This window comes from Kocuria sp. cx-455 (assembly GCF_057707085.1).
This window is the reverse complement of record NZ_JBYIPM010000005.1, coordinates 1-57,021: the sequence shown is the minus strand read 5'-3', so window position 1 is coordinate 57,021 and position 57,021 is coordinate 1. Positions and strand designations below refer to the sequence as shown.

56 protein-coding genes and 1 tRNA gene are annotated in these 57,021 nt (G+C 64.6%); 27 read left to right on the top strand and 30 right to left on the bottom strand.

The genetic code is table 11. From position 1 onward, the window contains the following. Window positions 1-54 precede the first annotated feature (54 nt). The 6 genes from AC3ENJ_RS08650 to AC3ENJ_RS08625 all read left to right on the top strand — a co-directional run bounded on the left by AC3ENJ_RS08650 (window position 55) and on the right by AC3ENJ_RS08625 (window position 5,688). Entirely contained in the window at window positions 55-732 is a 678-nt protein-coding gene (locus AC3ENJ_RS08650) for a TetR/AcrR family transcriptional regulator (protein ID WP_431813740.1), read from the top strand. A 115-nt stretch (window positions 733-847) separates the two neighbouring features. Continuing rightward, window positions 848-1,798, top strand: coding sequence for an ABC transporter ATP-binding protein (locus tag AC3ENJ_RS08645; protein ID WP_431813739.1), 951 nt, complete (start codon window positions 848-850; stop codon window positions 1,796-1,798). A 57-nt stretch (window positions 1,799-1,855) separates the two neighbouring features. Further along, complete coding sequence (locus AC3ENJ_RS08640; RefSeq protein WP_431813738.1) at window positions 1,856-2,617, top strand: ABC transporter permease; 762 nt, start codon at window positions 1,856-1,858, stop codon at window positions 2,615-2,617. 5 nt (window positions 2,618-2,622) lie between these two features. Then, on the top strand, window positions 2,623-3,765 hold the full coding sequence (locus AC3ENJ_RS08635) for a sensor histidine kinase (protein WP_431813737.1): 1,143 nt from the start codon (window positions 2,623-2,625) through the stop codon (window positions 3,763-3,765). Then, the gene (locus AC3ENJ_RS08630; RefSeq protein ID WP_190806962.1) at window positions 3,762-4,373 is read left to right on the top strand and encodes a response regulator transcription factor; all 612 of its coding nucleotides are present in this window, start codon (window positions 3,762-3,764) and stop codon (window positions 4,371-4,373) included. The genes AC3ENJ_RS08635 and AC3ENJ_RS08630 overlap by 4 nt, the downstream gene beginning before the upstream one ends. A gap of 70 nt (window positions 4,374-4,443) precedes the next feature. Further along, a complete protein-coding gene (locus AC3ENJ_RS08625) occupies window positions 4,444-5,688 on the top strand; it encodes a DNA recombination protein RmuC (protein ID WP_431813736.1) in 1,245 nt (414 codons plus the stop codon). A 3-nt stretch (window positions 5,689-5,691) separates the two neighbouring features. On the opposite strand, the gene AC3ENJ_RS08620 is transcribed toward AC3ENJ_RS08625, so the two are convergent. Both AC3ENJ_RS08620 and AC3ENJ_RS08615 read right to left on the bottom strand, forming a co-directional pair. After that, complete coding sequence (locus AC3ENJ_RS08620) at window positions 5,692-6,774, bottom strand: 4-hydroxy-3-methylbut-2-enyl diphosphate reductase (protein WP_190781445.1); 1,083 nt, start codon at window positions 6,772-6,774, stop codon at window positions 5,692-5,694. Window positions 6,775-6,778: 4 nt separating this feature from the next. Next, window positions 6,779-7,684 (bottom strand): hypothetical protein, encoded by a 906-nt coding sequence (locus AC3ENJ_RS08615; RefSeq protein WP_431813735.1) that lies wholly within the window; start codon window positions 7,682-7,684, stop codon window positions 6,779-6,781. Between the two features lie 59 nt (window positions 7,685-7,743). Here AC3ENJ_RS08615 and xseA point away from each other — a divergent pair, with 59 nt between their 5' ends. Together xseA and AC3ENJ_RS08605 are read left to right on the top strand one after the other, a co-directional pair. After that, a complete protein-coding gene (xseA, locus tag AC3ENJ_RS08610; RefSeq protein ID WP_431813734.1) occupies window positions 7,744-9,045 on the top strand; it encodes an exodeoxyribonuclease VII large subunit in 1,302 nt (433 codons plus the stop codon). 36 nt (window positions 9,046-9,081) lie between these two features. Further along, window positions 9,082-9,351, top strand: coding sequence for an exodeoxyribonuclease VII small subunit (locus AC3ENJ_RS08605; RefSeq protein ID WP_190781442.1), 270 nt, complete (start codon window positions 9,082-9,084; stop codon window positions 9,349-9,351). A gap of 18 nt (window positions 9,352-9,369) precedes the next feature. On the opposite strand, the gene AC3ENJ_RS08600 is transcribed toward AC3ENJ_RS08605, so the two are convergent. The 3 genes from AC3ENJ_RS08600 to AC3ENJ_RS08590 are packed head-to-tail and all read right to left on the bottom strand — an operon-like array spanning window position 9,370 to window position 12,215. Further along, window positions 9,370-10,587, bottom strand: a complete 1,218-nt coding sequence (locus AC3ENJ_RS08600; RefSeq protein ID WP_431813733.1) for a pyridoxal phosphate-dependent aminotransferase — start codon at window positions 10,585-10,587, stop codon at window positions 9,370-9,372. A 45-nt stretch (window positions 10,588-10,632) separates the two neighbouring features. Next, a complete protein-coding gene (locus AC3ENJ_RS08595) occupies window positions 10,633-11,712 on the bottom strand; it encodes a glycine betaine ABC transporter substrate-binding protein (RefSeq protein WP_431813732.1) in 1,080 nt (359 codons plus the stop codon). Window positions 11,713-11,714: 2 nt separating this feature from the next. Then, on the bottom strand, window positions 11,715-12,215 hold the full coding sequence (locus tag AC3ENJ_RS08590) for an NUDIX hydrolase (protein ID WP_431813731.1): 501 nt from the start codon (window positions 12,213-12,215) through the stop codon (window positions 11,715-11,717). 99 nt (window positions 12,216-12,314) lie between these two features. Between AC3ENJ_RS08590 and corA the strand changes: the two genes are divergently transcribed. Continuing rightward, entirely contained in the window at window positions 12,315-13,349 is a 1,035-nt protein-coding gene (gene corA / locus AC3ENJ_RS08585; RefSeq protein WP_431813730.1) for a magnesium/cobalt transporter CorA, read from the top strand. 67 nt (window positions 13,350-13,416) lie between these two features. After that, window positions 13,417-14,484, top strand: coding sequence for a mechanosensitive ion channel family protein (locus tag AC3ENJ_RS08580; RefSeq protein WP_498957866.1), 1,068 nt, complete (start codon window positions 13,417-13,419; stop codon window positions 14,482-14,484). 12 nt (window positions 14,485-14,496) lie between these two features. On the opposite strand, the gene AC3ENJ_RS08575 is transcribed toward AC3ENJ_RS08580, so the two are convergent. Then, window positions 14,497-15,279 carry a LysR family transcriptional regulator substrate-binding protein gene (locus AC3ENJ_RS08575; RefSeq protein ID WP_431813729.1) on the bottom strand — a complete coding sequence of 261 codons (783 nt, stop codon included), beginning with the start codon at window positions 15,277-15,279 and terminating at the stop codon, window positions 14,497-14,499. 84 nt (window positions 15,280-15,363) lie between these two features. Here AC3ENJ_RS08575 and AC3ENJ_RS08570 point away from each other — a divergent pair. Then, window positions 15,364-15,436 (top strand) — tRNA-Ala (locus AC3ENJ_RS08570). Between the two features lie 111 nt (window positions 15,437-15,547). On the opposite strand, the gene AC3ENJ_RS08565 is transcribed toward AC3ENJ_RS08570, so the two are convergent. From AC3ENJ_RS08565 to AC3ENJ_RS08540, 6 genes are read right to left on the bottom strand one after another with little or no spacing between them, the layout of a single operon-like run. Continuing rightward, window positions 15,548-15,982 (bottom strand): hypothetical protein, encoded by a 435-nt coding sequence (locus AC3ENJ_RS08565; RefSeq protein WP_431813728.1) that lies wholly within the window; start codon window positions 15,980-15,982, stop codon window positions 15,548-15,550. After that, entirely contained in the window at window positions 15,979-16,356 is a 378-nt protein-coding gene (crcB, locus tag AC3ENJ_RS08560; RefSeq protein WP_431813727.1) for a fluoride efflux transporter CrcB, read from the bottom strand. Before crcB ends, AC3ENJ_RS08565 begins: the two co-directional genes overlap by 4 nt. Then, the gene (locus tag AC3ENJ_RS08555) at window positions 16,353-16,853 is read right to left on the bottom strand and encodes a fluoride efflux transporter FluC (RefSeq protein WP_190781433.1); all 501 of its coding nucleotides are present in this window, start codon (window positions 16,851-16,853) and stop codon (window positions 16,353-16,355) included. Before AC3ENJ_RS08555 ends, crcB begins: the two co-directional genes overlap by 4 nt. Next, window positions 16,850-17,218 carry a phosphopyruvate hydratase family protein gene (locus tag AC3ENJ_RS08550; RefSeq protein WP_431813726.1) on the bottom strand — a complete coding sequence of 123 codons (369 nt, stop codon included), beginning with the start codon at window positions 17,216-17,218 and terminating at the stop codon, window positions 16,850-16,852. The genes AC3ENJ_RS08555 and AC3ENJ_RS08550 overlap by 4 nt, the downstream gene beginning before the upstream one ends. Then, window positions 17,182-17,355 (bottom strand): hypothetical protein, encoded by a 174-nt coding sequence (locus AC3ENJ_RS08545; protein WP_431813725.1) that lies wholly within the window; start codon window positions 17,353-17,355, stop codon window positions 17,182-17,184. Before AC3ENJ_RS08545 ends, AC3ENJ_RS08550 begins: the two co-directional genes overlap by 37 nt. Before the next feature lie 3 nt (window positions 17,356-17,358). Next, entirely contained in the window at window positions 17,359-17,868 is a 510-nt protein-coding gene (locus AC3ENJ_RS08540; RefSeq protein WP_190806951.1) for a universal stress protein, read from the bottom strand. 598 nt (window positions 17,869-18,466) lie between these two features. Between AC3ENJ_RS08540 and AC3ENJ_RS08535 the strand changes: the two genes are divergently transcribed. From AC3ENJ_RS08535 to AC3ENJ_RS08485, 11 genes are all read left to right on the top strand, one after another. Further along, entirely contained in the window at window positions 18,467-19,072 is a 606-nt protein-coding gene (locus tag AC3ENJ_RS08535) for a DJ-1/PfpI family protein (protein WP_190781431.1), read from the top strand. Between the two features lie 36 nt (window positions 19,073-19,108). Further along, on the top strand, window positions 19,109-20,188 hold the full coding sequence (locus tag AC3ENJ_RS08530; protein ID WP_431813724.1) for a PQQ-dependent sugar dehydrogenase: 1,080 nt from the start codon (window positions 19,109-19,111) through the stop codon (window positions 20,186-20,188). Between the two features lie 446 nt (window positions 20,189-20,634). Next, window positions 20,635-21,165 (top strand): hypothetical protein, encoded by a 531-nt coding sequence (locus AC3ENJ_RS08525; protein WP_190781429.1) that lies wholly within the window; start codon window positions 20,635-20,637, stop codon window positions 21,163-21,165. A gap of 15 nt (window positions 21,166-21,180) precedes the next feature. Continuing rightward, entirely contained in the window at window positions 21,181-22,215 is a 1,035-nt protein-coding gene (locus tag AC3ENJ_RS08520) for a cytochrome b/b6 domain-containing protein (RefSeq protein ID WP_431813723.1), read from the top strand. Between the two features lie 12 nt (window positions 22,216-22,227). Next, window positions 22,228-22,611: a molybdopterin-dependent oxidoreductase gene (locus AC3ENJ_RS08515; protein WP_431813722.1), complete on the top strand. Its 384-nt coding sequence runs from the start codon at window positions 22,228-22,230 to the stop codon at window positions 22,609-22,611. Then, window positions 22,550-22,699, top strand: coding sequence for a molybdopterin-binding protein (locus tag AC3ENJ_RS08510; RefSeq protein WP_431813721.1), 150 nt, complete (start codon window positions 22,550-22,552; stop codon window positions 22,697-22,699). Before AC3ENJ_RS08515 ends, AC3ENJ_RS08510 begins: the two co-directional genes overlap by 62 nt. 29 nt (window positions 22,700-22,728) lie before the next feature. Then, a complete protein-coding gene (locus tag AC3ENJ_RS08505; protein ID WP_431813720.1) occupies window positions 22,729-23,706 on the top strand; it encodes a hypothetical protein in 978 nt (325 codons plus the stop codon). 71 nt (window positions 23,707-23,777) lie between these two features. Then, entirely contained in the window at window positions 23,778-24,056 is a 279-nt protein-coding gene (locus tag AC3ENJ_RS08500) for a CBU_0592 family membrane protein (RefSeq protein WP_190781427.1), read from the top strand. Window positions 24,057-24,088: 32 nt separating this feature from the next. Next, window positions 24,089-24,370 carry a CBU_0592 family membrane protein gene (locus tag AC3ENJ_RS08495; RefSeq protein ID WP_190781426.1) on the top strand — a complete coding sequence of 94 codons (282 nt, stop codon included), beginning with the start codon at window positions 24,089-24,091 and terminating at the stop codon, window positions 24,368-24,370. Between the two features lie 674 nt (window positions 24,371-25,044). Continuing rightward, window positions 25,045-29,004, top strand: a complete 3,960-nt coding sequence (locus AC3ENJ_RS08490) for a Pls/PosA family non-ribosomal peptide synthetase (RefSeq protein ID WP_431813719.1) — start codon at window positions 25,045-25,047, stop codon at window positions 29,002-29,004. Beyond that, complete coding sequence (locus tag AC3ENJ_RS08485) at window positions 29,001-30,410, top strand: heparan-alpha-glucosaminide N-acetyltransferase domain-containing protein (RefSeq protein WP_190781424.1); 1,410 nt, start codon at window positions 29,001-29,003, stop codon at window positions 30,408-30,410. Before AC3ENJ_RS08490 ends, AC3ENJ_RS08485 begins: the two co-directional genes overlap by 4 nt. 138 nt (window positions 30,411-30,548) lie before the next feature. Here the strand turns inward: AC3ENJ_RS08485 and AC3ENJ_RS08480 are convergent, their stop codons facing one another. The 6 genes from AC3ENJ_RS08480 to AC3ENJ_RS08455 form a co-directional block, all read right to left on the bottom strand. Further along, window positions 30,549-30,905 (bottom strand): DUF3253 domain-containing protein, encoded by a 357-nt coding sequence (locus AC3ENJ_RS08480; RefSeq protein ID WP_431813718.1) that lies wholly within the window; start codon window positions 30,903-30,905, stop codon window positions 30,549-30,551. 14 nt (window positions 30,906-30,919) lie between these two features. Next, entirely contained in the window at window positions 30,920-31,876 is a 957-nt protein-coding gene (locus tag AC3ENJ_RS08475; RefSeq protein ID WP_431813717.1) for a WcbI family polysaccharide biosynthesis putative acetyltransferase, read from the bottom strand. Beyond that, window positions 31,869-33,113 (bottom strand): glycosyltransferase, encoded by a 1,245-nt coding sequence (locus tag AC3ENJ_RS08470; protein ID WP_431813716.1) that lies wholly within the window; start codon window positions 33,111-33,113, stop codon window positions 31,869-31,871. The genes AC3ENJ_RS08475 and AC3ENJ_RS08470 overlap by 8 nt, the downstream gene beginning before the upstream one ends. Next, complete coding sequence (locus AC3ENJ_RS08465) at window positions 33,110-34,192, bottom strand: glycosyltransferase family protein (RefSeq protein WP_431813715.1); 1,083 nt, start codon at window positions 34,190-34,192, stop codon at window positions 33,110-33,112. Before AC3ENJ_RS08465 ends, AC3ENJ_RS08470 begins: the two co-directional genes overlap by 4 nt. A gap of 56 nt (window positions 34,193-34,248) precedes the next feature. Further along, complete coding sequence (locus tag AC3ENJ_RS08460; RefSeq protein WP_431813714.1) at window positions 34,249-35,364, bottom strand: fatty acid desaturase family protein; 1,116 nt, start codon at window positions 35,362-35,364, stop codon at window positions 34,249-34,251. 76 nt (window positions 35,365-35,440) lie between these two features. Next, window positions 35,441-36,493, bottom strand: coding sequence for a flavin reductase family protein (locus AC3ENJ_RS08455; protein WP_431813713.1), 1,053 nt, complete (start codon window positions 36,491-36,493; stop codon window positions 35,441-35,443). A gap of 305 nt (window positions 36,494-36,798) precedes the next feature. Here AC3ENJ_RS08455 and AC3ENJ_RS08450 point away from each other — a divergent pair, with 305 nt between their 5' ends. Both AC3ENJ_RS08450 and AC3ENJ_RS08445 read left to right on the top strand, forming a co-directional pair. After that, window positions 36,799-37,419, top strand: a complete 621-nt coding sequence (locus AC3ENJ_RS08450; RefSeq protein ID WP_431813712.1) for a TetR/AcrR family transcriptional regulator — start codon at window positions 36,799-36,801, stop codon at window positions 37,417-37,419. Then, the gene (locus tag AC3ENJ_RS08445; protein ID WP_431813711.1) at window positions 37,416-39,107 is read left to right on the top strand and encodes an MDR family MFS transporter; all 1,692 of its coding nucleotides are present in this window, start codon (window positions 37,416-37,418) and stop codon (window positions 39,105-39,107) included. The genes AC3ENJ_RS08450 and AC3ENJ_RS08445 overlap by 4 nt, the downstream gene beginning before the upstream one ends. A 151-nt stretch (window positions 39,108-39,258) precedes the next feature. On the opposite strand, the gene AC3ENJ_RS08440 is transcribed toward AC3ENJ_RS08445, so the two are convergent. From AC3ENJ_RS08440 to galU, 4 genes are all read right to left on the bottom strand, one after another. Continuing rightward, entirely contained in the window at window positions 39,259-40,902 is a 1,644-nt protein-coding gene (locus AC3ENJ_RS08440; RefSeq protein ID WP_431813710.1) for a CYTH and CHAD domain-containing protein, read from the bottom strand. A 98-nt stretch (window positions 40,903-41,000) separates the two neighbouring features. Next, complete coding sequence (locus AC3ENJ_RS08435; RefSeq protein WP_431813709.1) at window positions 41,001-41,915, bottom strand: hypothetical protein; 915 nt, start codon at window positions 41,913-41,915, stop codon at window positions 41,001-41,003. A gap of 120 nt (window positions 41,916-42,035) precedes the next feature. Then, window positions 42,036-42,680 carry a GNAT family N-acetyltransferase gene (locus AC3ENJ_RS08430; protein ID WP_431813708.1) on the bottom strand — a complete coding sequence of 215 codons (645 nt, stop codon included), beginning with the start codon at window positions 42,678-42,680 and terminating at the stop codon, window positions 42,036-42,038. Between the two features lie 13 nt (window positions 42,681-42,693). Then, window positions 42,694-43,602 (bottom strand): UTP--glucose-1-phosphate uridylyltransferase GalU, encoded by a 909-nt coding sequence (gene galU, locus AC3ENJ_RS08425; protein WP_431813707.1) that lies wholly within the window; start codon window positions 43,600-43,602, stop codon window positions 42,694-42,696. Window positions 43,603-43,749: 147 nt separating this feature from the next. Between galU and AC3ENJ_RS08420 the strand changes: the two genes are divergently transcribed. From AC3ENJ_RS08420 to cpaB, 3 genes are all read left to right on the top strand, one after another. Beyond that, window positions 43,750-44,397, top strand: a complete 648-nt coding sequence (locus tag AC3ENJ_RS08420; protein ID WP_431813706.1) for a 5-formyltetrahydrofolate cyclo-ligase — start codon at window positions 43,750-43,752, stop codon at window positions 44,395-44,397. A 47-nt stretch (window positions 44,398-44,444) separates the two neighbouring features. After that, window positions 44,445-44,759, top strand: a complete 315-nt coding sequence (locus AC3ENJ_RS08415) for an FmdB family zinc ribbon protein (protein WP_431813705.1) — start codon at window positions 44,445-44,447, stop codon at window positions 44,757-44,759. Between the two features lie 110 nt (window positions 44,760-44,869). Then, window positions 44,870-45,544 (top strand): Flp pilus assembly protein CpaB, encoded by a 675-nt coding sequence (cpaB, locus tag AC3ENJ_RS08410; protein ID WP_431813704.1) that lies wholly within the window; start codon window positions 44,870-44,872, stop codon window positions 45,542-45,544. Between the two features lie 44 nt (window positions 45,545-45,588). On the opposite strand, the gene AC3ENJ_RS08405 is transcribed toward cpaB, so the two are convergent. The 8 genes from AC3ENJ_RS08405 to AC3ENJ_RS08370 all read right to left on the bottom strand — a co-directional run. Next, on the bottom strand, window positions 45,589-45,834 hold the full coding sequence (locus AC3ENJ_RS08405) for a hypothetical protein (RefSeq protein ID WP_431813703.1): 246 nt from the start codon (window positions 45,832-45,834) through the stop codon (window positions 45,589-45,591). Further along, complete coding sequence (locus AC3ENJ_RS08400; RefSeq protein WP_431813702.1) at window positions 45,827-49,624, bottom strand: hypothetical protein; 3,798 nt, start codon at window positions 49,622-49,624, stop codon at window positions 45,827-45,829. Before AC3ENJ_RS08400 ends, AC3ENJ_RS08405 begins: the two co-directional genes overlap by 8 nt. A gap of 97 nt (window positions 49,625-49,721) precedes the next feature. Further along, complete coding sequence (gene guaA / locus AC3ENJ_RS08395; RefSeq protein ID WP_190781409.1) at window positions 49,722-51,320, bottom strand: glutamine-hydrolyzing GMP synthase; 1,599 nt, start codon at window positions 51,318-51,320, stop codon at window positions 49,722-49,724. A 41-nt stretch (window positions 51,321-51,361) separates the two neighbouring features. Continuing rightward, window positions 51,362-51,955 (bottom strand): DUF3817 domain-containing protein, encoded by a 594-nt coding sequence (locus tag AC3ENJ_RS08390; protein WP_190781408.1) that lies wholly within the window; start codon window positions 51,953-51,955, stop codon window positions 51,362-51,364. Further along, window positions 51,936-52,931, bottom strand: coding sequence for an SURF1 family protein (locus tag AC3ENJ_RS08385; protein WP_431813701.1), 996 nt, complete (start codon window positions 52,929-52,931; stop codon window positions 51,936-51,938). The genes AC3ENJ_RS08390 and AC3ENJ_RS08385 overlap by 20 nt, the downstream gene beginning before the upstream one ends. Before the next feature lie 95 nt (window positions 52,932-53,026). Then, on the bottom strand, window positions 53,027-54,148 hold the full coding sequence (locus AC3ENJ_RS08380) for a GuaB3 family IMP dehydrogenase-related protein (protein ID WP_431813700.1): 1,122 nt from the start codon (window positions 54,146-54,148) through the stop codon (window positions 53,027-53,029). A 48-nt stretch (window positions 54,149-54,196) separates the two neighbouring features. Continuing rightward, complete coding sequence (gene guaB / locus AC3ENJ_RS08375) at window positions 54,197-55,720, bottom strand: IMP dehydrogenase (RefSeq protein WP_431813699.1); 1,524 nt, start codon at window positions 55,718-55,720, stop codon at window positions 54,197-54,199. Between the two features lie 80 nt (window positions 55,721-55,800). Continuing rightward, on the bottom strand, window positions 55,801-57,021 hold a 1,221-nt coding region (locus AC3ENJ_RS08370), incomplete at its 5' end, for an acyltransferase family protein (RefSeq protein WP_431813698.1).

The window sequence follows — 57,021 nt, the reverse complement described above, 5'->3', positions numbered from 1 at the left end:
TCTGCGCGAGCACCCATCGTACCGGACAATACTGTCCGGTAGTAGAGTTGACGTATGACTGATGCGTTGACTACCGAGGAAAACGCAGGCGCACGCGCGATCCCGGCGCGGAAACGAAACTTGGGCCCTTCTGCAGGGCCGGCAAACCGTCAGGCACTGATTGAGGCAGCGCGGATCGAGTTCGCCACCGGCGGCGGGAACGTTCCACTGAGCCGGATCGCCCAGCGGGCAAACGTCGGGCAGGGAAGCCTGTACCGGCACTTCCCCGATCGCCTTGCCCTTGCCACCGGAGTGTTCGAGACGAACCTCGCCGAGATTGAAAAACATGCGACGCAGGCGGAGCGCCCCTTCTCCGCACTGCTCGACGCCATTGAGGAACAGGCAGCAGAAGCCTCCGCGCTCATAGAGATCGTGTCCACCAGCGGGACGGACGCTTCGGGTAAGGCAAGAAATTCGCGTTCGGGCGGCGCGGGCGAATCGGCACTGCTCACCGAACTACATGCGGTCCTTGCGCGTGTTCGCGCCGCGGCCGTCGAAGTGGGCGAGATCACCTCGCACACGACGGTCAAGGATCTGCTCGTGGCGGTGTCGATGCTGGCGCTTCCCATCGCGAAAACGCCCAAGGAACAACAGGCCGAGACCGGACGCCGCGCACGACGCATTCTCGAAGCATGGTTCCTGGCCGAAGACCGCGACCTCAATGTCGCCCCTGGTGAAGCACCCAACAGGTGACGGTACGTCGCGCCCTCCCGCGAATCACATCGAGGGCGCACCCATGACGTTTGTCACCCCTGAGTCGTGACGTTCGGCAGTTCTGAACCGTACCGATTCCCGCGAATATTGGGGTATGAACACATCGGCCACTTCTTCGCCTTCTCTCTCCGCCCCCACGACGACGCCGCTCGCCCCGGCCATCGAGTGCTCTCAGGTTCACCAGGTGTTCCGCACCCGCAAAGAAACCGTGCACGCCGTGAACAATGTGAGTCTGCGCATCGACCGCGGCGAGATCGTCGCCCTGCTGGGACCCAACGGCGCCGGTAAGACCACGCTTCTGGACATCGTTCTGGGCATGTCCGATGCGGAGGAGGGCACCGTCTCGGTCTTCGGGCGCAGCCCCCGCGAGGCCGTGTCCTGTGGCCTGGTGGGCGCCGTCCAACAGACCGGCGGACTGCTCGATGACCTGTCGGTACGCGAGACAGTGGTGATGATCGCGGCCCTCTACCGACAACACATGCCCGTGGACGAGGCACTCGAACGAGCCGGAGCAACGTCCTTCGCAAGACGCAAGGTGTCCAAATGTTCGGGTGGCCAGCAGCAGCGCGTGCGGTTCGCCTTGGCACTTCTCCCCGAACCCGACCTCCTCGTGTTGGATGAGCCCACGGCCGGCATGGATGTCCAATCCCGGCACGATTTCTGGGACACGATGCACGCCGAGGCCCGCGAGGGTCGCACGGTGGTCTTCGCGACCCATTACCTGCAGGAGGCCGAGGACTTCGCTCAGCGCGTGGTGCTCCTGGACCGCGGGGCCGTACATCACGACGGGACGGTGGACAGCTTCCGTTCCGCTTCGACCCACCAGGCGGTGTCATTCGTTTGGCCGGAGCCGACGCCGCTGCCGAACCTCCCCGGTGTCACGCGCCTGGATCGGACGGGTTCCCGCGTCATCGCGCACACCCACGAATCGGACCGGCTGGCCCGAGTTCTGCTGACCCAAACACCGGCCGCCGAGCTGGAAATCTCCCGCGGCGGCCTGGAAGAAGCGTTCACCGCCCTCATCAGCCGCTCCACCGACACCTGAGCCACGCGGTTGCCCTACCGGCATCTTCAGACCACCACAACAGACAAGGATTCCGTCATGAATCTCACCTACACGCTCCACGATTTCTGGCGACAGGTCAGGGCCTTCGAGAGCATGTTCTTCATTGCCGTGTTGCCCGCGGCACTGTTCGTCATGTTCGGTGTCACCCAGGGCTGGTCCAACGAGTCCTCGGGCAACGGCAACGTCTCCGCGTACCTCATGGTGTCCATGGCCGCCTACGGGGCTGTCACTGCAACCACGTCGATCGCGGGCAGCGCTGCGGTGGAACGGATGAAGGGATGGGGCCGGCAACTGGCCGTGACTCCCATGGGTACGGGCGGTTATGCCGCGACCAAGGTGGTGGTGGCCGTAGCCGTCGCGGTAGTGCCCGTCATCATCGTGTACCTGGTCGGTGTCTTCACCAATTCCGCCATGGACGATCCGTGGCGCTGGTTCGCGACCGCCGGCATTGTGGTGGCCTGTTCCGTGGTCTTCGCGCTCTACGGTTTGGCTGCGGGGTTGTTGTTCCGCTCGGACGGGGCCGTCAGCGCCGCCTCCGGTCTGCTGGTGGTGCTCGCTTTCCTGGGTAACGTGTTCATGCCGTTGTCCGGTTCGTTGCTGGACTTCGCTCGCTTCACGCCCTTGTATGGAATTGTTGGACTTGCCCGCTACCCCATTACCGAAGGATGGGTGGTTGCCGTGGATGGCACGGCCGAACAAGACAGCGTCTGGATGCTGCTCGCCAATGTGGGCGTGTGGGCCGTGATCTTCGCGGCCGTAGCCCTGTTCGCCGCCCGAAGAGCGACGGCCCGCAATTGACTACGGTGACGACCGACCCCCAGGCTGTTCAAGACGCCTCGAACGAGAATCCCTCCGGCTGGAGCGAAGTTGTCTACGCCTCGGTGTGGCTGGTCTTCCTGCTCTTTCCGATTTCGAATGTGCTGTCCGCGCCGGTATCGGACGGGCTCAAGGGACTCGGGTTGACGGGTATTGGTCTGTTCGCCGTGCTGTACGTGATCTCCTGGATCTACGAGGTGCCGTTCCCACGCCGCAGTGAATTGGTCAACGCGCTCTTCTGGTGCTTGGTCCTCTCGGTGCCCGTGGCCCTGGTGGTCCCGGCGGCAGGATTGACCGGAACCTACGTGGCGCCGTTCTTCGTGGCCGTGTGCGCGTTCCGGTTGTCCATGAAGGGCGCAATCATTGCGGCCGCGGTCATCGCGCTCATCACCATCACCCCGTGGTTGATCGTGTACTCGCCGCGGGAATGGTTCTGGCCGCTCGTGGGCATCTCCCCCGCATTCATGCTCCTGCTGGTGTCCCGGTGGGTCATGGAACGGTCGATGATCAGGGAAGAATTGCAGCGTGAACTCACACTGGCACAGCAGCGCGAATCGGTGGGCCGCGACGTCCACGACATCCTGGGTCATTCCCTGACCGTGGTGTCCATGAAGGTTCAGCTGGCCAAGCGTCTCATGGCCACGGACCCGCAACGAGCGGCCCAGGAGCTCGACGACGTTCTGGTCCTCACCCGCGATTCCCTCACCGATGTGCGCTCCACCGTGGGCAAACTACGCGAACCGGAATTGAGTGTGCAATTGATGCAGGCCCGGGCGGCCCTGCGTTCGGCGGGCATCACCCCGCACCTGCCCAGCACCGTTCCGACCATCGCCTCGCCCTGGCGCGCCACGTTCGCGTGGATCCTGCGTGAGGCCGTGACCAATGCGGTGCGCCATTCTGCCGCCTCGTCGTGCTGGGTCACGCTCACCTCGACCACCCTGACCATCACCGACGACGGCGCAGGGCTGGATTGCGAGCGCCGCGACGCGCACGCGGCGACGTCGTCCGTTCCCGGCAACGGCCTGCGCGGTATGCGGGAACGGGCGGAGCGAGCGGGGCTGCAATTGACCGTGACCTCGCCCGTGGAAGGTAAGGACCGAGGGACGAGAATCGTGGTGGAACCGGCATGAACACCATTTCGGTAGTGATCGCGGACGACCAAGCGTTGGTGCGGGCCGGTCTGGCCGCGCTGCTCGAGCTGGAACCGGACATCCGCGTGGTGGCCCAGGTAGGCAACGGCCGCGAGGCCGTGGCCGCGGTCGCAGCCCAGAACGTGGATGTGGCCTTACTGGACATAGAAATGCCCGTGCTCAACGGGTTGGACGCTACGCAGGAAATTGCGCGCGGCGGTAGTGAGACCAAGTGTCTGATCGTCACCACGTTCGACCGGCCCGGGTACTTGCGGCGCGCCCTGGACGCCGGAGCGAGCGGGTTTGTCGTCAAAGACACTCCCGCCGACCAATTGGCCGAGGCCATCCGGCGCGTGCACGCGGGACTGCGGGTGATCGATCCCGTTCTCGCGGAGGAATCCTTGGTGGCCGGGTCCAACCCCCTGACCCAACGGGAACAGGACGTGCTGCGGGAATCCGTGCAGGGTGGCTCCGCCAAACACATTGCGGCCGCCCTGCATCTGTCCCCCGGTACGGTGCGCAATCATTTGTCGTCGGCAATCGGGAAGACGGGTGTGCACAACCGTTCGGAGGCTGCGGCGAGAGCGCTGCGCAACGGGTGGATCTAGCGCGGGGTGCTTCAAGGGCTCCCTGAGACATGAACTTATGCGTGTCGGAGGGGTCTGAGACAGTTCCCACATGGACGCTTCCGTGATGTCTCAGGTGTGGTGGTTGTGGGCGTTGCTCGCCCTGGTGGTGGGTCTAGGGCTCGGTGGCGCCGCGGGTCTGTCGGTGGCGGGTCGCCGGACGCGGCGGGTGGAAGCCGAGGTCGATGAGCTGCAGGCGGAGCGTCTGAGCGCGTTACAGGAGAGCGCCGCGGCACGGGAAGCCAAGGAACAGCTCGAGAAACACGTGGCCACCCTTGAAGCGCGGTCCTTCCAGGATCAGAACGTGCTGCAGGCACTGGCCCCGCTCAATGATCAGCTGCGCACCGTGGGGCGTCATGTCACCCAATTGGAACGTGACCGTGCGGAGCAGTTCGGTGCGGTGAGCCAAGCGCTGGATGCCGCTCGCAGCACCGACGCCCAGTTGTTGGAGGCCACCGGTTCGTTGTCGTCGTCCCTGCGGTCCACCACGGTGCGTGGAGCGTGGGGCGAGATGCAGTTGCGTCGCGTGGTGGAGGCCGCGGGCATGGTGCGCCACGTGGATTTCACGGAACAGGACTCCCGCGTCACCGACCGCGGAGTGCAACGACCGGACATGATCATCAAACTGCCCGGTGGGCAGTCGATGGTGGTGGATGCCAAAGCACCCATGAACTCCTACCTGGACTCGCAGGCCGTTCCCGCTGACGGCTCTCCCGAGAACGAGCAGCGCCGCGCGCAGACGTTGAAGGCGCACGCCAAAGCACTGCGATCGCACGTGGACACACTGGCCACCAAGCAGTACTGGACGGGCAGTGACGGCTCCCCGGAGCTCGTGATGTGCTTCGTGCCGGTGGAATCCGCGCTGGCCGCCGCCTTGGAAACGGATGCGACACTGCTGGAACATGCCGCTCGGAACAACGTGGCATTGGTGTCTCCGGTGTCACTGATGGCCTCGTTGAAGGCCGTGGCGTTCAGCTGGCGGCATGCCACCCTCACGGACAACGCCCGTGAGCTCTACCGGCTGTCGCGGGAGCTGTATGACCGCATGGGATCCGTGGGCAAACATCTCACGGACATGGGGGGATCCCTGCGCCGTTCGGTGGACGGCTACAACAAGCTCGTGGGATCACTGGAAACCCGGGTTCTGCCCTCTGCACGCAAGATCGCCGCGCTGGATCCCACCGACAACGACTCCACCGGGCTTGAAACCAAACCCGTGGAAACCATGCCCCGGGCCGTCACAGCCACGGAGTTCGTGCTGGACCAAGACACTGAGCGAGAAGACCGAGCAAGCTAGGAGTCAGCGAGTGGGGCGCGCTCCACGGCCTCCGAGCTGACGGGAGTTGTCGCCGCCCTGGGCCAGCTTGGCGCGCAGTTCCTTCGGCAGGGAGAACAGGATGTCCTCCTCCGCGGTCACCACTTCTTCGACCTCGCCGTAGCCGTACTCGGCCAGCAGATCCAGCACCTGCCTCACGAGTACCTCGGGCACCGAAGCACCGGAGGTCACACCGACGGTGGCTACACCCTCGAACCAGGACTCGTCGACCTGATGGGCAAAGTCCACGCGCTCGGCCCGCTTGGCACCGTATTCCTCAGCCACTTCCTTCAGACGCACCGAGTTGGACGAGTTGGCCGATCCCACCACGATCACCAGATCCGTCTGAGGCGCGATCTCCTTGATGGCCGTTTGACGGTTGGAGGTCGCATAACAAATGTCATCGCTGGGCGGGTCCTGCAGATTCGGGAACTTCTCGCGGAGCCGGTTGACGGTCTCCATGGTCTCGTCCACGCTCAACGTGGTCTGGGACAGCCACACGACCTTGTCCGGGTCCTTGACCTCCAGAGTGTCCACGTCCTCCGGGGAGTTCACAATGTGAATGTGCTCGGGGGCCTCACCGAAGGTACCCTCGACCTCTTCGTGGCCCACGTGACCGATCAGCAGGATTTCGAAATCCCCTCGGGCGAAGCGCACGGCCTCGCGGTGCACCTTGGTGACCAGCGGACACGTGGCGTCAATGGTCTGCAAGTTGCGGTCAGCGGCGGACTGCACGACCGCCGGGGAGACACCGTGGGCGGAGAACACGAGCAGCGATCCCTCGGGCACCTCGTCGGTCTCATCCACGAAAATAGCGCCGCGCTCTTCCAGCGTGCTGACCACGTACTTGTTGTGCACGATCTCCTTGCGCACGTAGACCGGCGCACCGTAGTGCTCGAGTGCCTTCTCCACCGCGATCACCGCGCGGTCCACGCCGGCGCAGTATCCCCGCGGTGCGGCCAACAAAACCTTGCGAGCACCGACGACCGGAGCGGCGTCGGCGATCTCTTGAGGGGTGCGCCGGACGCGGGGAACGGTGGGCATGGCAAGATCAACGGTGGTGGACATGCCCTTAATGGTAGGCGACCGCGTAGCGTCTCACCACGGCGCCCGTCACACCCACCAGCGCAACCACCGCAACCCACGTCATGCCCGTGACGCAGCGCGCCACAAATGATTCACGCAGCAACCCCACGATTTCCGTGACCATCAGATGCGCCACCGGCTCAACCGAGGACGCCGATGTCACCGCCTGGGCCGCCACCATCGCTGTGATCAACAATGCTCCGGTCATGACCAGCCCTGCCAGCCCCAGCCCCACCAGGGCGAGCCAGCGGTGGGGAGCTACCAGCAGCGTGGCGATACCCAACACCGCGGCCAGCCACGGAAGCACGAACCGCCACTGCGCGATCCACACGAGCGCATCGATCGCGGGTCCGGTGCGCGCCCCGGGAACCGTCACCGTCAGCCCCTGCGAATTCAGTGCCGGGTCAATACCAATGGTGTCCCGGATGCGCTGGTCGAGGGTGGCGCCCACGGGGCTGACGTCCACCACCAGGTTCTCGGGGGCGTTGCCCAGTTCTGGCGAGAGGGGAACGTTGGCGGCGTGGGTCCGCACGAGAACCTCGGTCCACATGCCTTGCTGTTCGGGAGCGGTTGCGAAGGATTCGGCGGCGTCGACGGCGCGTTCACGGACATCTTCGAGGGCCTGGTCCACGGGGTCGAGACCGGTGCGGTAATCATCGAGCAGCCCGAAGGTCGCACGGTCCAACACCGTGCCCACCAATTCCGTTTGGAACGAGGTGTCGGTGACGATCGAGCGAGCGGTGTCCTCAAATCCCGAGGGCGACAACACGTGGTCCTGCACCCAGGTGAGCCCAAGCCACGCCGCGAAGGCAACGCCGGTGAGGAGCCCGCACAGCACGGCACCCGCGGTTCGCAGCGCGCGGGCTGTGGATGAGGATGCTTGAGCCGTCACTGCTCCACTCTAAGGAAAACTCGCCTGTGCGTGTCGGCCGGTGATGGTAAGCATGAGTCATGAGCACATCGTCTTCGCCGCAGCCCTTGGATGCTGTAGACGTTCCGGACCCGCACCGGGAACTCGCTCAGTTCGCGCGGGACACTTCCCCGGAGAACCCCTGGCCGCTCAGCCGGCTGTCCTCCAATCTCAATGTCTGGATCAAGAAGGCCCCGGATGCCTGGGTCGAGGGCCAAGTCATTGAGGTCAACCACCGCGCGCGCGTGTCGTACGTGACGCTGCGGGACATGAACGAGGAAATGTCCGTGTCCGTCACACTGTTCGGCCAGGAGCTGGCCGCCCTGCAACGGCCCTTGGAGCAGGGCATGCGCGTGGTCCTCAACCTCAAAGCGGACTTCTACGCCAAGACCGGCCGACTCTCCATGATCGGCCGTGGCATTCGCCCCGTGGGGTTGGGCGACCTGCTGGAGCGCCTCGAACGTCTGCGCCGCGCGTTGGCGGATGAAGGACTGTTCGATCCGCGCCACAAGAAACCATTGCCCGTGCTGCCCTCGTGCGTGGGGCTGATCACGGGTCGCAATTCGGATGCCGAGAAGGACGTGGTGCGAAACGCCTCTTTGCGGTGGCCGGGTGTGCAGTTCGAGATCCGCGAAGTCCCGGTTCAGGGCAATGGGGCAGCACACGCCGTGAGCGGTGCGCTGGCGGAACTGGACCAGTTGGAGCACGTGGACGTGATCGTGATTGCCCGCGGTGGCGGCGCCTTCGAGGACCTGTTGGCGTTCAGTGATGAGTCCCTGATCCGTAAGGTCTTTGCGGCAACCACGCCCGTGGTCAGCGCTATCGGTCACGAGAACGACCAACCGCTGCTGGATTACGTGGCGGACGTTCGTGCGTCCACTCCCACGGATGCCGGTAAGCGCGTGGTTCCGGACGTTCAGGAGGAACGCCTGCGCCTTGGCCAGGCCCGCGCGGCACTGGACCGCGCCGTGAGCTCCCTGATCGACCGGGAAGTCCAGGGGCTGGCCTCCGTGCGATCCCGCCCCGTGCTGTCCCAACCGGACAGCATGATCCTGGTGCGGGAAGAAGACCTGGATCGCTGGCGCTCCCGCGCGTGGTCCGCGGTCAACACCGCCACGCTGCGCGCTCAGGACACCGTGGCCCAGATGCGAGCCCGCGTCCGCGCATTGTCACCCCAGCAGACACTGGACCGCGGATATGCCGTGGTCCAGACCAAGGACGGGCACGTGGTCACGGACGCGCACACCGTGGAAACCGAACAGCCACTGGCCGTGCGCCTGGCCTCCGGCGAACTGGGTGTCACCGTGAACACCGTGAGCCAGCGCCGACCCGGCGAGCACTAACCCCACCGCTCAAGAAGTACTTCAGAAAGGACCGTCATGACCAAGCAGAACCCGTCCCCCGACACCTCCGCACCGGACCTGTCGGACGTTGATCAGCTCGGCTACGAGCAGGCTCGCGAACAGCTCGTGGAGATCGTGTCCAGACTCGAAACCGGTGGCACCACGCTCGAGGAGTCCTTGCAGTTGTGGGAGCGCGGCGAAGCCCTGGCCACCCGCTGCGAGAACTGGCTGGACGGTGCCCGGCAACGGCTCGACGCCGCCCGCGCCCGGCGCGAGGAAACCCGGGAGCAAGCGGCGTCGGAGTGAGCCGGACGTGGGCGAACCCTACTGGCGATAGCCCGACAGGAATTCGCCCAAACGGTCGAGAGCGGTGTCCAGCATCTCCACCGCGGGCAGGGTCACGAGTCGGAAGTGATCCGGTTCGCCCCAGTTGAATGCGGTGCCGTGGCTGAGCAAAATCTTTTGTTCCTTGAGTAGGTCCAGGGCAAAACGCTCGTCATCCACAATACCGAACTTCTCCACGTCCAGCTTGGGGAACAGGTAGAGCGCACCGGCCGCCTGTTGGCAGGAAACACCGTCGATCTCGTTGAGTTTCTTGTACGCCAGGTCACGCTGAGCCTTGAGCCGGCCGCCGGGCAGGATCAAATCGTTGATGGACTGATACCCGCCCAGCGCCGTCTGAATAGCGTGCTGCGCGGGAACATTGGCGCACATGCGCATATTGGCCAGCAGCTTGATGCCCTCGATGTAGGACTCCGCTTTCCAATTGGGGCCGGTGATCGCCAACCAGCCGGAACGGTAACCGGCCACCCGGTATGCCTTGGACAGCCCCGAATACGTCAGACACAGCACGTCCTCACCGGTGAGTGAAGCCAGGTTGATCATCTCGGCATTGTCGTAGGTGATCTTTTCGTAGATCTCGTCCGCGAAGAGGATGAGCTCATGCTTCTTGGCAATCTCCACGATCTTCGTGAGGGTCTCACGCGAGTAGACGGCACCGGTGGGGTTGTTGGGGTTGATCACCACGATGCCCTTGGTGCGGGAGGTGATCTTGGACTCCAGGTCCTCGAGGTCCGGGTTCCAGCCGTTGTCTTCATCGCACAGGTAGTGCACGGGGGTGCCGCCGGACAGTGCAACCGATGCGGTCCACAACGGGTAGTCCGGTGAGGGCACCAGGATTTCGTCACCGGTGTTGCACAGTGCCTGCAGCGACATGGTGATCATTTCGGACACACCATTGCCCAGGTACACGTCGTCGGTGTCCAGGTTCATGATACCGCGTGTCTGGTAGTACTGCACCACGGCCGTGCGGGCGGAGTAGATGCCGCGCGAATCCGAATAGCCCTGCGCATTGGGCAGGTTCTTGATCATGTCCACCAGGACCGCGTCCGGTGCTTCGAAACCGAAGGGCGCGGGGTTGCCGATGTTCAGCCGCAGAATGCGATGACCAGACGCCTCCATTTTTTCCGCTTGTTCCAGTACGGGACCGCGGATGTCGTAGAGCACATTCTTGAGTTTGTCGGATTGCCTCACCATTGCCATGAGGGCAACACTACTCGTACGTCACGATGCGACCCGAAAGATTTATCAGGGCTGTTCCCGCAGGAACGTAGCGGCTTCCTCCGGTGACATGGCCGGATCCTGACCGGTGACCAGTCGGGTCATCATGGTCAGATCCTGAGTGCGGATCCCGTCCGTGACGCCGTTGATCACGGAGATCGCATCGTCCGTTAGATCACCGGTGGTCACCGGCACGAGTTTCTCGGGCCGGTAGAGGTTGTTCGGGTCCGCAAGCACGGTGAGGCCATCGTCTTCAATCGCGGGCGCCGAAGCGGGCAGCACCGCCGCTTGCACATCATTATTGAGTAGCGCATCCACCCGCGCGGCGTAGTCCGAGAATTCCGGGGCGGATTTGGGGACGCAGTCGTAGTAACTCGTGAGCCCCTTGACGCCCTGTGCCGTGTCAGCGTAATTGCCGGGCATTCCCACGTTGATGTCCGGGCAGTGTTTCTCCATGGTGGTGAGGTCGCCGAGTTCGAATTCGACGGCGGTGGCCGGAGCCACCACGAACCGGTCTGTGTTCTCCGCCGGGGATTCGTGGAGAATCTTCAGCCCCTGGGGCATGGCGTCCGGCAGAGCGCCGTACACGTCATCCGCGGATGGTCCCGCCTCACTGGAAAAGCCCAGTAGCTGCCCGATCGATCCCACCAGGCCCGGATCCTTCGACGCGGACGGGTCCGGCGAGGGCGTGGCCGACGGTGTTGCGCGGGTCTCGTTCTCGGCCATGTGCACGTACAGGTCACCGGTGAAATCGGGCACCACATCCACCGTGCCGGATTCCAGGGCGTCGATCAGTGCACCCCGTTCCGTCCCCGCGTCCACGACAGTGGCGGCGATCCCCTGCTCCTGCAGGCTCTGGGCGTACAGGTGCGCAGCCACCCGGGTCTGGTCGTTGACACCTGTGGCGATGGCTACCGGGGTGCCTTCCCGGGTACCCGCCGACGACGCCGCTGCGGTCGCCTCTTGCTCCGCTCCCTCCGTTGCGAGCTCCTCGGCCTCGGTAGCGCACCCTCCGAGGGCGAGGACGCACATGAAAGCGGCACCGGTCAGAGCGATGCGGCGACCGATCCGGAATCGTGCGCTCGTGTTCCCGGCATGCGGGGACATCGTCACTGTTCGATGTCCTGTTCAACCACGGGGCTCGGCTGTTCTTCGGGTTGCTCGACCCACGTGCCCAGGCCGGCCATGCGTAGCGCCTGATCCACCAGGTCCAGGCGCTCGAGTTCGTCCAGTTCCACCAGGGGGAACCAACGGGTGTCGTCCGAGGATCCGTCTTCTTCCACGCTCAGCTCACCGCTCACCACGTGTGCCGTGTACAGCACCCGGCACGCATGGTATTCGCGGGGGTTGCCGTCCAGCCGCTGGTCGGGCGTCATCCATCGGCTGTGCACACCGAGCATCGACTCCGTCTCCACCGTGTACCCGGTTTCCTCGAACACTTCGCGCAGCATGGTGGTTTCCGGCTGCTCCCCGGGTTCCATGCCGCCGCCCGGAAGAGTCCAGGCACCGTTGAAATCGGGGCGGTGCGGATTCCAATGGGTCAACAGCACCTGCTGGTCACGGACGATGAGCGCATAGGCGCCCACCCTGGAATCGAATGCCGAACTCATGGTGACGAGTCTACTGACCGGGCCGAGCGGCGTCGTACCCGCCGGACCGCGCGCGCCCACCGTTGCCGTGCGGGGAAGGTGAACGGCGATAATGGGCCGGTGAGCATCGTGGACAACGCCATTTACCGCAACGGGCAGCGGGTCGAAACGCCGTCGAATCTGCAGGAAACCTACCGGCTCCTCCGTCAGTTGGAGGAGGAATGCGCGACCGCGGAGGACGGCCGGAAGGAACCGGTGCTGGCGTGGATCGGGTTGTACCGGCCGAGCGTATCGGAGGTGAAGTCGCTGGCCGAGCACTTCAAGCTGCATGAGCTGGCGGTGGAGGACACGATCCAGGCGCATCAGCGGCCCAAGATCGAGCGCTACGGGGACATTTTGTTCACGGTGCTGCGGCCGGCGGTTTACAACGACCATGATGAGACCGTGGACATCGGCGAGATCCACATCTTCACCGGCCCCAATTTTGTAATCACCATCCGGCATTCGGAATCCACTGGCGTCTCGCGGGTACGCGAGCGCGTAGAAGGTGAGGACGGGCTGATCAAGTTGGGCGGGGACGGTGTGCTGTATGCCCTGTTCGACCAGATCGTGGACGACTATTTTCCGGTGCTCGACGGCCTCGAGAACGACATCGACGAGATCGAGGATGCGTTGTTCGCCGGCGAGCAGCACGTGTCGCAGCGCATTTACGAGCTCGCCCGTGAGGTCAATGATTTCCACCGCGGGGTGTCACCGCTGACCACGGTCATGAACCAGTACTTCGCGGGATTCGGCAAGTACGGCACGAATGTGGAACTGCAACATCGACTGCGCGACGTGCTGGACCACGTGATCGTGGTGAACAACAAACTCGAGTCCATGCGGTCCTCGCTCGCGGACGCGATGACCCTGGACTCCACCCTGACCACCGCCCGGCAGAACGAGGCCGCCATGGCACAAAACGAGCAAATGAAGCGCATCTCGTCCTGGGCGGCCATCCTGTTCGCCCCATCCATTGTGGGTTCCGTCTACGGCATGAACTTCGCGCACATGCCCGAGCTGGAATGGCAGTACGGCTACCCCATGGCCCTGGGCCTGATGTTGGGGGTCGGTGTGGTGCTGTACGTGATCTTCAAGGCCAAGAAGTGGCTCTGATACGCACTTAGGCCACGCTCATCCTCGGCGGTTAATGTAGTTCGCGATGGAAGAGAACTTGCTTGATGTGCATTTTTGGTTGGGTGCCCCGCTCCGCGTACTCCTCATATTCTTGGGCGCGCTGGCCCTGACCGCCGTGTTGCGGTTGGTGATTCGCAACGTCACCCGGGGTATCGCCCGCGGGTCGCGCTCGCGCATCGTCCGCAAGATCGACAACGGGAAGCCCCGCTGGGTTGTCGATGCCGGGTTGGCCTCGGACCGCCAGTCCCAACGTGCATCCACCGTGGGGTCCGTGCTGTCCTCGGTGGCCACGATCGTCATTTGGGCCGTGGCCATCCTGATGATCATTTCGGAGATGGGGTTCAACATCGCTCCGGTGCTGGCCTCGGCCGGTATTGCCGGTGTGGCCCTGTCCTTCGGCGCGCAATCCCTGGTCAAGGACTACCTCTCCGGAATCTTCATGGTGGCCGAGGACCAGCTCGGTATCGGCGACTCCGTGGACCTGGGCGAGGCCATCGGCACCGTGGAGAGCGTGGGATTGCGGGTGACCCAGGTGCGCGACGTCAAGGGCACCCTGTGGCACGTGCGCAACGGCGAGATCCTCCGGGTGGGCAATCAATCCCAGGGGTGGGCTCGCTGTGTGCTGGACATCCCGGTCCCCTACGACACCAATATCGACCTGCTCACGGACCTCATCGAGCACGAGGCGCAATTGCTGCGCGATGACCCGGACATGGGCCCCAACATCATTGACGACCCCGAGGTCTGGGGCGTGGAGAACATTACCGGCGAGTCCATCACCGTGCGTTTGGCGGTGAAGACCGCGCCGCTGCAGCAATGGGACGTGGCCCGCGTGTTGCGCGTGCGTATCAAGAAGATGCTGGACCGCGAAGGCCTGCGCCTACCGCTGGTCTATCAGATGGTCGTGCGCAACGACGGCGCCCCGACCGGTTCCTCCGCCGACGACGACACCCGCACCACGTCCTTCCCGCAGCCTCGCGTTCCCCTGACGGGTCAGTTGCGCACCGCGGTGCGCCGGCCCGAACCCGCCCCTGACACTTCCACGACCGATGGCCGCACCCCCAGCAAGGACGGCACCACCACCGATTCGTCGGAGCGCCGCGGGGACGGCTAGCCTCCCGCGGCTCTAGCGCGGGCGGCGTCGGCGGGCATTCTTGCTCACCGACGCCGCTTTTGCTCCCTTGGGTCCCCTGCCACCTCGGCGCTGTGCAGCCTTGGGGTGTTGTTTGGGGGGTTGCTTCTTGTTCTTGCGCTCTTCTTCCGCGCGGGCCGGGGTGTCCCGACCACTGTTGGCGCTGCGGCCGCGCACAATGCCGACCAATTGCTGGACCGCGGCCTCGTCCGCTTCGGTGAGGTCCCGGGGCCACACGAGCATTACGGGGACGGTGGGTGCATCCGTGAGTTCGCGGTAGGTGACGTCCTTGCGGTGGTGCAGACGGGCGACCGACATGGGCAGGATGACCGGGCCCACGCCGGCGGCGGTGAGTTCCACGGCCATGTCGGCGTCATCAGTGCGAGGCCTGGCTTGGGGCTCGGACTCGGCCGTGAGCTCGCCCGTGGTGAGCGTTTCCGCAACGGTGAGGATGTGATCCCGGTCGAGCACGGCGACCTGGAGTTCTTCGTAGAGAGCAACCGCGCGGAATTCCTCTCTGAGCTCTTCCACGCTGGGGTCCTGGTCTTCCCAGTTGAGACGGACGAAGCACGCTTTGATCTCGCCACTAGTCAGTGCCTCTCGCCAGCCATCGGCCCGGACCAGGTACTGATGCAACACCGGCGTGTGACGGCGATCCTCCCACCTCCGGAACCACTTTCCCGGCATCACACCGGGCACGTAGCCGATTGCGAACCGATCCCTCACGGGCTGGTGCTCGGATGGCTGCGCTGTTTCGGGGAGTTGCGGTTCGGTCATGGGTCAACCCTAAGTGGCGCCAGCACGCAGACCAGCTCAACGTGCGAAAACCAGGTGGGAGGACTACAGTAATCTCTGGTGTGAGGGGCTTTAGCTCAGTTGGTAGAGCGTTTCGTTCGCAATGAAAAGGTCAGGGGTTCGATTCCCCTAAGCTCCACGTTTGTCCTGAGTCGGGTCATCGTTGACAGATGAGTCGGCAGATGGATGACAGAAGGGTTCTGGAACTTTATGGTTCCGGGGCCCTTTTGTCGTGTGTGGGGGCCGGGGTTCATTGGCGATGGTGGGGGCGTTTTGCTGTCTCAGGATGTAGCGAAGACCTTGAACCCTTGGGCGGCATGGTCGGCGCCCCGTGATGACGTGGGACGTGCACTGTGCCGTCACCGCTGCCCTCTCTGACGAGAGCGGTCAGCGCCTCCAGAGCACGGTCGAGGACGACCTGTTCGTCCTCGACCCCCGGAGCGCCGTTCACGCTACCCCACTCGCGGATCACGTTGTCCTTGATTTGCCCGGTCCACGGGCCGTAGTCGCGGTCGTTGAACGCCGCATCGATGCCGTGCGGCACCCCGCTGGCCACGGCATTGAGCGCCGTACGCCCAGGCCGGACCAGGATGATTCGAACGGGTACGTCCTCAGGAATGGGTGGCTGCGGTGGCCGGTCGTCGATCGCGCCGGCGGGCGTGCCGCAGGACTCTGTATCGCTCACGCGAAGCTCCCGATCCAGAGCCCGAGGCCCGCGAGCGCCGATGCCGCAACTGTCACGCCCAGCCCGTTGAGCACGCCGATGGCCCATCTGCGCTCCTGCAGCAGGCGGATGGTCTCGAAGCTGGCGGTGGAGAAGGTGGTGTAGCCGCCGAGGAAGCCCGCGCCCACAATTAGGTGAACGGCCTCGGGAAGCAGTTGGTTCGTGGTGAAGCCGGTGACCAGCCCAAGCAGGAACGAGCCAGTGAGGTTGATGGTGATGGTCCCCCACGGCACCGAGCCACGAGTGTGGGCGCGAATCACGCCGTCCAAAAAGAGCCTGCATGCCGAACCGAGGCCGCCGGCCAGTGCGATGCAGACAAACACGAGCGGGGTCACGACGCGGCTCCCTTCCTGTGACGGTGCGCGAGGGTGGCGATGACGATCCCTGCCCAGGTGGCGAGCCCGCCACACAGGAGGGTGCCGAGCCCGTATCCAATGCCGGCCGTCGCCTCGCCCGCGCCGAGAAGACCAGCGGTGTCGACCGCGAAGGCGCTGTACGTGGTGAATCCGCCCATGAAGCCTGTGCCGACCAACAGCCGCAGCAGACGCCGCCGCCCCCGGTCCGGCCCCCGCCGCGCGAGCGCGTCGAGGAGGACGCCCAGCAAGAAAGCCCCGCAGAGGTTGACGGCGAAGATCGTCCACGGAATGCCGCCCGACGCCGGGAACGCGAGCGTGAGTGCCTCGCGAGTCCCGGTTCCGACGCTGCCGCCCGCGAACACCGCCACGAGCGACGTCCAGCGCAGGTGCACCGGCCGGGGCTCACCGGTCTTGGTCTGCCCGGCGTCGGTATCCGGGTCGGTGGGAAGCTGGGCGGTCGGGTTTGTGTCTGTCATGCGAGTCCGTAGGTTAGGTCGGGGTGGTTGAGGGCGATGTTTTTGAGCCGGTTGTACTTCGCAACGCGTTCCCCGCGGGCGGGCGCGCCGGACTTGATCTGCCCGACGCCGGTGCCCACCACGAGGTCGGCAATGAACGTATCCGCCGTCTCCCCAGATCGGTGCGAGACCATGCACGTCATTCCGAGCTCGCGCGCCGTGGTGATTGCGTCGAAGGTCTCGGTGACGGTGCCAATCTGGTTGGGCTTGATGAGCATTGCATCGGAGTAGCCGTGCTCGGCACCGTCGCGGATGCGCGCGGGGTCGGTCACGTACAGGTCGTAGCAGACTAGCTGAACGTGCCCGCCGGCGACGGCAGTCTGCACGCCCCGGCCGGAGTAGGACCCACCGTGGTCGCGAGGGCCGCGGTCGTTTGGTCCACACAGCTGCCGCCGGGGATCAGCGACCGTTCGGCGCTCGCCCGTCTCTGCCCGTTCTGCACCAGCACCAGTGTTGCGGACACGGCTTACTCCTCCACCTGCCAGGGCAGCTCACCGCCGGCACTCACCGCGTGGAGCGGCACGACCACGACGGGGCGATGCTGGCGGTGAGCGAGCTGAACGGCCACCGAACCGTTGAAGAACTCGTGCAGCGAACCGCGGATCCCCGGATCTCGCGTGCCCACGACGATCATGGCCGCATCGAGTTCGTCGGCGAGCCGTGCGATCTCCTGTGCGGGGCCGCCTGCCAACGCCCGCACCGACCAGGAGACGGATTGCCTGTCCAGTGCCCGCGCGATGGCCGCGCGTAGTTCCGGGTTGAACTCTTCGACGCCCTCATCTGCGAGGTCGGAATCAATGGGCATCGACACGACCCTCCCATCGGGCTCGTGGCGGACCGTGTAGCGCGAGGCGTCGACGCTGACGCAGACCAGCTCCGCACCGAAGTGCTCGGCGAACCCCGCCGCGGTCGTGAGGACCCCTGCGAGCCCCCTGGGGGCGACGCCGACGACGACGAATGCGTTCCCTTGTTTCATGAGCTGCTCCTTATCAGTGCTGACCGATGCCGAGAATTGCCATCGCGAGACTGAACCCGATCGTGCCGACGACGATGCAGGCCGCAACGTGGCCTGCCGCGCACTGCCATCGAGAGCCGGCGCCTGGTTCGTGGGCCCGAAACAGGCGCGAACGCCTGAGTCCCGCCGCATACGGTGTGAGGACTGCGCCGAACGATGGGGCTGGCAGGGCCAGGGATGAAGAGACCCGTGAGGATCGCGGGGAACAAGTCGATGACGAGCAGCTCGCTCGTCCGGAGCAACGCATTGCGAGGATCCGCCCCTGCCCAGAGAGTGCCAAGTTCGTGGAGTGCGATGCCAAGGAGGATGGAGCAGACTTTGCTCTCGTGGGGGTGTCCATCAAGATCTCCTACCGTCAGGGCACAGATGTGCCATGGGGTAGGGACTGTTGTCGGGAATCCGAGGTTGGGTGCGGCGAGCCCCACCGCCGCGACGCCGGAGCGTCCGTCCCATGATCTCATGGCCGCCGGCACTCTACGAGGATCCGGCTTGATCTTCTACCTCAGCAGGGAGCACCCACATCATTGACATGGGCCCGCCATATTGTCACTGTCTATTTATGACACGTACTGCGCACGTGGTGCTCATCGATCAGGTTGCCGATTGGGAAGCCGGTCACCTGCTGGCCGAACTCAACACGGGCCGATTCATTGGCGAACCGTGGAACGTGGTCAGTGTCGCGTCAACCGATCAGCCAGTGGTCACGATGGGCGGGGTACGTTGGCTTCCCGACATCCCGGTCGCGGACCTGGACCCGACCGCCAGTGACCTCCTGATCATGCCCGGGGGTATCGGGTGGCAGCCGGGGCGAGAGGAAGTATTCGTCGCCGTTGCCGAGCAATTCCTCGATGCCGGAGTGCCCGTTGCCGCGATCTGCGGAGCAACGGAAGCATTGGCCCGCGCAGGTTTGCTCGATAACCGCCCCCACACGTCAGCTGCGAAAGTGGCCCTTGAAGCAACGGGATACAAGGGCGGCGCGCACTATCGCGATCAACGAGCCGTCGCGGAAGATGGGCTCGTCACGGCCGGCCCACAATCTCCGGTCCAGTTCGCCAGCGCGACATTGGGCATGCTGGGGCTGATGTCGGCGGAGCTGCTCGAAGCGTATGACGCCGTGTTCGACCGGGGTGATCCGTCAGCATTCCCGGTATTGATGTCCGGCTGAATTTGGAACACGCCTCTGCCCCGGAAGGACCGCAGCATGGTTCCCACGTCACGCCCCGTACCAACCGCAGTCCTCGTGAGCGGCGCCCTGCTCCTGACCTCATGCGGCGGCAACAGCGACCAACCGAGCGAGCCCGCCACGAGCGAAACGCGCGCGGCGGCGTCGTCGTGGGAAGAGTCCCGGATCGTGGCCGAGAATCTCGACGCGCCGTGGTCGATCGCTTTCTACGACGGCGCTGCCTTAGTCAGCGAGCGCGACTCGGCCAGGATCCTCGAGCTCGACGACGCCGGTCGGGCGCGCGAGGTCGCCATCGTCGACGGCGTGGCGCCCCGAGGTGAAGGCGGCCTGCTGGGCCTGGCCGTCCACGAGAACTACCTGTACGCGTACTTCACCGCCGAGGACGAAAACCGTATGGAGCGCTTCCCCATGTCCGGCACGCCGGGGAACTTGTCGCTCGGAAGCCCAGAGATCTTACTGGACGGAATCCCCGCGGGTGGTACGCACAACGGCGGTCGGATTGCTTTCGGACCGGACGGATTGCTGTATGCGACCGTGGGTGACGCCGGGAATCGCGAGGCCGCGCAGGACAAGGATTCACCGTCCGGCAAGATTCTCCGCATGACACCGGAGGGAGATGTTCCGGAGGGCAATCCGTTCCCCGATTCCCTGGTTTACAGCTACGGGCACCGCAATCCCCAGGGCCTGGCGTGGGCGCAGGACGGCACGCTCTACGCGAGCGAGTTCGGACAGAACACGTGGGACGAGCTGAACGTGATTGAATCCGGCGGCAATTACGGGTGGCCCGAGGTGGAAGGCTTAGGCGACAGCGACGAATTCATCAATCCCGTTCAGCAGTGGGAACCTTCCGAAGCGAGTCCCAGTGGTATCGCGATCCGGGACGACACGCTGTTCATGGCCAATTTGCGCGGCGCACGCATGCGCGAGATACCACTGGCCGATACTTCCCAGTCGGTGGAGCACTTCCCGGACGAGTTCGGGCGGCTGCGCGACGTCACCGTGGCGCCGGACGACTCCCTGTGGGTCATGACCAACAATACGGACGGCCGCGGCAGCCCATCGCCGGAGGATGACAGGATTTTGCGGTTCGGGCGCTGAAATATCTGTGCGCCGTCCAGGCAGTTGTTGAGGGCGGCTTCCACCGGATTCACATCGGCACGTTTCACACCAGCGAGGTGCAGTTCCGAAAGATCCGCAGGCGGGCTCAAGGCAATGCCGATGCACCGATGAACTTAGCAACAAACGGCCTCTGACCTGCATAAACACCAAGTTGTGCGCCCTGTGAACTTTATCCGAATTCGCTGCGTTCAAACTCACACAGTCATTAATCGGAATCTCGCGTTTTGCGTCGATTTCGTGCTGGGCTGCGGATACGTTGAGAGGAGAGAACCACCTCGTCAAAGCTAAATTTCAGCCTGTTCCCGGATTTTTTTCAGGTGCGTAACCTAGTGGACTGCTGGCACAGGCGGAGTGGCCCAATGGGGTTGGCTCGCTTGTTCGCCGCGCAGGTTGAACGAACTTTGCGCTCACGAAAGGAATGGACGATGAGGGAGGACCAGAACTCTCCGGCCCTGCGCCAGGGAGTCGACTTCCGGGACACCCCGAACGCAACCGCACGAGTGACGGAGCACGTTCGGCCCGGGAAGAAACGCGCGCCGCTGCTGAGGTACATCAGGATCAATCTCCCGCGGACCACACGCCTGCTGCTTCTGCTGGTCATAGCGGTGATCGGCATTGCCTCGGCGACAACGGCACTGAGCGGTCACGAGCCCTTCCCTTCCGCGATGCCTCTCTTGTGGCTCGTGTGCGCCGCGTCCGCCGTGTTCGTTGCTGGTGGGTTACTGACCAAGAAACGAATCTGGACCATTGGGCTGGGGATCGCTCTCGCCTCGCTGCTGATTTATATCGGGGGTCTCCTCGGCGACGCACCGTACGTGTGGAACGGGGCGACCGTCATACTCGCTGCCGTGTGGAACACCACGCTCTTCGCATCCCTGGGGTACGCGGTCCTCTACTGGGCCCTGAACTACGGAATGCTCGTGGCCTCGCCCGACGATCAAAACTTCATGGATTGACAAAGGAGTACTGACATGGAATTCGGATTTCCCTGGTGGCTCCGCGTCGAGCACTTCCTCAACATTATTTTTCTCTCGTTCCTCATCCGATCCGGCATTGAAATTCTGGGAACGTACCCCAAGCTTTACCGTTCGCAACACACGGTTCCCGGTACCGCGTGGGCCCAGTTCACCATCCAGCGAGCTGCAAAACACAAGTACTACACGGTTGGCGGCGAGTACGACGACTACTCACCACGTCTGTCCCTGCCCGGCAGGGGGTTGCTGGGCCTAGGACGCTACTGGCACTTCATCGCCGTAACGGGGTTTGTCACCAGCTGGGTCATCTACATAGTGCTGCTGTTCGGCACCGGGCAATGGCGACGGTACATCCCCACCAGCCTCGACACCTTTGTCCAAGCCGGCCGGGGCATGCTCTCCTACATGGCCTTTGTCGTTCCGGACCCCGTGGGCGGAATGCCGTTCAACGCCATTCAACAACTTTCCTATGGGTTCGTCTTTCTCATCCTGACCCCGCTCGTCATTGTCACGGGAGCATTCCAGTCGCCTGCGATTGCCAACCACTTCTCACGAATCACCCGGATGATGGGTGGCCGCCAAGTCATCCGCACCATTCATTTCCTGTGCATGATCGGCTACATCGTCTTCGTTGTGATTCACGTTGCCATGGTGGTCCTTCACGGCTACGGCCACGAAACCTCAAAGATTGTTTTCGGCCACGCCGACCTGCCGATAGCCGGCGGCGTCGTCTTCACGATCGGCCTGGCTCTGGTTCTCGTCCTGCATCTGATCGCCACACGGTGGACGCTCACGGACGGCCGCGCCGTCGAAAAACTGCACAACCTTGTGGTGCGGCCCTGGTCCAACCTGCTGTACCGGCTTCCGGCCCGCATGCATTACGACCGCGATAACGTGTCGGGCAAGGACGTGCAGCTGAAGAACACAACGCACAACTTCCGTGGTAGCGGCCGGCCACCTGAGACCCCGGAGTATCTAGCCCTCATGGCCAACTGTTACGAGGACGATTACGTACTCGAAATTGGTGGGTAGGTGGAGCGCCCCATGTCACTCACCATTGCCCAGCTCAGGGAATTGGCCAGTGACCATTCCCAGACCACGTTGCACCACTGTGTGCAGGGGTTCACGTCGATCGGCAAGTGGCACGGTATTACCGTGTCCGATCTGCTGGATCTCGTGAAGCCCCTCCCGGGGGCCACAGACGTGGTGTACCTCAGCTTCCAGAACATGGGGCGGGATGATGCCCTGTACGAGGGCGGAACCTACTACGAATCCAATCCGATGATCGAAGCAAGGATGCCGCAAACCCTCATCGCGTTCGATCTCAACGACGAGGGGGGAGATCCCGGCCAAGAATGGCGCCCCCGTGCGGTTGCGCACCGAAACGTCCACGGGCTTCCGCAACCTCAAGTGGCTGGAACGCATTGAGGTGGTCAATCGCTACGACATCATCTTGGAAGGCCGCGGTGGCGATTTCGAGGATGCCGATTTCTACGACCGAAACCAGCTGATCTGATGGGCGCCCGCCACGAGAAGAGGACGAACATGGCACATGAACACCGCCAGCCACGCACGCAGGCCGAACTCGATGCACACATCAACGCCATCAAGCGGCCCCTGCGGAACACGTTCGACGGCATGTTCCCCCTGCATGCAGATATGGAGCTGACCGACGACCAAATCCGGATAGTTCACAAGTACCTGAAAGAGGTGAACTTCCACCTACCCGGTGCCACACCCGAGGAGTTTCTAGTGGTGCGCTGGGCGCGCTACACCGGGTTCCAGTTCATTCAGGAACTTCTCGAGGCATACGCCGTGGGTTTGCGCTGCACCCATCCGGGCATGGAGGACCACCACACGTTCATTCGCATGTCGTGGGCCCAACTGATGGGCGAGCCCGATGCCCAGCGGGTTCCGGTCAATGAGCCGGTGCTCGCCAATGACATGATGACGCTTGCTCGCTACCGCGACACAAGGACCGGCCCATCGCGGACCGGGATCGACTCCTACACCGGCGACGGTGACACGGATGTGCCGGGAGTGGACTTCGACCTCAAGCTCCTCAACGGGGCCCTGGACAACGTCATTTCACACCAGGCCACGGGCAAGGGCCGCGAGATCAACAGCTGGTGGACCCCGGCGCTGAACTGGGGCGCGGCCATGGCTGGGCGATATCCCAGGCTGAAGTACTTCGAGTCCAAGGGCCGACTGGACCGGGCTCGCCTCTCGCAACTTCACGACTTCGAGGAGCGGGCCGCCCGAGTTGAACCCGTGCTCAGGGAACTCGGTTTGGCGTCCCCGGCACCCGTTGCCCGGGATGCGCTCGCACAAGCAGCCAAAGCCGAGAAGGGATCATTCGTGCGTCGGCTCAGGATCCGCAATCCACGGCCACTCACCGAATCCCGGCCGGACATTGATGTCCGAACCGCTGAACAACGACCGCTCATCGAGCCGCAGTCCGACCTGGATTTCCCGACCGCTGATGATCCCCGTGACAGCCAATCGGTGGAACGCCAGCGGTAGGGACTGGATCGAACCGGCCGACAATATTTGCTCACCCACATTCAGCATCTGATCAGAAAGGATGTCCCTCCATGTCTCCCATGGTGGTATTCGGACTCATCGCGTCCGTAGCCCTCCTGGCAGCTTTCGCCTTGCTCAACCTCGGCAAGCTGACCCCGGATCACTACACTTATCAACTTCTCAATTTCGTAGGAGCCGGGTTTTTGGCGGCCTCCGCCGCCAGTCCCTTCAATGCGGGAGTTTTCTGGACCGAGCTGATCTGGTCGCTACTGGGGCTCTACGGCGTCATCAAAATCTGGATGAAACGCCGCAATCGTACGGGCCCCGATGTTCCCCAGACCGCCCACTGATCGAGCCGCTACAGGAAAGAGAGATATAGACCATGGCTTTCTCGTATGAGATCGGCATTGCAGCCGGTATCTGCTTCGTTATCGGTTTCGGTTTGTTGAACTTCGGAGTGCTGACCTCCAAGTCCCCCATGTACCAGACGTTGAACTTGTTGGGCGCACTCGGCTTCACCTACACCGCCATCTCACCGTTCAACCCGGGACTGTTCATCACCGAGGCCGTCTGGGCCATCGTGGCGCTTTTCGGTCTGTACAAGATCTGGTTCAAGCGCCCGGTATCGCCGGAGGAAGTTCCCGTTCAGCGAGAAGTGAGCTGACAAGAACTCCGCGCTCAGGACAATCCGCAACGAGCCACTCTGCTTCATCTGATGCAGGGTGACTCGAGCACTTTAATCCTTCGTGGATCCCCATCTTGCGAACGGCCGGAACCACACTGGTGGACCGAACAACGGACCCGGCCGCGGCTGGATCGCCCCCCCGGCGCAATGAGCAACCAACGTGGCCAGCAGCAGGTTCAACCCCGGAGAACGTCGCGTCAAGACGGGTATGAGAAGACTCACATCCACGTGAGTGCCGATTCTACTCACGAGTAATTTCTCAGCTGACCTGCAGGATTGTGCGATAAGATACACTCGTCACCTTTGTCGTGACCAAATCGTTAGGTATCCCGATTGCAAATCATCGATTGGCCCCGTTACGTTTAACACGCAATTGAACCAGCAGGGGGATGCTGGAGATCCACATCGCGAGAACATGACGCGCTGCCCGTACAGTCGGGGGACTTGACCGGGCATTTTCATGACACTAAGTACTGCCGCCTCGTCCCGTGTGCAGTTTGGCTCCCCCTGCGTTACAGGTTCTTACTTGGGGGAGTATATTAATGGACCGTCTTCTTACTAAAGATTCGTCTCAAAAACCTACTGAAGCATTCGAAGCACCGTCTGACCGGGCTGTTTACCCCGTAGAGACACCTCCGGAACCACGCACACTCGTGGACATAGTCCTGGACACCGTTGCCCAGTTCCCGGACGCCATTGCCCTGGAGGACGAGCACGAAAGAGTGCCCTACGGCGAGTTGGAAGCCCGCATTGAAACGCACGTCCAGCGCCTGTGGGACATCGGCGTGGGACGCGGCGATCGCGTCGGGATTCGAGTTCCCTCCGGCGGTGTGGACCTCTACGTTGCCATCCTCGCGACCTTGTTCGCGGGTGCCGCCTACGTGCCGGTCGATTGGGACGATCCCGACGATCGTGCCCGCACGGTCTGGGAAGAAGCCGGCGTGGCCGCGATCTTCGGCCGAGACCTCGAACTGACACGCAGGGAAAGCGTCGCCACCACCGGTGACACCGAGCAACCGCGCACCCAGGACGACGCCTGGATCATCTTTACATCCGGTTCCACCGGCAAACCCAAGGGCGTGGCGATCACCCATCGCTCCGCGGCCGCTCTCGTGGACGCTGAAGCGAAAATGTATCTGCAGAGGCGCCCCATGGGCCCGGGCGACCGCGTCATGGCCGGCTTGTCGGTCGCCTTCGACGCCTCGTGCGAGGAAATGTGGCTGGCCTGGCGTTACGGTGCCACGCTGGTACCGGCCCCGCGCGACGTCGTTCGCTCCGGCCCCGATCTCGGCCACTGGATCATTGATCACCGCATTACTGCGGTCTCCACCGTGCCCACCCTGGCGTCATTGTGGCCCAGCGAAGCCCTGGACACCGTGCGCTTGCTGATCTTCGGCGGCGAAGCATGCCCGCTTGAACTCACCCAGCGCCTGGTCCGCCCCGGACGCGAGGTCTGGAACACCTACGGCCCCACGGAGGCCACGGTGATCGGCTCGGGCGCCATCCTGACCGGAGACGCCCCCATTCGGATCGGGTTACCCGTCCCCGGGTGGGAGCTGGCCGTGGTCGATACCCAGGGCCAGCCCGTGGCCTGGGGCGAAACCGGCGAACTCATCATCGGAGGCGTTGGCCTGGGTCGCTACCTGGACCCGGAGAAGGACGCCGAGAAGTACGCCCCGCTGCCCTCCCTGGGCTGGGAGCGCGCCTACCGCACCGGTGACATGGTCAAGGCGGACCAGGAAGGCCTCGTCTTCGCGGGCCGTGTGGATGACCAGGTGAAGGTCTCCGGCCGTCGCATGGAACTGGGCGAGATCGACGATTACATGAGCTCCGTCCCCGGCGTCCGAGCCGGCGCCTGCGCGGTTCACCCCACCCCCGGTGGCGACAACATCATTGCCGGTTATCTGGTCCCCGAGTTCGAGGGGGCCGTGGACCTCGTGGCCGTGCGTGGGTGGCTCTCGGAGCGTTTGCCGGGCCAAATGGTTCCGGCGTTGTGCCTCATGGACGAGCTTCCCTTGAAAACGTCGGGCAAGGTGGACCGCAAGGCCCTGCCCTGGCCGATGCCCACCGACGGAAACGATGACGCACCCTCGCTGGACGCCGACCTCGAATGGCTCGCGGAGCTTTGGGCCGATCAACTCGGTCCGCTCCCCTTTGCCGAGGACAGCGATTTCTTTGCCATGGGTGGTAGTTCGGTGGGCGTGGCCCGGCTGGTTTCGGCTCTGCGACAGAGCCACCCGGACACCGAGATTGCCCGCATTTACGCCGACCCCACGCTGCGGGGTATGGCCGACTACTTGCAGACCCTGGAGGCGTCCCAGGATTCCAAGCGCGAACCCGCGCCGCTGCCCTCCTGGAGCGGCTGGGTGCAGGGAGCTTTCCTTGTAGGTCTGAACATTGTCAACGGTTTGCGTTACGTGGTGGGTTCGCTCATCGTCGTGTGGATCCTGGCGGTGATTGTCGGTGCCGGCTGGGTCCCCACTCCCCCGCTGCTGCCGCTGGTCATCGGCTGGCTCGTGATGTTCTCCCTGCCCGGTCGTGTACTGGTGGGCGCCGCCGCCGTGAGGCTGTTGACCGCAGGACTGAAACCCGGTCATTATCCGCGGGGTAAGTGGACCCACTTGCGGGTCTGGGCCGCGGAACGTCTCGTGGTGTTCAACAAGTACGAGGTTCTGCTGGGCACACCCATGGCCCGAACTCTCCACCGTCTCTTCGGCAACAAGGTGGGCACCGGTGCACACCTGCACCACATGCCGACCGTCACCGGTCTCGTCACCATCGGAGACCACGCCACCGTGGAGTTCGAGGCGGACCTCGCAGGCTACTGGCTCGACGGGGACACCCTGCACGTGGGCGCCATTGAGATCGGCGCCAATTCGCGGGTGGGTACCCGTACGCTCGTGGACCCCGGGTCCCGCGTGGGTGAGGGGGCAGAGGTCCTACCGGGCTCGCACGTGACCGGAACTGTTCCGAACGACGAGTTGTGGGGCGGCTCCCCCATGTACCACCGCGGTCCCGCCGCGCAGGCCTGGCCCGAGGTCACTCCGGACGCTGTGCCTGGCCTGCCCACCTGGGGCAAGGTCAAGTCCCACCTGGCCTATTCCGGGGGCGCGGCCATCATTGGTCTGTTGCCGTTCCTGGCGATCATCCCGGGCGCGCTCCTGATCCTGCCGCAGGTGATCGGGATCGAGCTCTACGAACTGGTTTTCCCCATCCTCGCGTTGTGGGTCCCGGTCTTCGTCATCGTCACGGCTGCGGTGTGGCTACTGCTCGTGGTGGGTTGTGTGCGCCTGGTGGCGGGCATGATCACCCCCGGTTACTTCCCGCAGAACGGTCCCGTGGGTTGGGCCACCTGGTTCACCGAAACCCTCTTGCAGCGCACGTTGATCTCGACCTACCCGATTTACGCGTCCTGCATCACGCCCTTGTTCCTGCGTCTGCTGGGCGCACGCGTGGGACGCTCGGTCGAAATTTCCACGGCGGAAACCATTCCGCACCTCACGTCCCTCAAGGACGGTTCCTTCCTGGCAGACCACTCGCTCATTGCCTCGCACCGCGCAGGGTTTGGCTGGGTGCACCTGGGAACCTCCGTGATAGGCGAACGCACCTTCGTGGGCAACTCCGCAATCGTGGGTCCGGACCGTGACCTCCCCGAGGACGCCCTCGTGGCCGTGCTCAGCTCCGCGCCCCACAAGGCCCCGGTCGGTTCGTCGTGGCTCGGTCGCCGCGCTCAGCCCATTGCCCGGGCCCACACGGACGCGGATGAAGCGGCGACCTTCCGCCCGCCCCGCCGCCTTCAGGCAGCCCGCGCGTTCGTGGAGGCCTTCCGTTTGGTCCCGGCCATGGTGTCCGCGTGGATCGATCTGATGATCGTGTACGCACTGACCACCATCTACATGGCTCACGGCATGGGCCTTCAGGGTCTGCTGTACACGGCCCTGTGGTCCGGTGTGGTGCTTCTGGGCGCCAGTACGTTGGCGTGCCTGGTCCCCGTGATCGTGAAATGGGCCCTGATGGGTCGTTTCCGCACCGGCGAGCGCCCGCTGTTCAGCTCGTTCGTGTGGCGCAACGAGTTGGCGGACGTCTTTGCCGAGTCCCTGGCCGTGCCCTCGTTGGTCCGACTCAGTGTGGGATCTCCGTTGTTCAACGCGTGGGTCCGCCTCATGGGTGCGCGCGTACAACGGGGCGTGTGGTGCGAGACCTGGTGGCTGCCCGAGTTCGACCTGGTCAGCCTCGAAGAAGGTGTATCCGTGAACCGCGGAACGGTTCTGCAGACCCACCTGTTCCACGATCGCATCATGCGTTTGGAACCCGTCACGATGCGCCGGGGCTCCACGTTGGGACCCAACAGCTTTGTGCTGCCCGGTGCCACGATCGAAGAACGCTCAACCGTGGGTCCCGGCTCCCTGGTCATGCGCCAGGAAACCGTGCCCGCCAACGGCAACTGGGGTGGTAACCCCATCCGACACCTTGAGGCCGGGGACCAGGCGGTCAGCGCCCAGGTCATTCCCGGACCGCCGGTTGCGGGACATGGTCTTCCCATCGTGTCCACTGCACCCACCACCACATCGCAGGCCGTCTCGGCGGCAGCACACGAGGAGGCCACCCGATGAACGAACAAGCAGTGGAGGAAATACCCGAAGGGTGCCTCGCTCCCGGTGAGCGACCCCGCCCCGGTCAGCGCCCCCAGCGTGAGGTCTGGACCGGCGGCTCCGACAACGGCCGCCGGTCCACGACCGAGGCCCAGCACTGGAGCGAAAATGCTCCGGTGATCACTGCTCCGCCGCGTGCCACCGCGCCGTCGCCTCGCCAAGGTGCTGCAACACGCAACGTGGCCAGCGCGGACGGGCGGCGCACCAAGCGGCGCATCATGGGGGTCGACGTCGCTCGCGGCTTTGCGTTGCTCGGCATGATCGCGGTCCACACCCTGCCCGCCTCTGTGGGCACCACCGACCAGCCTTCCTTGGCGTGGGTGTTGTTCGGCGGTCATTCCGCCGCATTGTTCGCCGTCTTGGCGGGTGTCAGCCTGGCCTTCCTCACGGGCGGCAGGAACCCCCGTAAGGGCCTCGAAGCACGCCGCGCTCGGGTGGGCATGGCTGTGCGCGCGCTGTTGTTGTTCACCCTGGGGTTGCTCCTCAACACGTTGGACTTCCCCGCGTACAACATCCTGATCTACTACGGCCTGATGTTCCTGCTGGCGATTCCCTTCACCGTCATGCCCGTGCGGTGGCTGCTGACGAGCGCAGTGCTCTTCATGGTCTTTGCCCCGATGCTCATGCAGGCCTCACTGGGTGTCCTGCCCGCTCACGTGCACGCCAACGCCGACCTCGTGAACTTGGTCACGGAGCCCGGGGCGGTTCTGTCAGAACTGTTCTTGACCGGGACCTATCCCGCGCTGCCGTGGATGGCGTTCATCTGCCTGGGCATGGCCCTGGGGCGGTTGCCGCTGACCCGTGATCGGATCCAGATTCTGCTGGTGATCTTTGGTGCGGTGATCGCGGCCGTGGCCAAGGGCCTGTCCATGATGATGCTGCTGCGCTTCGGTGTGCGTGACGCATTGGTCACTGCCACCCCGTGGTTGACCAGCAAAGAGGTCATGACCATCCAGAACTACGGTCCGGACCCGCAACTTCCGACCACCACCATGAGCTGGCTGCTGATTTCTGGCCCGCACACCAACACGCCCTTCGCCATTGCCCTGAGCGCGGGACTGGCCATGGTGGCGCTGGGAGCCTTCTTGTTGATCTGCCGGTGGATCGGCCGTTTCCTGGCACCGCTGGGCGCCATGGGCTCCATGACTCTGACCCTCTACAGTGCGCACCTGGTGTTCCTGGCATTCGTGCCCATCAGCGAAACCCCGGTGTTCTGGTTCATCGTCCAGATCGCGGTGGCCGCGCTGGTGGCCACGGCGTGGCAGCACGCCATGGGTTCCGGTCCCCTGGAACGGTTGGTCACCAGGGCGTCCCGAGCTGCGGGTCGCAAACTGGTGCCCACCGATCGAGTGGGACCTCGCCACTGAATCGATAGCCGCTTTCACAGGTAGGGTCTGCTCCCACCACAATGATGGAAGACCCGAGCGAATCATTCGCTCGGGTCTTCGCTCATGTGAGGGGCGGTGCTTGCTCTCACCACGCGGGGCGTGAGTCTCACATGGTGGTCAGTCGCCCGGCGTGGGCCCGTTCAGTTGCGGACCCGGCGCCAATCGAATGGGGCCGCGAGCGGCGGCAATGTCAACCTCCTCTCCCTTCTGCTGGACAATCGCCTCTCCCTGGTTCACGAGCCTTGCTGCGACATCTCGCACCAACGGCATCAGATCCCGCCAGTCATCACCCCCGATCGTACGCGCGGTCTCGGAGGGGCACATGGTCTTGCCGTTGCGTTGACGCAGCAGATCCCGGATGGAGGCGGCCGCGCGATCTCGGAGATCGGGGGCCTCGGGAGCGTCGGTGGTCGCGGCAGTTTCGGGTGCCTCTGGCGTCGAAAGGCCCTGATCGGTGCCGTTCTCGCTTGTCATGGTGGGGTACCGCCTCACTGGTCGATCAGTTTCATGGCGCGAATGAGTCGCTCGTGGCGTTTCATGCCCGCGGCGACCACCTGCGGGTAGTGCGCGTACCATCGCAGGTGCTCCGCGGCGACGTCGTCCTCCGTCACCTTCTCGCCACCGATGATCCAGTGATCGCGCGGGCCGCCCGCAAGATCCTCGGGGCGATAGCCCAACGCATCCAGCGTGGATTCGTAAATGGGCGCTCGAATGCCACCGAGCAATGCCCGCCCTGGATCTGCGACCTCGCCCGGTTCTCCCAGTTCCGCAAGAATTGCCCGGGCCACACCCATAAGCACCTCGTTACTCGGATGGTTAATCACGTGCGCGGCGTTAGGCCCCGCCGCTTCGAACAACGACGCCGCATCCACCGTTCCATGCGCGTCCTGCCGGGTCCGCAATTGATGCAGCGACTCGTCCCGGGAACCGCGAACGGCGGCCGGGGAAACCGGCTCCAGCAGCACGGCATGTTTGCCCTGGGCGGCGGCCACGAGCACCCGGAGGTCATGGTACGGCGCAACGGGCGGATCCGTGACCCTGGGTGCGCGCACGATCGCGAGCGTGGGCATGAGTGCCGTCCACCGCATCACGGGATACTTCACGGCGCGAGAATCGCGCGAAGTCATTGCGAGAATTTCGTCCGAACCCAGCGGCAATCCGCGATACCCGGAGGCCACCGGCTGGGTCGCCACAAAACTGCAGCGGTTCAGTAGCCGGGTGAGGTGCGGCAAGTCCTCGCCCAGCAGCTCATGGACCGGGGGAACCCGCACACCGTGCCAGCGGCCCTCCCCCGCCCCGTGCAGAAGCACGCGCAAGGACTCCGCCTGGCAATTGCCGTGCACCATGAACAGCGGCGCGTCCGGCAAATCGGTGAGCCCGTAGAACTCACCGTAATGCGCGCGGCGGCCGGGGTCGTGCGGATCGAATCCCAGTACCTCACTCATGTGCCACCCGTCCTTCGATCCGTTGATCCGTGGCTGCCGGACGAACCGCGGTACACACGGTTCTCATGTCCGATTCACCACGGTTCACACTACGTGTCTCGCGCAGTTCCAGCAGCCCGGGAGCGGTTTGTTCACCTCGTTCGCACAACGCACCCAGCGGCGCGGCCAGGGTGAGCGGCGCCAGCACGTCCACCAGGTAACGGCACCTGGCCCGGTAGCGCGGTTCCGGTTCCCCCGCGCGAACGCGGGGATCCTGGGCGAGAGCGGCCGGTTTCGACGTGCGGTCCACGAACCACACACCGGAGTCCGTGTCCCGGAGCAGCTGCGACGCCGTCAGGAACGCCTCACCGTCATTGGCGTGGCCGCGCACCCGCACCACAACGTGCGGTTGCTCGAAGACGATCCCCCGCCCCCGGGTGCTCGGCAGAGGAATGCGCTGGGCCAGCGCCATCGTTTCGGCGTCCTTGACGTCGCGAGTATCGGGCCGTCCGCCCAGATCCGGACCGTCATGCCAGGCCACAGCACCGGCAACGTGGGCGAAACGCGCGCCCGCCTGCCAACACCGGTACGCGAGCTCCCAGTCCTCTCCCCCGTAACCGGTCAGGGTTTCATCAAACCCGCCCACGGTTTCGAAGAGCTGCCGGTCCACGCCCATGAGCGCGCTGATGATGAGGCGGAAGTCCTCGACTCCGGCGTCCGCCAGGTTGTTGGTGCGGGCATAGCCGTCGGAAAGCCAGGCCGGGTCCGCGAGCCTGCGAGCGCCGTGGGCGCGCCCGGACGTGAGCCACTGCTCGATCCGGGCCGGCGTGCATGCCGAGACGTCCACGTGCCGGCGCGCGCCCACGGCCAGCACGCCGTGTTCGTCGCCGTGGACTTCGAGGCCCGCCAGCATCGCGGTGAGAAACCTCGGTTCGGGCATCATGTCGCCGTCGAGAAAAACGAGCCGGGCAGCGCGCGCAAGGGCTGCACCCTTGTTGCGAGCGGCCGCCGCGCGGAACCCCAGGTTGTCCTGCCGAGTCACGCGTACGGGGTACGACGTCGCGGGGATCGTCGGTGCCGCGGCCGAACCATCATCGCTGACGATGACCTCGAACTCGTGGTGCGCAAATTCTTGCCGTTCCAGAGCGCGAAGCAACCGATCCAGGCCGAGTTGATTCTCGTAGTAGGGCACGATCACGCTCACGCGGGGCGCATCGGGCGGACCCGCGGTCTCGACGGCCCGGTCGGTCACGCTCACGGCGAGGCCCGCTCGCCCGAAGACACCCGAGGCTGCGGCCCGCCCGCGTTCTTCGCTGCGTCGGGCTGGGAGTCCGGGGCTGCGGACGACAGCCTGGACCACTGAATCCGGGCGGCACGGACGGTGGACGGGACGCCGGAATCGTCCCAGTCCTCCTCGTCGATCCACGTGCTCGAAGGGTTGTCGAGCGCCGCGTTCAAGGCGGCGGGGAGGTCGTCGGTGAGGGTCAGCGCCCAGGGTGCGCGGTCGTGGAGTTCTTCGAAGAACGGGTGACGCACCACCACGGGACGGCGACCGCTGGCGATCCACCTCCCCACCGATCCCGATGCGGACACGTGCTCCGGCGCAACCACCGGAACGGTCACCGCGCGCGCCGCAGCGGTGAGTTCGTCCTCGGAGAGGAACCCCGTGACGTGAAATGACCGCCCCCGAGCGCGAGCGAGACGCTCGAGATCGGCCACGAGGTCCTGGTGACCTTCCGAGGGCCGGCCCAGCGCCACGACGTCGGCGCGGTGCGGGCCGGCCGCCAGGGACGCCAGGACGTGGTCATGGCCCTTGCCCGGGTAAATGAAACCGAGCAGGCCCACCGTGGCGGTGCTCGCGGGGAACCCGGGGGGCGCCGCGGTCGATCCCAGCGAGGGGGCACGGTCGATGGGCAGCGGATCCACGTGGATGTGGGTATCCGCCGGGATGCCCGTGTGGCGCGCCAGGAGACTCCGTTCAACGTGGCTGCTCACGATCACCGTGCGCGCCGCGTCAACCACGCGAGCGTAGCCGGCGCAGCGGACCGCGAAGGCGTGGCCGTCGGACGGCTGGGGAATGTCGTGGAGCGTGACGGACACCGGGCGGCGTGCGGCAATGCGTTCGACGGTCTGGGCGGCGGCCGCGGCGTCGCGGCCGAAAATCCGATCGGTGAAGTGAAAGTGCACCGGCCCGTCGCCGGCCAGGATCACCGGCAGGACGTCGGTGATCTCACCCTCGATCCGTTCCGCCTGCGGGCTGTGATCGGCCAGGGCGCTGCCGTGCATTCTGACCCCGTGCTGGACAGGGCCGACGATCGCCAGGGTGGGAACTTTCACCCCCGACACTGTACCGGATCGCCCGTGGGACGGGCCCGACGGCGCCGCCCCTCCGATCACGGGAGCGCGAGCCGGAAGACCTTACGCCACGCCTCGAGAACCTGCTTGGGCAGCGGACCGGAGGTGTAGGGAATCCCGTACTCTTCGCAGATCGCTTTGACCCGCGGTGCGATCTCCGCCATGCGGTTGGACGGCAGGTCCGGGAACAGGTGGTGTTCGATCTGGAAGGACAGGTTGCCGCTCATGAAGTGCATGGCCTTGGACCCGTCGATATTGGCCGACCCCATGGCCTGCCGCAGGTACCAGTGCCCGCGGGACTCGTTTTCAATGTCCTCTTCCGTGAACGTCTCCGCGCCGTCGGGGAAGTGACCGCAAAAAATCACGGCGTGGGCCCACAGGTTACGAATGACGTTGGCGGCCACGTAGCCCTTGATCGAGGACTTGGCCGAACCGGTCAGGGACGCCAACAACGGTGACAGGATGAAATCCTTGGCACTCTGGCGGCCGAACTTCTTCATGACGCGTTTGAAGTCCCTGAGCGTTGCTTTTCTGGACTTGGCCCCGGCCAGGTACTGGTCGAACTCGATGTCGTAAATGGCAATGCCCCACTCGAACATGGGTGCCAGACCGGCATTGATCACGGGGTTGAGCAGATTGGCCGGGCGCCACGGTTGTGACGGGTCCATGCGTAGGACGTTGTACCCGACATCGCGGTCCTTGCCGACCACGTTGGTCCAGGTGTGGTGGGTTTCGTTGTGGGTGCGCTTCCATCCGGAAGAGGGCGCCACGAAATCCCACTCCCACGTGGTGGAGTGGATTTCCATGTCGTTCATCCAGTCCCACTGACCGTGCATCACGTTGTGCCCGATCTCCATGTTTTCCAGGATTTTGCCGCCGGCCAGGCAGCCGACCCCCAGGAGCCACAACGGCTTGTGTTTGGAGAACAACATGGCCGCGCGCCCCGCCATTTCCAGACTCCGCTGGGCTTTGATGACCCGGTTGATGTAGCGGGCATCGGAGGCCCCCCGCTTGGCGGTGATGTCATCCCGGATGGCGTCGAATTTGACCTCGAGCTCAATGAGTTGTTCTTCGGTGAGGTTCCAGGGGTTGGGTGTTCGACGAGCCCGCTCTATCTCGACGGTGGGCGTGCGCTCTTCCAATGTTGCTGCCATACGGTGCTCCTTCTTGGGGATCTGTGTGCCTGCCGGCGAAACCTGTGAGGTGGTCTGTGGGAGTGCGGCGGCTCAGCTAAATGTCCAACGCGACCCAGGGCGCGGGGCGGGTGATACAGGTCTGGACCAGTCCGGGATCCTGCGTGAGGTCACCGGTGCGAATGTCGGACACCTGCCCGTCCGTCATGGGTACAAGACAACTGCGGCAGATGCCGATTCGGCAGCCGTGGGGCAGCTGCCGGCCCGAATTCTCCGCCGCCTCCAAAATGGAATCCGCGCCGGTCACCTCGAGGGTTTCATCCGACCGGGAGAAATACACTTCACCGTTACCGTTGGCGCTGGTACGCCGGGTGACGTCAAACCTTTCAACCCGACTCTCACCACCGTGCAGAACCGCGAGTTCTTGAACCCGGCTCACGAACGCGTCGGGACCGGACGAGTACATTTCGCGGTCCTGATAATCCGGGCACAGGCGCGGGACGTCACCGGTTTCGGAGAAATCAATTCGGCCATCCTCCCGGCTGAACCAGAACTTAGGTTTCAGGCCCGGGAATTGATCGGCAAGCTCCAGGATTTCATCGTGGAAGATGCAATCCTGCGGCGATCTGGACGAGTAAATCAGGACCACATCATGGTCGGGGCGCCGCGGCATGAGGGTGCGCAGCATGGACATCACTGGCGTGATGCCGGAACCCGCAACAATGAACAGGATGCTCGCCGGTGTCTCGTCCAACACGAACTGCCCGGACGGTTCCTCCAGGTACAGGAGCGTTCCGGGGGTCGCCTCGTGGACCAGGTTCTGGGACACCTCGCCGTTGGCTTTCACGGTGATGGAGGGATCGTGACCCTCGGCCGCGCTGATTGAAAATGGTCGCCACACACGTTTGCCGTTCAGGGACACACCAATGCGTGCCCACTGACCTGCCACATGTGGAGTCCAGCCGTCACCGGCCCTGAAGTAGATCGTGGCCGTATCCGACGTTTCACGCACCACACGGGACACGACACCTCGGGTGTAACGGGCGCTCGCCAGGTTGTGGAACACCTGGAGAAAATCTTTGGGATCGCGCGGGTAGGTCAATTGCGAAACGGCAAATTTCAGGACTTTGCGAGCGCGGTTCTTCTTCACTCTAGGCACCCACTTCTTGGCTGTTGCCGATCGTTGACATCTGAATGTCAGGTTGCTCTTTCTGCGTACGGAACCGGTTGTGCAACCGGTCTCCGATGCCGGAACCTGGTAACGATCCGTGCGGGTCCTCGGTCTCGATACTGTTTGACCACGCGTGGCCACAACTTCTTCACCGTAACAACCGGGCATGCGTGCCAACACCAAGCATCCTGTTGGTTACCTGGACGGAAACTTGGCCGCGTCGCCCATGAGCTCTGTCATATTTTGCACTTGTGCAAATATGCACTAGTGCATAGTATGTACCAGTGCCAGAAAATCAAATGTCATTACGTGAACGGCATCGAGCCCGGACTTCCCGCGAAATCCACGAGGCGGCATGGGAGCTGACTCAACGTAGTGGGTACGGTGCCACCACCGTCGAAGCCATTGCCGAACGCGCAGGGGTTTCCAGGCGGACGTTTTTCAACTACTTCCCTTCCAAGGAAGACGCGGTCCTGGGCCTGACGCCGGTTCATATGCCGCAAGCCGATGTGGAGCGTTACCAGGACCCCGCCAACGGTGATGAGTTCTCGCGTACCGTACGACTTTTCTTGGCGGTCCTGCGGCATTCCTCGAGCTTCAGCGCGACCGGCAAGGAACGCAAGGAGTTGCTCGCGGCCAACCCCGAACTGTCCCGAAAGACCAGCCAGCACATCACGGCCGCCGAATCCTTGGTGGCCACCACCATCGGGGAGCATTCCAGTGCGACAACCAGCACCCGGTCGTGCGAGAGATCCCAGGCGTACGTCCTGATGGCCGGAGCGGTCCTGAAGTACGTCTACCGAAACCACGAAGACCTGACCATCAATTGCGACCCGGACTTCCTGGACCGCGCAGTGGAACAGGCACTGTCCGTCTTCCGATCTGCATTCAAGGAGATTTCATGAGCCACAGTACGGCAGCTGCAACGACCAGACGGTCGGGCAGACACTTGGCGGAACCTGCGCCCCAGCTGGCGCTACTGTTTGCCGCCCTGATGATGGTCATGCTGCTGGCCGCCCTGTCCCAAACGATCCTCTCCACGGCGTTACCCACCATGGTGGGTGAACTGGGCGGGGTGGATCACATGAGTTGGGTCATCACGGCCTACATCCTCGCGTCGACCATCATGATGCCCGTGTACGGGCGGATTTCCGATCTCCTGGGACGCAAACCCATTCTGCTCGCCGCGGTCGTGTTGTTCATCGTCGGTTCATTGATCGGTGCCGCTGCACAGACCATGGGCCTGCTCATCGCAGCCCGCGTGGTTCAGGGTCTGGGTGGCGGCGGGCTGATGATTCTTTCCCAGGCAGCCATCGCCGACGTCGTTCCCGCCCGCGAGCGCGGCAAGTACATGGGCGTCATGGGTGCCGTCTTTGCGGTGTCTTCCGTGGCCGGTCCGCTGCTGGGCGGCTGGTTGACCGAAGGGCCCGGCTGGCGCTGGGCCTTCATCATCAACATTCCGTTGGGCGTCCTAGCCTTCGTCGCCGTGGTCGTGTTCCTCAAGATTCCCCGCTCAGAACGCGCCGAATCCCTGCACATCGACTACCTGGGCATGGTGCTTCTCGCGTTGTCCACCACCACCCTCATTCTGGTGTGCACGTGGGGCGGCCAACAGTACGACTGGCTTTCCCCGCAGATCATCGGCCTTGCCCTGGCCACGGTTGTCGCCGCCATCGCGTTCATCGTGACCGAGTCGAAAGTGGAGGACCCGGTGATCCCCCTGTCGTTGTTCTCGGACCGCAACTTCACGTTGACCACGGTGGCCGGGTTGATGGTGGGCATTGTCATGTTCGGTGCCCTGGGGTACATGCCCACCTACATTCAAATGGCCAAGGGCGTGGACGCAACCACTGCGGGGTTGCTGATGACGCCCATGATGGGCAGCCTCCTGGTCACCTCCATCGTGTCCGGGCAGATCGTGTCCAGGACGGGCAGGTACAAATTCTTCCCCCTGATCGGCATGGTCATCACCGGGTTGGGGTTGTGGCTGATGTCCACGATGACCGCGTCCGATCCCATGTGGAAATTGTGCGTGTTCATCGCCGTCTTCGGCGCGGGCATCGGTTTGAGCATGCAGATCCTGGTACTCATCGTGCAGAACTCGTTCCCCAATCGCATGGTCGGTACCGCAACCGCGTCCAGCAACTTCTTCCGCCAAGTGGGCGCCACCGTCGGATCGGCCGTGGTGGGTTCGGTGTTCGTGACGCGACTGCACGATTTGCTGGCCGAGCGCATGCCGCAGGCCGCCGCGAACGCGCCGGTCAGCGCCAACTCCCTGACACCGGGCGCGGTACAGGGTTTGCCGGACGCTCTACGATTGCCCGTGATCGACTCCTACAATGATGCGCTGCTGCCCATCTTCTTGTTCATGGCGCCTCTCACGCTCATCGCCCTGGTGCTGCTGTTCTTCGTGGTGGAAAAGCCGTTGGCCACCAAGATCGACCGCGGCGCCGTCGCATCGGACTCCGACGAGCCCGGCGAGTCAGCCGGTGCGGACCCCGCGCTTCACGGCACGGATCCGGCCGTCACCGACCCCTCGCCCGCCACGCTGGAGGAGAGGTCGGAACAGTATTCCGTCTCATCCCGCTCGTGAGCAGTATCTGACCTTCGTCCTGCGCGTCGGTCACAGCATCGACGGTGCGACCGGAAACCAGCGTTTCCAGGGTCGCACCGTCGATGCTCTTGCAGGACCCGTCAGGATCGGGGCGCCGGCGTCGCTCGGGCGGATTAGGACGCGCGAACGGTTACTCCGCGCTCGGTAGTTCCCGGCGAATGTCCGCCACCAGGTCACTGATCAACTCGGGAGCGTCATCCAAGCGGGCCCGCAACGAGGCCATCTCGAGGCCGTGCAGTAGTCCCACCGCGTAGCGGTCCTTCCCGGTGCGCTGGAAGCTTCGAGCCACGCGGGCCAGCCAGTGTTCAATGACCGCGCAATCCGTGAGGGAACCGAGTTCGTTCTGGTAGTCCTTGGCGTACGACGCCGCTCTGGAGCGTTTCTTGCCCGGCTCGACGTCTGCACGGTCCAGGGCATCGCTGACGTAACGCACGGACTTGATAGCCTTGCGGGCATCATGCAGGTGATCGAAGTAAATCGCCAGACCCACAGGATCCTCATCCGCTGAGGCCAGCCGTTCACTGAGCTCGGCACCCAGCTCGCTGACCTCTGCCCTGCCGGTCTGCGAATCGACGGTCGGCTCGGCCGTGGCCTTGTGAATCACGTCGGTCAAGGCGGTGCTCATCACGGCCTTGGCGAACTTCTTGGCGGACATGTGCGCCGCCTGCTCGCCGAATGAACTGTCCCGGGACAGGGCCCGCAGGTCCTTCAACAACTGAAGATGCGCGGGACTCTCCAGCATGCGACGGACGGCGCGAGCGGCGTGGGCGATGCCCGTCTCCGACGCGCCGAACAGGTCCTGCCGGGCGGAGGCCGTGATCTGGCCCTGGAATTCGCCATCCAGGCGCTCGTGCAATTGTTCCGCCGCGACTTCCTCATCGCGGGCATCGCTGAGCGCACGTGCCAAAGTCTTGAGACGATCCTCGAGATCGGTCCCCACATGCTCGGGAATGAAGTTCCGTGCGGCGTGCAACACGCTGCGAAGGGCCCGGCTGCGCACTCGCATTTGATGCACGGAATCCTTCGCGTCGATACGCACGGCGAAATCCCAATGCTGTAGTTGGCGCGTCAAGGTTTCGCACATGGCGTTCAGAACATCCTGGCCGGTGGCCGGTGCGTCCTCGCCCGAATCTTCCGCTCGCTTCGGCTTGGCCGGCACCTCGTCCTGGCCCAGAGCACGGGCGATCTTGGCCCGCGACGAGGACTGAACCGCTCCCGCTTTGAACAACACGTCCTCCACTGCGGCGAACACCGCCTTGGACTCCTTCTTGCTCAGCGTGTCGGAGCTCAACTCTGTCTCGCACTCGCTCCATTCCCGGTCGGCCTCGGCCCGCTCGTCCCGGGCGGTCACGAAATCCACGCACAGCACAGCGTGCTGTCGACCGTCCTCGGCTCTGATGGGGTACTCGGTGCGGTGGGTTTTGATGGTCGCCACGGGGCTCAGATGTTCGTCCAGCGTGATCCCGACGAGCGTCTTACGCAGCGCCGCGGGTATCCGGTTGGAACTCTTGAGGGGCTCGTAATGCAACTCTCCACGGGCCTTGCCGGCCTTGTACTTCACGTGCCAGCCGTCGTCACCACCACCCGCACGACGCCGCACGGCCACGTTGGCGGCACCGAGCGCGAGATCCTCGGTGTCGTAATACACCGCTGTCATGTCATAGATAGTGGGTTCCCCCACCGTGAATCCCTTGATCTTGTGCGGTTTGATCTTGCCAGCCTGCTCGGGCGGCAGGTCGTACTTGCGTTCAATTTCCCATTGGTGCTGTGCCATGACACTCCCTAGATATGAAACGCGCCGCGACCTGCCCTCATGGGAACGGTCGCGGCGCGGTGTCTAGATACTTCTTGAAAGGTTTTCGGTGGTGCGCGCTAGGCCCGGCGACGTTTCAGAACATCGTCCAGGTTGAGTGCGGCGGACTCGCGGGAACCGGCCTCGGCGGCGTCCTTCAACGTGCTGGATTTGGCGGCCGGTCGCTGCGGCACCTGCAGGGGCTCGGGTTCGCGCGGGGGAACCACCGGAGCCTGCGTGTACAGCGGTTTGGGAACCGGAACCGGCTTCCAGGTGGTTTTGTTCTCGAACGTGGGTGCGGTGGAACGAGCGACCTTGAGAGCTTCGGCACGCAGTTCGTCCACCGTGTAGGCGGGCTCGTGGCTCGTGCCGGTCGCCTCGTGCTGCGGGTGTTCCACGTGCTCGGGCAGATCCAGCGCGGCCATGGCACGGCGTTCACGGTCCTGCTCGTCCTGACGATTCTCGTCCTCATTGTCAAAGAGCTGCTGCTCGGGCTGCTGCACCGGCGCGCTCACGGAGCCGCGGGCGCGGCGCGCGTTCTGCTCTTCGACGGCGAGATACCGCAGACCCGCCACGCAGCCGGCACCCAAGAGTGTGAGAACGGTGGGCACTGCCCAGGTCACGGCGGTGAAGGGAGCCATGACACCGGTGAGCAATGCGGTGAACAGCAACATGGCCCCGGCCAGGAAAATCAGGGTCCGATCCCATCGGATGCGCATGCCGGCCATGGGGCGGCGCGCGGTTGCCGCGGTGGACGGTTCCGTTACCGGCGTCTCCATGGTGCTCTCCCGTTCATAGGTTGACGTCTTGGGCGTAAGACTCACTGCTGTGCGCTGGAGGCCGTTGCGGGGCGTATCGAACCGAAGGTCGCTCGCATCCACTTGGGCCAGCACGGGGGTGTCTTCACGACGCAGGATTCGCGGCGCCAGCCATACCGCGCACAATACGCACACGATGGCCAGAACGGCCGAGCTGCTCACCCACGTCAATCCCACGAACCCACCCTAAGGGAGCGCGGGACGAATTCTGAGCCGCACAGCACCGTGTTGCTTACAGTGGTGTCATTATCTGCTTTACTACGCGGTGCTTTCTTCAGAGTACCCGTGCCGAGCTCGTCAGGACCGACCCCTGTGCACGGTCATAGGTACGTTGGAACCGGTGAAGCGGTGCACCAGCCCGTGGGGAACCTCCGGTGACGTCAACGCAAAGCTTCGGTGATCACGCCAGTGCCCCGAAATGTGCAGAAAGTCTTTGCGTAATCCTTCGTCCCGAAATCCGAGTTTCTCCACGACCCGCAATGATTTGGTGTTCTCCGGCCGAATATTGATTTCCATCCGGTGCAGATGCAAGTGCTTGAAACAGTAATCCGTGGCCATTGCGACCGCCATGGGTGCTATCCCCCGACCCGCCTGGGCGGCGTCCACCCAGTACCCCAGGCTCGCCGACCGGAATGACCCCCCGATGATGCTGGACACGCTCAGCTGGCCCACCAGCTCGTGGCGGTCCGTGTCCGGGTTCAGCTCCGTGATCAACCAGGGCAGGGACGCGCCCTGTCTTGCCTGAGTGCGCATGAGCCTGACGAACTGACGGAAGGTGGGCGGATCTCCCCCGGGCAACGGGTTGCTGGCTTCCCACGGTTCCAACCATCCGCGGTTCCGGTAGCGGACGGAGTCCCATTCGGTGCGGTCGCGCATGGACAATGGGCGCAGCGTGAGCTGCGCCCATTGCACGCTCACCGGCCACACGACATCAGTGCTCACGGTCGTCCGGATATCAGTCCTGCAGATCCTTGGCGAATTCCTTGACCCATTCGCGCAGGTCCGGGCCCAGGTCGCCGCGCTCGCAGGCGAGCACAATATTGGCCTTGAGGTAGGACAATTTATCGCCGGTATCAAAGCGTCTGCCCTTGAAGATCACGCCGTACATGCCGTGCGCCTGATCGCCCTTGTCGGAGATGGTCTGCATGGCGTCCGTCAGTTGGATTTCACCGCCGCGCCCCGGAGGGGTGTTCTCCAGGATCTCGAAGATCTCGGGATGCAGCACGTAGCGGCCGATGATGGCAAGGTTGGACGGTGCCTCATCCGGTGAGGGCTTTTCCACCAAGCCGTTGACCTGGACGTACTCTTCACCGTCCACCGCGGTGATGTCCGCGCAGCCGTAGGCGCTGATCTGGTCCTTCGGCACCTCCATGAGGGCCACGACCGACCCGCCGGTGGCCTGCTGGACGTCGATCATGCGTTCCAGCAGATCTTCGCTCTCGTCGATCAGGTCGTCACCGAGCAGTACGGCAAAGGGGTCCTCACCCACGTGGGTCTTGGCACGCAGCACTGCGTGGCCCAGCCCCTTGGGATCCTGCTGGCGGAGATAGTGAATTTCACCGAGGTCGGAGGCGTGCTCTACTTCCTTGAGCAGCTTGTCCTTCCCGGATTCGTTGAGGGACGCCTCGAGCGCGGGCACGCGGTCGAAGTGGTCCTCCAGGGCGCGCTTGGAACGTCCCGTGATCATCAGGACATCGTCCAAGCCGGCATCAACAGCCTCTTGGACCACGTATTGAATGGCCGGCCGGTCAACCACCGGCAACATTTCCTTGGGCATGGCCTTGGTGGCGGGCAGGAAACGGGTTCCCAGACCCGCCGCGGGAATGACCGCCTTGTGGGCGCGCTTGGTTTGAATAGGACTCATAGACTCAGGTTAACGGACGATCCTTCTGAGCAACTGATTGAGGCGAAATATGCAGGCTTTGTCATCGCGCCGGGGTGTAGGGACACTCGGTGCCCGCCCATTACCCGTCACCGACCACTGCTCGAACCGACCGCGGACGGGGTTGTGATGGGATTCGGGCCCCCGGGCGAGACCACGAAAACCGACCTCCGGCAGCGCATCCTGGCCGAGCGGCGTCGGCGTTCGCCCGAGGTACGTGAGGCGGCGTCGCGCGCGCTGGCCGGACACCTGATGCGGAAGTTGGCCGTGACGTCCACCGGGGACCTCGCTGCCTTCCTTCCCCTCGACACCGAGCCGCCGCTACTGGCCGCACTCGAGGCGGCCCACCGGGGCGGCCACCGGGTGTGGGTCCCGGTGGTGAAGCCCGATCGCGCCATGCTGTGGTGTCAGTGGCGGCCGGGCATCACCCTCGCGGCGGGTTCGCTGCCGGGCCTGCGTGAGCCGGTGGGGCCGCGGCACGACATGGAGGTTTTCGAGACCATCCATCTCATGATCATCCCGGCCGTTGCGGTGGGCGCCGACGGCGTTCGGCTGGGTTTCGGGGGCGGCTACTACGACCGTTTCCTGGAACGTCTTACGGCCGCGCAGCCCTTACCGGAGATGCTCGCGTGCGTGTTCCACGACGAGATTTTGCAGCCGGGCATCATCCCGCACGAGTCCCACGACGCCGTCATGACCCAGGCACTGACCGAACGCGGCATAGTGGCCCTTGGCGGCATCGAAGATCACACCCCCGCCTCGGCGCGTGCGGAGTAGAATTAGCACTCGATCCACACCAGTGCCAACCCATAGTGAGGAATTCCGTGCCCGTTTACGCCTACGGCTGCAAGAATTGCGGCCATGCCTTTGACATCCGTCAGTCCTTCTCGGATGACGCCCTGACCGAGTGCCCCGAATGCGGCGGTCAGCTGCGCAAGAAGTTCAACACCGTGGGCGTGGTGTTCAAAGGCTCCGGTTTCTACCGCAACGATTCTCGTTCGGACGCCAAGTCCTCCGGCTCTAATGCTTCGGATTCCTCGACCCCGTCTGAGAAGTCGGCGTCGTCCGGGGCTTCCGAGAAGGTCACGGCCGCGGCGGCTTCCTCAGCGAGCACTAACTCCGGCTCCGCAACCTCCTGATCCGCGGCGGGCGCACTCCACAGTGTGTTCGTTACGCGGGAGTTCGTGAACTTGCGTCCGCCTCGCCCGCGGGGCCAGTCGTGGCCGCCGGGACTCCATAGCGTTGCGGCATGAGCCCACGCGCCCGCGCCCGTTATCCGCTGAGTCTGCGTTTTCGTACGGCGGTGAACCGCCGTCATCGATTGGTCGCCGCCGCACTGTGCGCCGTGGCGCTCACCTTGCTGATCCTGCGCTTCGCTCCCCCGAGCGCGCAGACTTCCCCCGTGGTGACCGTGGTCAACCCGATCCCAGCTGGGCAGGCACTGAGCGGTGCCGATGTGAGCGTCCGGGACGTCCCTATCAATTGGGTTCCGGACGGGGCTCTCACGGACCCCGCACTCGTGACGGGTCAACCGGCCACCGTGGCCCTGGTGCCCGGGCAGTTCCTGACCGAATCCGCCGTGCTCGGTCCCGGGCTGCTGGAGGGTCAGGCGGAGGGCACCACTGCCGCCAGCATCCGCGTGAGCGATCCCGCGGTGCTGCGGCATATCCGTCCCGGTGACAGTGTGGACGTGGTCCACCAGCCGGACAGCGCCGAACACGACAGCCTGAAGACCGTGGCCGAATCCGTCACCGTTCTGTGGAGCGCGCCCGCGGATGCCGGCCAGGACTCGTCGCTGTTGTCGGCCTCGGGCACCGATTCCGATCTCGGGCTGGTGGTGTTGGCCGCCCCGCGCGAAACGGCGTCAGGTCTGGCCGCCCTGGACGGTTCCGGACGCACATCATTGGTGCTGGTCGCCAACTAGCTCGGGGTCCGCCCCATGAATTGCGGGGCCGGTACACCGAGTTGTTAGCCCCAGTGCGGCGGCCGCTGTTCCTTCAACCATTGCTCGTAATCGCGGTCGGACTGTGCATCCGTAGCACCGGACTCTGCTCGATCCGGATCACCCGGTCCAGCGGACAGTGCGGGATCATCGACCGCCAGATTCGGGTCCGGAGCACGCCCGCCGGTGGCCCGTCGCTGACCCCTGCGCCGATTGCGCGGTTCTGGGGTCTGCTCAGATGTAGCGTTATGTGCCGTGGGCTCGTTACTCATGGCCGTTCTCAGTGCTTTTCGGCTTCATCCGAGTGGTCAGCCCCAGGTAGCGCTGCACCAGCGAAGCAACGGTCTGCGGATCCGTGAAGACCTCCACGGACCACAGGCTTACGTAGTTCCACCCGGCCCGTTCGAGCTGCTGCGGGATCAGCCGGGAGCGCTCCCGCACGCTCAGTTCTCGACTGCGATCCGATCCGTCGGATTCCATGGCCACGGGGATTCGAGGGGGTTGGCCGCCCTGGCCCGGTTGCATCACGGCACCGGCGGACAGGGACTCGGTGTCCGCGTAGGCCACCACATCAATGATATGCGCGTAATCCGTGTGTACCGTGGCACCGGCCCGGTTCAAACGGTGGGCGAGGTCTGCGACCAGGGCATCCGGGGCGTCTGCGGTACTCGTGGCGGACGCCTGAGCCTTCTCGGACACGGTGGCCTCCCCGAACAGCAACTCGAGCATGCGGTACATGTCCCGCGCACCGTGCTGCAGGCGGCGCTCCTCGGTGTCCTTGGGGTGAATGGACGTGACGATATGCGTGTGCCTGCGCGCCCGGGTCATACCGCGCACGAAGGCCTGCCGGCCGTCCTTCTCGGACAGCGCGCCCAGACTGGCGGTGGAACGCCCGGAGGTAGTCCGGCCGAAGCCCAGCGAGAAGATCACGGTGTCGCGTTCGATTCCCGCCGCGCGATGAAGCTCGACCACGCGGAACGACTCCCGACCCGGCGCGAAGAAATCCGCCGTCTCATCGTTATCGCGCAACCGCCGCTGCACTGCCTGGGCCACGCGCGTGGCATGCATTGCACTGGCCGTCACCACGGCCAAGGACCGCTCGGGGTGGCGCAACGCGTGGGCGAAGACCAGATCCACCGTACGCGCGACCTCCGCCGAAGGCGCCTGCACCCCTTCCGTACCAGCGGTCAGCACACCCACGCCGTCCGCAACGTACTCCGCAGACATGCCCGTGGTCGGGCTGATCAGCTCGGAGGCGTGCGGAAGGCGAGACAGCGCGCCGTCGTAGAACGCGCAGTTCAGGTAGTTGAACAAGCGCGGGTCCATGGCGCGGCGCACCGACGTGAGCCCGCGCTGATCAACCACCCGGTTCAAGGCGTCGAAAGCGGACTCGAGCTCGGCCACCGGTTGCGAATCGTCGCCGGAGTTCTGCTGCGGTGCCACCGTGAAGGGGTGGGGATTACCGGCGTGCGGGTCACCGAACGCAATCACCTGATCCGCGCGGATCAGGGCGGGCAGAGTAGCCGCCAGCGGCGTGGACTCGGCATCCAGAATGACCACGGTGTCGATGTGCTGATCCTCGGCCAGGGTGGCCGAGAGCACAAGCGGGCTGGCGGTCCACACGGGAACCAGCTGTTTGACGAGTTCTTCCTCCGCACTCAAGTGCGCCGGGCGCACCCGGCCCGAACGCAACATGTCCCGCAGACGGCGGGCGGCCACGGGCCTGCGCCTGATGTTGTGCTTCCAGCGGTTTGCAAGCTCGTGGGTCAAGCGGGCGGGCGCGGAGGCAACATGGGCGGAATCCGCGCGCCGGAAGGTCGACTCGGCGCGGCGCAGTTCATGTCCGTGGGGCATGGCCACGAAATCGTCACCGCTGATCATCGCCTCGAGGACGGACTGCCACCAGGCCAGCTCCAACTCACCACGCACCTCGTGGGCGGGTACTCTCCGGTCCTGCATGTCCTGCAGGAACTCACCCAACCCGCGCGAACGCAGGTCGTCCAGGAGCATGGTCCGCTCCGGCAGAGTGGCCAGGTGGGCCTCGTCATTGATGAGTTCGTTCAGCGTGGTTTCCAGCTGCTCCACGTCCGCGGATTCCAGCGTGGCCACGGTGGCCGAGCCCTCCAACGCGATCGAGAGACCTTCGAGGTCATCGCTGAACCGGCGTTGGATGTCACGGACCTCGCGTGCCCGCTCGGACACAGCCGGTTGCTCCAGGGAGGTGGCCCACGTGCGCCAGCGGTCCCGTTCGGACTGCACCTTGACCAGGGCGGCATGCAAATCGGAGATGTGCACCCCCGGGCGCATGTACTCCTTGGCAGCCTTGCGCAGCCGCGAGCGCTGCAGGCCGGTCATCTCGATCCCGTGATCCCGGCGCCACCCCGCGGATGCGGTCGCGGCAATCAGGTCGGTCACGGGACGGTCGTAAATGTCCGGGGTGAAGTGCGCAAGCGAAGCGCCCACCTCGATCACCAGTGACAACTGCTGGACCCACTCCTGGATGGTGACCCCCGGCCGCAGCCCGGAAACGGCCAGCACACTGCGGACACCGGTCTTCAGGGTGGTCAACTCGAGCAACAGCGATTTGGCCAGCTGATGGGCCTCACGGGCCTCGTCGTCGTTGACGAGCCGGGCGCCGTTCCACGGACCCGCCAGGGTCTCGGCGTCAAAGGCACCCAGTCGGGCGGCGCGTTCCAACTGCTTCTCGACCTCGGAGCGGTGGGACACGGCGTCGAGCACCGAGCGGCGGAAGCGCACGGCCGTTTGCGGGCCCGGTTCGCGTGCGGTCAGCTCTGCCAGGGCCTGCATGGCCTGATAGGGCGAGGCCTGCCAGCGTGGACGCACCGCGTGCAGGGATTCCTCGTGGCCGCGCAGCTGGTCACGCGTGAGCGTGAGGACCTCGTGAAGCTGGCCGAGGTCCGGTTCCTCGGCGCGTTCGTTGCGGGCAATGGCGCGCACGAGGCGCTCCGCGACGTCGTCGTCGCTCAAGTGCGACCCCAGCGGCAGGACCAAGGAATCCAGGCCCAGACGATTCCAGGCGCGGGTGAAAGCGGCAAGTGTGGTGCGGGATTCGCCCAGCACCAGGACACTCTTGTTGCGGTGCACGAGCGAACCCACGGTGGCCACCACCGTGTCGATCGCGGGGGTGCCCACGGGCGTGCCCACTACAAAGCTTTCGCTCTGCTCAGCGAGGTCCACCACCTCCTGTTGGCTCTCGTCCAGATCGGCCAGTGCCAATTCTTGGGCGGGGTCTCGGTGGTCCAAGGGCTCGGCACGGTTCTCGAGCGCTTCAACTACCGGGAGCTTGCCCACTTCGCTGTTCTTCAGGCGCGCCAGATCTCGCACGAATGCCGTCCGAGCAACGACCTTCTCGTCCGCGGGACGTTCATGCAGGTCCGCGAAGGTCGACACGAGCAACTGGTGTTCCACGTGCATGCCGGGAACGTGCGCGGCCAGTTGCCGCAAGGTTTCTAACACGGGTGCCGGATCCAGGCGACGGGTTCCGTAGGCCAGCCGGGACATTTCCCCGGTGACAAGCTCCACGCCGTAGTCCTCGCGCAGCCTCCGTACCAGCGCGGGATTCAGCCGTGCCGGTGCCACAATCTGGAGTTCGAAGTCCTTACCGTCCTGGCGCAGCTTCACGGTCACCGGCGCCAGCAGCACGGGCGCAATGAAACGCCGCTGCCCGTCCACCGCGGGGTTGGTCAACCACGACGCCGTTCCGGCCGCCAGATGTGCCGCGTCCAGTCCATGCATGACCGAGAGCTCGTGGATCTTGGTGCGCAGAGCACGCGCCGAACGCGCCGCGCGTTCGTAGGCGGGGTCCTGATGACGGATCATCGTGGACAGCCTGGTGGGGCGACCCATCAGCAATTGCGCCTGACCCGAGGAATTGGCTTCCGCCAGGTCAATGCACACGTTGTCCACGCGATTGAACTCCAGCAGCGTGTCCGGACCCGTATAGGCATCCATTTGCCGGGTCCATGCACGCAAGGACACCCTGGAATCCGTCCCGGTCCGGGGGGTGTTCTCGGGGCGTTCTGTGGGCGCGTCTGCAGACATGAGTCTCCTACTCACGAGTGCGCCGACCGCTCAACCCCCTTGGGGGGTGGAGCGGCCGACGCACCGGCACTGATGTTCGTTCACAACGAGTGTGGGATTACTCCCACTCGATGGTTCCCGGCGGCTTGGACGTGACGTCCAGGACCACGCGGTTGATTTCCTCGACCTCATTGGTGATGCGGTTGGAAATCTTGGCCAACAATTCCGAGGGCAGCCGTGACCAGTCCGCGGTCATGGCGTCCTCGCTGCTGACGGGGCGCAACACAATGGGGTGACCGTAGGTGCGGCCATCACCCTGCACGCCCACGGAACGGACGTCCGCGAGCAGCACCACGGGCATCTGCCACACGTCGTCGTCCAGGCCGGCGCGGGTGAGTTCCTCGCGGGCAATCGCGTCCGCGCGGCGCAGGATGTCCAGCCGCTCCTCGGTGACCTCACCGATGATACGGATTCCCAGGCCGGGTCCGGGGAACGGCTGACGTCCCACGATGTTCTCCGGCAGGCCCAGCTCACGGCCCACCGCACGGACCTCGTCCTTGAACAGGCCGCGCAACGGTTCGACCAGGTCGAATTGCAGGTCCTCCGGCAATCCACCCACGTTGTGATGGCTCTTGATGTTGGCCGCACCCTCGCCGCCGCCCGATTCCACGACGTCCGGGTAGAGGGTGCCCTGCACCAGGAAGCCGACGGGCTTACCGTCAGCGGCCTCCGCGCGCAGCACCTGTTCCTCCGCGGCCTCGAACGCCCGAATGAACTCGCGACCAATGGCCTTGCGCTTGGCTTCCGGATCGCTCACGCCCTTGAGCGCGGACAGGAACCGCTCCGATTCGCGGGCCACGTGCAGTTTGACGCCGGTGGCGGCCACGTAATCCTTCTCGACCTGCTCCACCTCGTCCTGACGCATGAGACCGTGGTCGACCAGCACACAGGTCAGACGATCACCGATGGCGCGCTGTACCAGGGCGGCGGCCACGGCGGAGTCCACCCCTCCGGAGAGGCCGCACAGCGCCTTTCCGTCCCCCACCTGGGCGCGGATCAATTCGATCTGCTCTTCGATGATGTTTCCGGTGGACCACGACGGAGTGATCTGGGCGCCGTTGAACAAAAAGTTTTCGAGCACGTGCTGCCCGTACACGGAGTGGTTGACCTCGGGGTGCCACTGCACGCCGTAGAGCTTGCGTTCGGGGTTCTCGAAGGCCGCCACCGGCGCGCCGTCGCTGGAGGCCAGGGTGGTGAAGCCCTCTGGTGCGCCGGTTACGGAATCGCCGTGGCTCATCCACACGGTCTGCACCTCCGGGGAGCCCTCCAACAGGGTTCCCGTCGTGTCCTGGGACGCGGTGGCCATGGTGGCGCCGTACTCGCGGGCACCCGTGCGCTCCACCGAGCCACCCAGGGCGCTTGCCATGAGCTGGTAGCCGTAGCAGATACCCAGCACGGGCACGCCGGCCTCGAACAGCTCGGCATCACGCTGCGGGGCGCCGGGTGCGTAGACGGACGACGGTCCGCCCGACAGGATGACGGCGGCGGGGTTGCGCTGCAGGATTTTTTCCGTGGACCAGGTGTGCGGAACAATTTCCGAGTAGACGTTCGCTTCACGGACCCTGCGGGCGATCAGCTGCGCGTACTGCGCTCCGTAATCGACCACAAGAACCGGGCGGTCCTCGAGTTCGGTGAGGTTGTCAGGGGTTTCAGTCACGGCCCCAAGTCTAGAACACCCGGGACCGCTTTCTCCCACGCTCAGTATCGCTTGGCGGCCTTGGGGTTCGCCGCCAGCTCCACCTCGGTGGAACGGTGGATCTTGCGTTCCACGATGAAGGACAGGAACGGCACCACACCGCCCAGCGCCATGACGATCAGCTGCGGGAACGGCCACCGCATGAGCGACCAGATCCGGAAACAGGCCGCCAGGTACACCACGTAGAACCAGCCGTGGATGATGAGGATCCAGGTGGAGATGTTCACTCCCCCGGCCAGGTTCTCCAGCTCCAGGTTCTGCCAGCCCAGGGCCACCGTTTCACCGGTGATTTTGTCGGTGCCCCCGGCAATCAAGTCGTAACCGAGACCGTAGCGGGTGATCATTTCGGCCACGAGCAACAGCAGGAACGTGCCGGAGACCCACGCGCAGATCTTGTAGAACGTCAAGGCGCCTCGGATCTGGGCTTCGGTTCCGCCGAAGCGGCGCCGTGGCTGCAGCGCCGCCGCCCGGGCCTTCACATTGTCCGGGACGGTGGCGCGTTCCGGGGTGGCGTCCGCGGGAGTGCGCACGCGCACGCCGTCCGTGCGACGAACCGGCTTGGGGTTGTGCTGGGCATCAGGGGTGGGTTCGCTCATGGGAAGCTCCGTGCTCGGGGTGGGTGCGGTTCTCGGCCACCGGCATGGCATCGGACGTGGTGCGCGCTGCCGGTTGGTCGTCAAAGTAGTAGTAGCACTGGTCGTGCTCGTCCCAGTAGTAGAAGGACTGTTCTTTCTCGTCCCAGAAGTAGTCGCCCTCGAGGTAGAAGTACTTCTGGGGGTCCTGTCGGCGCAGGTACTCGTCGCGGACGAAACGCCACCACAGGAACACGGCGAAGCCCGCGAACACGATCCATTCGAGCGCGTAGAACAGGTTGAGCATGTTCAGGGACGTGTCCGTGGGTTGCTGATCGATCTCCAACTCGAGCAGCTCGCCGCTCATGACGGAGGTTCCGGGGGGCAGGGTTCCCTGGTCGGTGACCGGTAGGGTGCCGGTCGCGGGGACCTCGGCGGCCGCCGCGACGTAGCCGGAGTACAGCGGCGCGTTCCACACGTTGGTCAGTTGCGCGGGCGAGAGGGAGGGTAACTGCCCCTCCGGGAGGTCTTCATTTTTCAGGGGTGCCTCGGGTGGCAGCAGACGGCCCGCCACGGTCACGGGTTCCGACGGCGCCGCGGGCACCTGGTCGATCGATCCGATCCAACCGCGCGCCACGGGTATGGAAATCGGGCCGTCAGTGGCCTCCCACAGACCCGCAGAATCCTGCACAACCAGTTCCGAGACCACCCAGTAGCCGTCGGCACCGTCGTGCAGGCGACCGGGTATCACCACAGTGGAGGCGGGATCGTAGGTCCCGGAGATTTCCACGGTGTGATCAGCGGAGGAGGGGGTGACCACCTCGCCGGGCTTGATCACGTCAGCCAGCGGTTCCACCGTGTCCTTGTCCGGATCGGCGACAACGGTGGCCTGGCCCGAACTGCTCAACTGCCACATGCTCAACACCACGAACAGCGCCGCAATGATCAAGCTCACCGTCAGGAAGGCGAGCGACCGGGGGCTGAGAGCGATCTTGAGCACCAGATAAGAGTAGTGGGCCGCCCTGTGCGTTTCCCAAATCCCGTCAGGGGATCGGTCGACGCTCGGGGCGGCCCAGTGCTGCTCGGTGCGTGTGCCTAGTCGCGGATCACGACTTCCGCGCGCTGGAACTCCTTGAGGTCCGAATAGCCGGTCGTGGCCATGGCACGGCGCAGCGCTCCGATGATGTTTGACGACCCATCCACGTGGCGCGCCGGACCGTTCAGGACTTCTTCCAGGGATCCCACCGTGCCCACGCGCGTGCGTTGACCGCGCGGCGAGTGTTGGTGGTGGGATTCCGCACCCCACAGCCACCCCTGCCCCGGGGCCTGCTCGGCGCGGGCCAGCACGGTTCCGAGCATCACGGCGTCAGCGCCCATGGCAATCGCCTTGACGATGTCACCCGAGGTGCCCAGGCCGCCGTCGGCGATCACGTGGACGTAGCGGCCACCGGATTCGTCCAGGTAATCGCGTCGAGCGGCCGCGACGTCGGAAATGGCCGTGGCCATCGCGGCGTGGATGCCCAGGATGGACTCGGTGCGCAGCGACGCGCCCCCTCCGAAGCCGACCAGGACACCTGCGGCACCGGTGCGCATGAGGTGCAGCGCGGGGGTGTAACCGGCCGCGCCACCCACGATCACCGGCACGTCCAGGTCGTAGATGAACTTCTTCAGATCCAGGGGCTCCTGGTTCTGCGAAACGTGCTCGGCGGACACCGTGGTGCCGCGAATGACGAACAGGTCGACACCCGCTTCCAACACGGTCTTGTAGTGCTCCACCACGCGCTGGGGTGACAGCGAACCCGACACGATCACGCCGGCATCCCGGATCTCCGCCAGACGGGTCTTGATCAGCTCGGGCTGAATGGGCGCGCTGTAGAGCTCCTGCATGCGACGCGTGGCCTCTGGGACGTTCTCCGCAGAGAGGTCCGCGATCTCATCGAGTACCGGTTGCGGGTCCTCGTAACGGGTCCATAAGCCTTCGAGATCCAGCACGCCCAGCCCACCGGACCGGCCCAGGGCAATGGCCATCTCCGGTGACATCACCGAGTCCATGGGTGCGCCCACCACGGGAATGTCGAACTTGTACGCGTCGATCTGCCAGTGGGTGCTCACATCCTGCGGATCACGGGTACGCCGCGACGGGACGAGTGCAATCTCATCCAGGTTGAACGTGCGGCGGGCCCGCTTGGATCGGCCCAGCTCAATGTCGTAACTCACGGGTAGTCCTTTCCCCGCGCATCACGCGCGAGTAGCGGGAGGGGCGGATCAGCGCTTGTAGTTGGGCGATTCCACGGTCATGGTGATGTCGTGCGGGTGCGACTCTTTGAGGCCGGCGGGGGTGATTCGCACGAACCGTCCCTTCGTCTTGAGCTCCGCCACGTCATGCGCGCCCACGTAGAACATGGTCTGGCGCAGGCCGCCGTCCAGCTGATGCAGCACGGAAGCCAACGGACCGCGGTAGGGCACCTGGCCCTCGATGCCCTCGGGGATCAGCTTCTCGTCGTCGGAGACGTCCGCCTGGAAGTAACGGTCCTTGGAGTACGAGGTCTTCTTACCGCGGGACTGCATGGCACCCAGCGAACCCATGCCGCGGTAGGCCTTGAACTGCTTGCCCCCCACGAACACGAGCTCTCCCGGTGACTCGTCACAACCGGCCAGCAGTGACCCGAGCATCACGGAATCCGCGCCGGCGACCATGGCCTTGCCGATGTCACCGGAGTACTGCAAACCGCCATCCGCGATCATGGGGACCCCGGCGGGGATCGTGGCTTTGGCGGCCTCGTTGATTGCGGTGATCTGGGGCACACCCACACCGGCGATCACGCGGGTGGTGCAAATGGAACCCGGACCCACGCCCACCTTCACGGCGTCCGCCCCGGCATCCACGATGGACTGAGCTCCCGCACGAGTGGCGGCCTGTCCCCCGATGATGTCCACGTGGGATGCGGCGGACTCGTGCTTGAGCCGCGAAATCATGTCCAGCACACCTTGCGAGTGGCCGTTGGCGGTGTCGATGAACAGCGCATCCACCCCGGCCTCGACCAGGGTCATGGCACGTTCGAAGCCGTCACCGAAGAAGCCGACGGCGGCACCGACACGAAGGCGGCCTTCGTCGTCCTTGGTGGCCAGCGGGTACTGCTCGGCCTTGGTGAAGTCCTTGACGGTGATCAGGCCGGTCAGCCGCTGCTGGTCGTCCACCAGGGGCAGCTTTTCAATTTTGTGCGTGGCCAGCAGCTTGTGCGCCTCGTCCTTGCGCATGCCCACCTTGCCGGTCACGAGCGGCATGGGGGTCATGACCTCTCGCACCAGCCGGGTGTCGAAGTCTGATTCCGGCAGGTAGCGGGTGTCGCGATTGGTGATGATGCCCAGCAGTTTCTGGTTCTCATCCACCACGGGCAGGCCGGAGACCTTGTAGTAGCCACACAGGTGGTCCAACTCGGCCAGGGTCGCGTCCGGGCCCACGGTCACTGGATTGGTGATCATGCCGGATTCGCTGCGCTTCACGCGGTCCACATGATCCGCCTGGTCCTGGATGGACAGGTTGCGGTGGATCACACCCATGCCACCGAGCCGGGCCATCGAAATGGCCATGGCGGATTCGGTGACCGTGTCCATGGCGGCGGACAGTACGGGCGCTTCGATCTCGATTCGGCGCGAGAGCCGGGTCTTGGTCGACGCTTCGGAAGGAATCACGTCAGTGTTGCCGGGCAACAACAAAACGTCGTCGTAGGTCAGTCCGGTCAATCCGAACGGGTCATCCATCAGTGCGGTAGGCACGGCATCGGTCACGGAAGTTCCCTTTCACCAAATAGTTTCCGTTTCATTCTACGTTCCTGCGCACGCGTGCCCCACCCGCCTGTGTGCGCCGATCACCACAGCCCCACGTTGAGTCCCGCCAGCGCCGTCTCCGCGCGCCGGGTGAACTCCGGACCCAGAGTCTTGGCGTACAACTCACTGAGGTGGTCATCGTCGAAGTACACGTACACGTTGCCGATCGTGGGCGGGCACTGCTGCTTCGGACAGATCATGTCGGTCATGTCCATGGACTCGAAGTGGGGCAGTTCGGCTGCCAATTCCCGCTGCGGGTCCGGTGTGCCGAGCATGGGGTGGGTGAAGGTGCACTCGGGGGCGTCCGGCCCGTTCTCAATGGCGCACTCCCCCGGGGCCTCAGGGAAGCGTGGGACGTCGCGGATGCCGACCACCGGGATGCCACGGGCCTCCAATTGCCTCATGCGCTGCGCGAATCCCGGTTTGAGGTCCTCGCCCTCGCTGTTCGTGAAGGTCCCCTGAACGAACATGAGATCCGGATCGATCGTATCCACGGCCTCGTCCGCGCCGTCGAGCCAGGTCCTGCAGGAGTCCGCCGGCTGCTCGTCGGGCACTGTGTAGAAGCACCCCAGTTGCGTGTAGATGAGCACCCGCCAGTTGTTCTCCCGGGCCATCGGTTCCAGCGCGGGCAACCAGTGCTGTGTGTGGCTGTTGCCGATCAACAGCACGGTCTTGTCCGGGGAGTCGTTGGGAACGAACTCATGGCACGCGCCCTCGTAGGCCGGAGTCAGATCGATGTCGTCGGGACAACTCTCACCGATCCAGGCCCAGTTCGTGGGCAAATCCGCCGGGAGCGGCATGGCCGGCGCGTCCGGCTCCCCGTGGAACGTGTACCCCGGTTCCAGTGCCACGGCACCCGGGTTGTTCACGCCGGCCTCGGACGCGAGCCGGTCCGCGCGCTCGGAATCCACCCGCGCCCAGGTGAACGTGGGAACCACCACGAGGGCCAGACACGTCCCGATGACGACGCTCAGGCGCCACTTGCTCCGGTCGGGCCACTGCCAGCGCCTGATCGGTTCCTCCACGTACTTGGTGACCAGCAGCGACAACACCAGGCAGAGCACGACCAAGACGATGCCCGAGCGCCACCCGGCCACCGGGCGGTCCCGGATCACCAGGTAGGTGATCAACAACGGCCAGTGGATGAGGTAGAGGGCATAGGCCGCGTCGCCCAGCTTGACCACGGGCCCCCATGACAGGAAACGATCCACCCCCGCGGGCGAACCACTCTGCCCCGCCACGACGATTGCGGCCGCGCTCAG

Coding starts and splice junctions, on each gene's coding strand:
- AC3ENJ_RS08650 (WP_431813740.1), top strand. CDS start 55: ATGACTGATGCGTTGACTACCGAGGAAAACGCAGGCGCACGCGCGATC.
- AC3ENJ_RS08620 (WP_190781445.1), bottom strand. CDS start 6,774: ATGTCCACCACCGTTGATCTTGCCATGCCCACCGTTCCCCGCGTCCGG.
- AC3ENJ_RS08640 (WP_431813738.1), top strand. CDS start 1,856: ATGAATCTCACCTACACGCTCCACGATTTCTGGCGACAGGTCAGGGCC.
- AC3ENJ_RS08400 (WP_431813702.1), bottom strand. CDS start 49,624: ATGTCTGCAGACGCGCCCACAGAACGCCCCGAGAACACCCCCCGGACC.
- AC3ENJ_RS08605 (WP_190781442.1), top strand. CDS start 9,082: ATGACCAAGCAGAACCCGTCCCCCGACACCTCCGCACCGGACCTGTCG.
- AC3ENJ_RS08590 (WP_431813731.1), bottom strand. CDS start 12,215: ATGAGTTCGGCATTCGATTCCAGGGTGGGCGCCTATGCGCTCATCGTC.
- AC3ENJ_RS08645 (WP_431813739.1), top strand. CDS start 848: ATGAACACATCGGCCACTTCTTCGCCTTCTCTCTCCGCCCCCACGACG.
- AC3ENJ_RS08390 (WP_190781408.1), bottom strand. CDS start 51,955: ATGAGCGAACCCACCCCTGATGCCCAGCACAACCCCAAGCCGGTTCGT.
- xseA (WP_431813734.1), top strand. CDS start 7,744: ATGAGCACATCGTCTTCGCCGCAGCCCTTGGATGCTGTAGACGTTCCG.
- AC3ENJ_RS08600 (WP_431813733.1), bottom strand. CDS start 10,587: ATGGCAATGGTGAGGCAATCCGACAAACTCAAGAATGTGCTCTACGAC.
- AC3ENJ_RS08535 (WP_190781431.1), top strand. CDS start 18,467: ATGACACGTACTGCGCACGTGGTGCTCATCGATCAGGTTGCCGATTGG.
- cpaB (WP_431813704.1), top strand. CDS start 44,870: ATGAGCCCACGCGCCCGCGCCCGTTATCCGCTGAGTCTGCGTTTTCGT.
- AC3ENJ_RS08625 (WP_431813736.1), top strand. CDS start 4,444: ATGGACGCTTCCGTGATGTCTCAGGTGTGGTGGTTGTGGGCGTTGCTC.
- AC3ENJ_RS08595 (WP_431813732.1), bottom strand. CDS start 11,712: ATGTCCCCGCATGCCGGGAACACGAGCGCACGATTCCGGATCGGTCGC.
- AC3ENJ_RS08540 (WP_190806951.1), bottom strand. CDS start 17,868: ATGAAACAAGGGAACGCATTCGTCGTCGTCGGCGTCGCCCCCAGGGGG.
- AC3ENJ_RS08555 (WP_190781433.1), bottom strand. CDS start 16,853: ATGACAGACACAAACCCGACCGCCCAGCTTCCCACCGACCCGGATACC.
- AC3ENJ_RS08475 (WP_431813717.1), bottom strand. CDS start 31,876: ATGAGTGAGGTACTGGGATTCGATCCGCACGACCCCGGCCGCCGCGCG.
- AC3ENJ_RS08515 (WP_431813722.1), top strand. CDS start 22,228: ATGTCACTCACCATTGCCCAGCTCAGGGAATTGGCCAGTGACCATTCC.
- AC3ENJ_RS08525 (WP_190781429.1), top strand. CDS start 20,635: ATGAGGGAGGACCAGAACTCTCCGGCCCTGCGCCAGGGAGTCGACTTC.
- AC3ENJ_RS08445 (WP_431813711.1), top strand. CDS start 37,416: ATGAGCCACAGTACGGCAGCTGCAACGACCAGACGGTCGGGCAGACAC.
- AC3ENJ_RS08500 (WP_190781427.1), top strand. CDS start 23,778: ATGTCTCCCATGGTGGTATTCGGACTCATCGCGTCCGTAGCCCTCCTG.
- AC3ENJ_RS08575 (WP_431813729.1), bottom strand. CDS start 15,279: ATGACCGAACCGCAACTCCCCGAAACAGCGCAGCCATCCGAGCACCAG.
- AC3ENJ_RS08630 (WP_190806962.1), top strand. CDS start 3,762: ATGAACACCATTTCGGTAGTGATCGCGGACGACCAAGCGTTGGTGCGG.
- AC3ENJ_RS08420 (WP_431813706.1), top strand. CDS start 43,750: ATGGGATTCGGGCCCCCGGGCGAGACCACGAAAACCGACCTCCGGCAG.
- AC3ENJ_RS08440 (WP_431813710.1), bottom strand. CDS start 40,902: ATGGCACAGCACCAATGGGAAATTGAACGCAAGTACGACCTGCCGCCC.
- AC3ENJ_RS08405 (WP_431813703.1), bottom strand. CDS start 45,834: ATGAGTAACGAGCCCACGGCACATAACGCTACATCTGAGCAGACCCCA.
- AC3ENJ_RS08520 (WP_431813723.1), top strand. CDS start 21,181: ATGGAATTCGGATTTCCCTGGTGGCTCCGCGTCGAGCACTTCCTCAAC.
- AC3ENJ_RS08530 (WP_431813724.1), top strand. CDS start 19,109: ATGGTTCCCACGTCACGCCCCGTACCAACCGCAGTCCTCGTGAGCGGC.
- AC3ENJ_RS08485 (WP_190781424.1), top strand. CDS start 29,001: ATGAACGAACAAGCAGTGGAGGAAATACCCGAAGGGTGCCTCGCTCCC.
- galU (WP_431813707.1), bottom strand. CDS start 43,602: ATGAGTCCTATTCAAACCAAGCGCGCCCACAAGGCGGTCATTCCCGCG.
- AC3ENJ_RS08505 (WP_431813720.1), top strand. CDS start 22,729: ATGGCACATGAACACCGCCAGCCACGCACGCAGGCCGAACTCGATGCA.
- AC3ENJ_RS08480 (WP_431813718.1), bottom strand. CDS start 30,905: ATGACAAGCGAGAACGGCACCGATCAGGGCCTTTCGACGCCAGAGGCA.
- AC3ENJ_RS08495 (WP_190781426.1), top strand. CDS start 24,089: ATGGCTTTCTCGTATGAGATCGGCATTGCAGCCGGTATCTGCTTCGTT.
- AC3ENJ_RS08460 (WP_431813714.1), bottom strand. CDS start 35,364: ATGGCAGCAACATTGGAAGAGCGCACGCCCACCGTCGAGATAGAGCGG.